This is a genomic window from Duganella guangzhouensis (genome assembly GCF_009674535.1).
GTDB lineage: Bacteria > Pseudomonadota > Gammaproteobacteria > Burkholderiales > Burkholderiaceae_D > Rugamonas > Rugamonas guangzhouensis.
Map to the genome: position 1 here is coordinate 342,189 of NZ_WKJK01000005.1, position 56,768 is coordinate 398,956.

53 protein-coding genes and 2 tRNA genes (2 of these 55 cut by a window edge) are annotated in these 56,768 nt (G+C 62.2%); 37 read left to right on the plus strand and 18 right to left on the minus strand.

Annotated features, from left to right (window positions below; translation table 11 throughout):
- The 4 genes in view from fliH to fliE are tightly spaced (at most 21 nt apart) and all read right to left on the minus strand, a layout consistent with a single transcriptional unit that may run on beyond the window.
- Nucleotides 1–660, minus strand: the 5' portion of a protein-coding gene (gene fliH / locus GJ699_RS12205) for a flagellar assembly protein FliH (protein WP_154376517.1). The gene continues 57 nt to the left of window position 1, outside the view; 660 of the gene's 717 nt are visible here — the first part of the coding sequence; the start codon lies at nucleotides 658–660; the stop codon falls past the left edge of the window.
- Nucleotides 657–1,694, minus strand: coding sequence for a flagellar motor switch protein FliG (locus tag GJ699_RS12210; RefSeq protein WP_154376519.1), 1,038 nt, complete (start codon nucleotides 1,692–1,694; stop codon nucleotides 657–659). The genes fliH and GJ699_RS12210 overlap by 4 nt, the downstream gene beginning before the upstream one ends.
- Complete coding sequence (fliF, locus tag GJ699_RS12215; RefSeq protein ID WP_371867540.1) at nucleotides 1,678–3,453, minus strand: flagellar basal-body MS-ring/collar protein FliF; 1,776 nt, start codon at nucleotides 3,451–3,453, stop codon at nucleotides 1,678–1,680. Before fliF ends, GJ699_RS12210 begins: the two co-directional genes overlap by 17 nt.
- Nucleotides 3,454–3,474: 21 nt before the next feature.
- On the minus strand, nucleotides 3,475–3,825 hold the full coding sequence (gene fliE, locus GJ699_RS12220; protein WP_154376521.1) for a flagellar hook-basal body complex protein FliE: 351 nt from the start codon (nucleotides 3,823–3,825) through the stop codon (nucleotides 3,475–3,477).
- A gap of 629 nt (nucleotides 3,826–4,454) precedes the next feature.
- Here fliE and GJ699_RS12225 point away from each other — a divergent pair.
- The 7 genes from GJ699_RS12225 (at nucleotide 4,455) to GJ699_RS12255 (ending at nucleotide 10,786) form a co-directional block, all read left to right on the plus strand.
- A complete protein-coding gene (locus GJ699_RS12225; RefSeq protein WP_154376523.1) occupies nucleotides 4,455–5,336 on the plus strand; it encodes a FliM/FliN family flagellar motor switch protein in 882 nt (293 codons plus the stop codon).
- A gap of 2 nt (nucleotides 5,337–5,338) precedes the next feature.
- Nucleotides 5,339–5,710 carry a FliM/FliN family flagellar motor switch protein gene (locus GJ699_RS12230; RefSeq protein WP_195763535.1) on the plus strand — a complete coding sequence of 124 codons (372 nt, stop codon included), beginning with the start codon at nucleotides 5,339–5,341 and terminating at the stop codon, nucleotides 5,708–5,710.
- Complete coding sequence (gene fliP / locus GJ699_RS12235) at nucleotides 5,707–6,483, plus strand: flagellar type III secretion system pore protein FliP (RefSeq protein ID WP_154376527.1); 777 nt, start codon at nucleotides 5,707–5,709, stop codon at nucleotides 6,481–6,483. Before GJ699_RS12230 ends, fliP begins: the two co-directional genes overlap by 4 nt.
- A gap of 9 nt (nucleotides 6,484–6,492) precedes the next feature.
- Nucleotides 6,493–6,765, plus strand: a complete 273-nt coding sequence (gene fliQ / locus GJ699_RS12240; RefSeq protein ID WP_154376529.1) for a flagellar biosynthesis protein FliQ — start codon at nucleotides 6,493–6,495, stop codon at nucleotides 6,763–6,765.
- Nucleotides 6,766–6,784: 19 nt separating this feature from the next.
- On the plus strand, nucleotides 6,785–7,567 hold the full coding sequence (locus GJ699_RS12245) for a flagellar biosynthetic protein FliR (RefSeq protein WP_154376531.1): 783 nt from the start codon (nucleotides 6,785–6,787) through the stop codon (nucleotides 7,565–7,567).
- Complete coding sequence (locus GJ699_RS12250; RefSeq protein ID WP_154376533.1) at nucleotides 7,560–8,702, plus strand: EscU/YscU/HrcU family type III secretion system export apparatus switch protein; 1,143 nt, start codon at nucleotides 7,560–7,562, stop codon at nucleotides 8,700–8,702. The genes GJ699_RS12245 and GJ699_RS12250 overlap by 8 nt, the downstream gene beginning before the upstream one ends.
- Before the next feature lie 65 nt (nucleotides 8,703–8,767).
- Nucleotides 8,768–10,786 carry a flagellar biosynthesis protein FlhA gene (locus GJ699_RS12255; protein ID WP_229262084.1) on the plus strand — a complete coding sequence of 673 codons (2,019 nt, stop codon included), beginning with the start codon at nucleotides 8,768–8,770 and terminating at the stop codon, nucleotides 10,784–10,786.
- Nucleotides 10,787–10,899: 113 nt separating this feature from the next.
- Here GJ699_RS12255 and GJ699_RS12260 read toward each other — a convergent pair whose 3' ends face one another.
- The 3 genes from GJ699_RS12260 to GJ699_RS12270 form a co-directional block, all read right to left on the minus strand.
- Nucleotides 10,900–11,814 carry a hypothetical protein gene (locus GJ699_RS12260; RefSeq protein ID WP_229262071.1) on the minus strand — a complete coding sequence of 305 codons (915 nt, stop codon included), beginning with the start codon at nucleotides 11,812–11,814 and terminating at the stop codon, nucleotides 10,900–10,902.
- Nucleotides 11,815–11,976: 162 nt separating this feature from the next.
- Complete coding sequence (locus GJ699_RS12265; RefSeq protein WP_154376539.1) at nucleotides 11,977–12,882, minus strand: flagellin N-terminal helical domain-containing protein; 906 nt, start codon at nucleotides 12,880–12,882, stop codon at nucleotides 11,977–11,979.
- A 247-nt stretch (nucleotides 12,883–13,129) separates the two neighbouring features.
- Nucleotides 13,130–14,806: an electron transfer flavoprotein-ubiquinone oxidoreductase gene (locus GJ699_RS12270; RefSeq protein ID WP_195763529.1), complete on the minus strand. Its 1,677-nt coding sequence runs from the start codon at nucleotides 14,804–14,806 to the stop codon at nucleotides 13,130–13,132.
- A 173-nt stretch (nucleotides 14,807–14,979) separates the two neighbouring features.
- On the opposite strand from GJ699_RS12270, the gene GJ699_RS12275 reads away from it, so the two are divergent.
- Nucleotides 14,980–15,756 (plus strand): SDR family oxidoreductase, encoded by a 777-nt coding sequence (locus tag GJ699_RS12275; RefSeq protein WP_371867541.1) that lies wholly within the window; start codon nucleotides 14,980–14,982, stop codon nucleotides 15,754–15,756.
- Here GJ699_RS12275 and GJ699_RS12280 read toward each other — a convergent pair.
- Nucleotides 15,753–16,313, minus strand: coding sequence for a PAS and helix-turn-helix domain-containing protein (locus GJ699_RS12280; RefSeq protein ID WP_154376541.1), 561 nt, complete (start codon nucleotides 16,311–16,313; stop codon nucleotides 15,753–15,755). The genes GJ699_RS12275 and GJ699_RS12280 overlap by 4 nt on opposite strands.
- A gap of 121 nt (nucleotides 16,314–16,434) precedes the next feature.
- Here GJ699_RS12280 and GJ699_RS12285 point away from each other — a divergent pair, with 121 nt between their 5' ends.
- The 3 genes from GJ699_RS12285 to GJ699_RS12295 all read left to right on the plus strand — a co-directional run bounded on the left by GJ699_RS12285 (nucleotide 16,435) and on the right by GJ699_RS12295 (nucleotide 20,294).
- Nucleotides 16,435–17,136 carry a CoA transferase subunit A gene (locus GJ699_RS12285; protein WP_154376543.1) on the plus strand — a complete coding sequence of 234 codons (702 nt, stop codon included), beginning with the start codon at nucleotides 16,435–16,437 and terminating at the stop codon, nucleotides 17,134–17,136.
- A gap of 17 nt (nucleotides 17,137–17,153) precedes the next feature.
- Nucleotides 17,154–17,804: a CoA transferase subunit B gene (locus tag GJ699_RS12290; protein ID WP_154376545.1), complete on the plus strand. Its 651-nt coding sequence runs from the start codon at nucleotides 17,154–17,156 to the stop codon at nucleotides 17,802–17,804.
- A 117-nt stretch (nucleotides 17,805–17,921) separates the two neighbouring features.
- A complete protein-coding gene (locus GJ699_RS12295; protein ID WP_154376547.1) occupies nucleotides 17,922–20,294 on the plus strand; it encodes a DUF3857 domain-containing transglutaminase family protein in 2,373 nt (790 codons plus the stop codon).
- Here GJ699_RS12295 and GJ699_RS12300 read toward each other — a convergent pair.
- The 4 genes from GJ699_RS12300 to GJ699_RS12315 all read right to left on the minus strand — a co-directional run bounded on the left by GJ699_RS12300 (nucleotide 20,287) and on the right by GJ699_RS12315 (nucleotide 24,279).
- Nucleotides 20,287–21,321 carry an HAF repeat-containing protein gene (locus GJ699_RS12300; protein ID WP_154376549.1) on the minus strand — a complete coding sequence of 345 codons (1,035 nt, stop codon included), beginning with the start codon at nucleotides 21,319–21,321 and terminating at the stop codon, nucleotides 20,287–20,289. The two genes, GJ699_RS12295 and GJ699_RS12300, sit on opposite strands and share 8 nt — an antisense overlap.
- Before the next feature lie 106 nt (nucleotides 21,322–21,427).
- Nucleotides 21,428–21,943, minus strand: coding sequence for a PEPxxWA-CTERM sorting domain-containing protein (locus GJ699_RS12305; RefSeq protein WP_154376551.1), 516 nt, complete (start codon nucleotides 21,941–21,943; stop codon nucleotides 21,428–21,430).
- Nucleotides 21,944–22,064: 121 nt separating this feature from the next.
- Nucleotides 22,065–23,366 carry a dicarboxylate/amino acid:cation symporter gene (locus tag GJ699_RS12310; protein WP_371867542.1) on the minus strand — a complete coding sequence of 434 codons (1,302 nt, stop codon included), beginning with the start codon at nucleotides 23,364–23,366 and terminating at the stop codon, nucleotides 22,065–22,067.
- 118 nt (nucleotides 23,367–23,484) lie between these two features.
- Nucleotides 23,485–24,279 (minus strand): 3-hydroxybutyrate dehydrogenase, encoded by a 795-nt coding sequence (locus GJ699_RS12315; RefSeq protein ID WP_154376553.1) that lies wholly within the window; start codon nucleotides 24,277–24,279, stop codon nucleotides 23,485–23,487.
- 121 nt (nucleotides 24,280–24,400) lie between these two features.
- Between GJ699_RS12315 and GJ699_RS12320 the strand changes: the two genes are divergently transcribed.
- From GJ699_RS12320 to GJ699_RS12330, 3 genes are read left to right on the plus strand one after another with little or no spacing between them, the layout of a single operon-like run.
- Complete coding sequence (locus GJ699_RS12320) at nucleotides 24,401–25,279, plus strand: alpha/beta fold hydrolase (protein ID WP_154376555.1); 879 nt, start codon at nucleotides 24,401–24,403, stop codon at nucleotides 25,277–25,279.
- Nucleotides 25,280–25,285: 6 nt separating this feature from the next.
- Entirely contained in the window at nucleotides 25,286–25,636 is a 351-nt protein-coding gene (locus GJ699_RS12325) for a RidA family protein (RefSeq protein WP_154376557.1), read from the plus strand.
- Between the two features lie 7 nt (nucleotides 25,637–25,643).
- Entirely contained in the window at nucleotides 25,644–27,893 is a 2,250-nt protein-coding gene (locus GJ699_RS12330) for a RelA/SpoT family protein (protein WP_154376559.1), read from the plus strand.
- Here the strand turns inward: GJ699_RS12330 and GJ699_RS12335 are convergent.
- Nucleotides 27,890–28,480 carry a glutathione binding-like protein gene (locus GJ699_RS12335; RefSeq protein WP_154376561.1) on the minus strand — a complete coding sequence of 197 codons (591 nt, stop codon included), beginning with the start codon at nucleotides 28,478–28,480 and terminating at the stop codon, nucleotides 27,890–27,892. The two genes, GJ699_RS12330 and GJ699_RS12335, sit on opposite strands and share 4 nt — an antisense overlap.
- A 93-nt stretch (nucleotides 28,481–28,573) precedes the next feature.
- Between GJ699_RS12335 and GJ699_RS12340 the strand changes: the two genes are divergently transcribed.
- Nucleotides 28,574–29,437, plus strand: coding sequence for a LysR family transcriptional regulator (locus GJ699_RS12340; protein WP_154376563.1), 864 nt, complete (start codon nucleotides 28,574–28,576; stop codon nucleotides 29,435–29,437).
- On the opposite strand, the gene GJ699_RS12345 is transcribed toward GJ699_RS12340, so the two are convergent.
- The 4 genes from GJ699_RS12345 to GJ699_RS12360 are packed head-to-tail and all read right to left on the minus strand — an operon-like array spanning nucleotide 29,432 to nucleotide 33,090.
- Nucleotides 29,432–30,076 carry a CatA-like O-acetyltransferase gene (locus GJ699_RS12345; protein ID WP_154376565.1) on the minus strand — a complete coding sequence of 215 codons (645 nt, stop codon included), beginning with the start codon at nucleotides 30,074–30,076 and terminating at the stop codon, nucleotides 29,432–29,434. The two genes, GJ699_RS12340 and GJ699_RS12345, sit on opposite strands and share 6 nt — an antisense overlap.
- A gap of 41 nt (nucleotides 30,077–30,117) precedes the next feature.
- Nucleotides 30,118–31,116, minus strand: coding sequence for a hypothetical protein (locus GJ699_RS12350; protein ID WP_154376567.1), 999 nt, complete (start codon nucleotides 31,114–31,116; stop codon nucleotides 30,118–30,120).
- Nucleotides 31,109–32,158 carry a serine hydrolase domain-containing protein gene (locus GJ699_RS12355; protein ID WP_154376570.1) on the minus strand — a complete coding sequence of 350 codons (1,050 nt, stop codon included), beginning with the start codon at nucleotides 32,156–32,158 and terminating at the stop codon, nucleotides 31,109–31,111. Before GJ699_RS12355 ends, GJ699_RS12350 begins: the two co-directional genes overlap by 8 nt.
- Complete coding sequence (locus tag GJ699_RS12360) at nucleotides 32,155–33,090, minus strand: cation diffusion facilitator family transporter (RefSeq protein ID WP_154376572.1); 936 nt, start codon at nucleotides 33,088–33,090, stop codon at nucleotides 32,155–32,157. Before GJ699_RS12360 ends, GJ699_RS12355 begins: the two co-directional genes overlap by 4 nt.
- Nucleotides 33,091–33,233: 143 nt before the next feature.
- Here GJ699_RS12360 and GJ699_RS12365 point away from each other — a divergent pair.
- The 13 genes from GJ699_RS12365 (at nucleotide 33,234) to GJ699_RS12425 (ending at nucleotide 44,685) form a co-directional block, all read left to right on the plus strand.
- Nucleotides 33,234–33,310, plus strand: a tRNA-Val gene (locus tag GJ699_RS12365).
- A 39-nt stretch (nucleotides 33,311–33,349) separates the two neighbouring features.
- Nucleotides 33,350–33,426 (plus strand) — tRNA-Val (locus GJ699_RS12370).
- A gap of 182 nt (nucleotides 33,427–33,608) precedes the next feature.
- A complete protein-coding gene (thrS, locus tag GJ699_RS12375) occupies nucleotides 33,609–35,516 on the plus strand; it encodes a threonine--tRNA ligase (RefSeq protein ID WP_154376573.1) in 1,908 nt (635 codons plus the stop codon).
- Between the two features lie 20 nt (nucleotides 35,517–35,536).
- Nucleotides 35,537–36,079 (plus strand): translation initiation factor IF-3, encoded by a 543-nt coding sequence (gene infC, locus GJ699_RS12380; protein WP_371867548.1) that lies wholly within the window; start codon nucleotides 35,537–35,539, stop codon nucleotides 36,077–36,079.
- Between the two features lie 127 nt (nucleotides 36,080–36,206).
- On the plus strand, nucleotides 36,207–36,998 hold the full coding sequence (locus tag GJ699_RS12385; RefSeq protein ID WP_229262072.1) for a substrate-binding periplasmic protein: 792 nt from the start codon (nucleotides 36,207–36,209) through the stop codon (nucleotides 36,996–36,998).
- Nucleotides 36,999–37,175: 177 nt separating this feature from the next.
- On the plus strand, nucleotides 37,176–37,373 hold the full coding sequence (gene rpmI / locus GJ699_RS12390; RefSeq protein ID WP_056156036.1) for a 50S ribosomal protein L35: 198 nt from the start codon (nucleotides 37,176–37,178) through the stop codon (nucleotides 37,371–37,373).
- A gap of 25 nt (nucleotides 37,374–37,398) precedes the next feature.
- On the plus strand, nucleotides 37,399–37,758 hold the full coding sequence (gene rplT / locus GJ699_RS12395) for a 50S ribosomal protein L20 (protein ID WP_154376577.1): 360 nt from the start codon (nucleotides 37,399–37,401) through the stop codon (nucleotides 37,756–37,758).
- Between the two features lie 79 nt (nucleotides 37,759–37,837).
- A complete protein-coding gene (gene pheS, locus GJ699_RS12400; protein WP_154376579.1) occupies nucleotides 37,838–38,857 on the plus strand; it encodes a phenylalanine--tRNA ligase subunit alpha in 1,020 nt (339 codons plus the stop codon).
- Between the two features lie 33 nt (nucleotides 38,858–38,890).
- Nucleotides 38,891–41,317, plus strand: a complete 2,427-nt coding sequence (gene pheT, locus GJ699_RS12405; RefSeq protein WP_154376581.1) for a phenylalanine--tRNA ligase subunit beta — start codon at nucleotides 38,891–38,893, stop codon at nucleotides 41,315–41,317.
- A 143-nt stretch (nucleotides 41,318–41,460) separates the two neighbouring features.
- Complete coding sequence (locus GJ699_RS12410; RefSeq protein ID WP_154376583.1) at nucleotides 41,461–41,811, plus strand: integration host factor subunit alpha; 351 nt, start codon at nucleotides 41,461–41,463, stop codon at nucleotides 41,809–41,811.
- Between the two features lie 14 nt (nucleotides 41,812–41,825).
- Complete coding sequence (locus GJ699_RS12415; protein WP_371867543.1) at nucleotides 41,826–42,242, plus strand: MerR family transcriptional regulator; 417 nt, start codon at nucleotides 41,826–41,828, stop codon at nucleotides 42,240–42,242.
- Between the two features lie 136 nt (nucleotides 42,243–42,378).
- Nucleotides 42,379–43,011, plus strand: coding sequence for a response regulator (locus tag GJ699_RS12420; protein ID WP_154376585.1), 633 nt, complete (start codon nucleotides 42,379–42,381; stop codon nucleotides 43,009–43,011).
- A gap of 111 nt (nucleotides 43,012–43,122) precedes the next feature.
- Entirely contained in the window at nucleotides 43,123–44,685 is a 1,563-nt protein-coding gene (locus GJ699_RS12425) for a CHASE3 domain-containing protein (protein WP_154376587.1), read from the plus strand.
- On the opposite strand, the gene GJ699_RS12430 is transcribed toward GJ699_RS12425, so the two are convergent.
- On the minus strand, nucleotides 44,582–45,385 hold the full coding sequence (locus GJ699_RS12430; protein ID WP_154376589.1) for a Crp/Fnr family transcriptional regulator: 804 nt from the start codon (nucleotides 45,383–45,385) through the stop codon (nucleotides 44,582–44,584). The two genes, GJ699_RS12425 and GJ699_RS12430, sit on opposite strands and share 104 nt — an antisense overlap.
- 193 nt (nucleotides 45,386–45,578) lie before the next feature.
- Between GJ699_RS12430 and GJ699_RS12435 the strand changes: the two genes are divergently transcribed.
- The 9 genes from GJ699_RS12435 to GJ699_RS12475 all read left to right on the plus strand — a co-directional run.
- Nucleotides 45,579–46,247, plus strand: coding sequence for a response regulator transcription factor (locus tag GJ699_RS12435; protein WP_154376693.1), 669 nt, complete (start codon nucleotides 45,579–45,581; stop codon nucleotides 46,245–46,247).
- Entirely contained in the window at nucleotides 46,244–47,299 is a 1,056-nt protein-coding gene (locus GJ699_RS12440; protein ID WP_371867544.1) for a sensor histidine kinase, read from the plus strand. The genes GJ699_RS12435 and GJ699_RS12440 overlap by 4 nt, the downstream gene beginning before the upstream one ends.
- A 111-nt stretch (nucleotides 47,300–47,410) precedes the next feature.
- On the plus strand, nucleotides 47,411–47,842 hold the full coding sequence (locus tag GJ699_RS12445; protein ID WP_154376591.1) for a type IV pilin protein: 432 nt from the start codon (nucleotides 47,411–47,413) through the stop codon (nucleotides 47,840–47,842).
- On the plus strand, nucleotides 47,830–48,456 hold the full coding sequence (locus tag GJ699_RS12450; RefSeq protein ID WP_154376593.1) for a pilus assembly FimT family protein: 627 nt from the start codon (nucleotides 47,830–47,832) through the stop codon (nucleotides 48,454–48,456). The genes GJ699_RS12445 and GJ699_RS12450 overlap by 13 nt, the downstream gene beginning before the upstream one ends.
- Before the next feature lie 5 nt (nucleotides 48,457–48,461).
- A complete protein-coding gene (locus GJ699_RS12455; protein WP_229262073.1) occupies nucleotides 48,462–48,881 on the plus strand; it encodes a type IV pilus modification PilV family protein in 420 nt (139 codons plus the stop codon).
- Between the two features lies 1 nt (nucleotide 48,882).
- On the plus strand, nucleotides 48,883–50,097 hold the full coding sequence (locus tag GJ699_RS12460) for a PilW family protein (protein WP_154376597.1): 1,215 nt from the start codon (nucleotides 48,883–48,885) through the stop codon (nucleotides 50,095–50,097).
- A gap of 9 nt (nucleotides 50,098–50,106) precedes the next feature.
- Complete coding sequence (locus tag GJ699_RS12465; RefSeq protein ID WP_154376599.1) at nucleotides 50,107–50,691, plus strand: pilus assembly PilX family protein; 585 nt, start codon at nucleotides 50,107–50,109, stop codon at nucleotides 50,689–50,691.
- A 20-nt stretch (nucleotides 50,692–50,711) separates the two neighbouring features.
- Nucleotides 50,712–55,283 (plus strand): pilus assembly protein, encoded by a 4,572-nt coding sequence (locus GJ699_RS12470; RefSeq protein WP_154376601.1) that lies wholly within the window; start codon nucleotides 50,712–50,714, stop codon nucleotides 55,281–55,283.
- A 67-nt stretch (nucleotides 55,284–55,350) separates the two neighbouring features.
- Nucleotides 55,351–56,768, plus strand: partial view of a peptide chain release factor 3 gene (locus tag GJ699_RS12475; protein WP_154376603.1) — the 5' portion only. The gene runs 259 nt beyond the window's last position; only the first 1,418 of its 1,677 coding nucleotides appear in the window; the start codon lies at nucleotides 55,351–55,353; its stop codon lies off the right edge, out of view.

Consider the following 56,768-nt stretch of genomic DNA (forward strand, 5'->3'; position numbering starts at 1 on the left):
CTGTTCCATGACCGCCGCAAGACGTTGATGGCAACCGGCGTCGACCTCGTTGTCGCCGGCCTTGATGCGGCACTCGCCGGCGTCGAGGCGGGCGTCCGGGATCAGGTTCCAGCGCTTGGAACGTTTCGGGTCCAGTTCGGCGATGCGTTTCAGCTCTTCCGGGTTCAGGTAGACGTCGATTTCATCGCGGGTCGGCGGCATCGAGGCCAGGGTTTCTTCGACCAGCGCCATCAGCTGCACCGGTTGCAGCGCCAGTTCGGCGCGGATCACCTGACGCGCCACCTTGGCCACCAGATCCACCACTTCCTTGCGCTGCGCGGCGCGATAATCGGAGCGCAGTTTTTTCAAGCTTTTCAGCATGGCGTCGACCGGGCGCGCCATCTGATCGTAGGCCACCAGGGTTTCGTGGCGGCCTTCCTCGCGGCCTTGCTCCTGGCCGGACACGCGGCCGGATTCAAAACCATCTTCCTGGCCGCGCGCCAGACCGATTTCGTAACCGTCGCGCTGCCCCTGTTCAAAGCCCTCGGACACCGAGGCGGCCCACTGCGCGCCGCCATCGCCGCCATGGCCGTGACCATGGCCGTGCGCCGCCGCGGCGGCGGCGCGCTGGGTGGTGAACTGCGCCAGTGGCGGGAAGCGGTAGGGACGGAATTGCTTCATTCAATCACCTGTTCGGCAAACAGCTGGATCTCGACTTCGCCGGCATCGGCCAGCGCCTTGACGGTAGCCATGATTTCCTGCCGCGTCTGTTCGATCCGTGACATAGGCACCGGACCGGCGCGCCGCATCATGTCCTCGAAGGCCTGGGCCTGGCGTTTCGGCATGGTTTTCAGCACCGCATCGCGCACCGCGATGTCGGCGCCCTTGAGCGCGATCGCCCATTGTTCCAGCGGCACGTCTTCCAGGATGCGGGTGATCGCCTGTTCGGTCTGGTTGCCGAGGATGAAGAAGTCGTACATCGACAACTCGATCTTGGACACCACTTCCGGATCGTGGGCGCGCAGCAGCTCCACCATCTGGGCGCGGTTGCTCGGCAGCCGGTTCAGAATTTCGGCGGTCTGGCGGATGCCCTCGACGCTGGTGCCCTGCGAATCGAAGGAGCTCAGGCAGCGATCCACCAGCTCGTCCAGTTCCTGCAGCAGGTCGGCGTCGACTTCCTCCATCCGCGCCAGGTTCAGCAGCACCAGGTCGCGCGTGTCCTGCGGCAGGCCGTCGACGATCTGGCCGGCCAGCGCGGCCGGCAGGAAGGCCACGAACACCGCCTGCATCTGCACGTGTTCGTTGGAGATGTATTCGGCCAGCCATTTCGGCGAAGCCCACTGCAAACGCGCCATTTTCGGCCGCAGCTCGTCGCCGTAGATGTTGTTCAGCACGGTGTTGGCGAGATCGCCGCCCAGCGCCAGGTCCAGCGAGCGCTTCAGGTAGCTGCGCGACGCGCCATGCACGCCCGACTGTTCGCGGTAATCGTCAAAGAACTTTTGCATCGCGTGCTTGACCGATTCCACCTTGATGCCGCTCATGCGCGACATCACTTGCGTCACCTCCAGCAACTCCTCGCGCGACAGGCAGCGCAACACCGCCGCCGCCGGCTCTTCGCCTATGCTCAGCAGCACGATGGCAGCCTGTTCCACTGGGGTCAGCTTGGTTGGCGTGCTGTACTCGCCATCATCATCCATGTTATTGAGTTCGGCCATTTTTCTGCATCCATTGTTTGACGACTTCGGCTACGCGTTCCGGTTCTTTCGCGGCCAGCACTTTCAGGTGGTCGACCATGACATCGACTGCCGAACCCGGTGGCGGCAGATCGTAGTTTTCCAGCAGCGGCACCACCGGCATGCCAGGCTGGGCGGCAGTACCGCCCAGCGCCGGGGCGGCGCCCGCCGTGCCGGCCGCGCCACCTTCCAGCGTGGCCTGGTCTTTGGCGGCGGCTTCCTTGGCTTCCTTGGCGGCGGCCACGGCGGCTTGTTCGGCGGCGCGGCGCTCGCTGGCGATGCGTTGAGCTTCCTTCGGATCCGGCGTCAGGCGCACCGTGATCAGGCGCAGCAGCGGACGCGCGATCAGCAGATAGCCGAGCAGGGCGCCCAGCGCGTAGCCGGCGTATTTGGTGATGTCGACGATGTTGTCGCGCTCTTCCCACCACTGCACCGGCGCGACTTTGGGCGGGAAGTTCATGGCCGATACCACCAGCTGGTCGCCGCGCTCGGCGTTGATGCCGAGGCCGTTGCGCAGGATTTTGTCGATGTTGGCGATGTCGGCGGCGCTCCAGCCGGTTTTCGGGGTGGGCGCGGCGGCTTGCGCCAGCACCACCGCCACGCTCAGTTTCTCCAGGCTGCCGCGGCTGCGCTTGGTCTGGATGATGCTGCGATCGTAGGCGTACTGGCGGGTGGTGGCGTTCTTGCGCGCGGAGCCATCCGGCTGGGCCGCGTTGGGGTCGGCGGCGCCGCCGGCGGTTTGCTGGGTGGCGGCGGCCGGATTGGCGTTGGCGGCCGGCGGCCGGTTCGACAGCGAACCCGGGATGCCCATCGCGGTGCGGTTGCGGTCCTGCTCTTCGCGCATGGCTTCGCTGGTGACTTTCGGATCGGCGCCGTATTTCTCGACGGTTTCCTCGACCCGGTCGTTGTTGACGGCGGCCGCCACCGACATGCGGAAGTTGTCGTCGCCGATCACTGGACCGAGCAGGCCCTTGATGTTGGTCTTGACCTCGTCCTGGTAGTGGCGCGCGGCGTCGTTGCCGCTGGTGCCGGCGTCAAAGCCGTCGGCCAGGTCGATGTGGGCCGACAGCAGGTTGCCGGCCTGGTCGACCAGGCTGACCCGTTGCGGCGCCAGGCTGGCGACGCTGCCCGACACCATGTTGACGATGGCGGCGATGGCTTCCGGCTGCAGCGTGGCGCCCGGTTTCAGCTGCACCACCACCGAGGCCGACGATTTATCGCCGTCCGACGACACGAACGAGGTCGACTTGGCGATCGACAGGTGCACGCGCGCGTGCGAGATCGCATCCAGCGTCATGATCGATTGCGCCAGCTCGCCTTCCAGGCCGCGGCGGAAGCGCACGTCCTGCACGAATTGCGACACGCCCAGCGGGTCGTTCTTGTCCATCAGCTCCAGTCCGGCCGGCAGCTGCGCGGTCACGCCCTTGGCGGCCAGCAGCATGCGCACCTTGCCCAGCATCGAATCGGGCACCAGCACCTGGCCGCTTTCAGGATGAATGCGGTAGGGGATGTGGTCGCCGTCCAGCACCGTCATCATGTCGGGCGCTGAGACCCGTTCACGGGCGCCAAACACCGGCTTGTAGCTGGCCTGGTTGTTCCACATGTACATCAGCACCAGCGCGGTCAGGCCGATGGCCAGCATCATCAGGGGATACAGCGATTTCAACAGGGCGGGAGGCAGCGATTGCGCAGCCGGATTCGCTCGCCAGCGTTCGAAGGCGGACTTGAGGGTGTTAATCACGTTGATTGCTTTCGCGGAGGCTTACAGCGGTAATTTGATCAGTTCGTCGAGGCCGCCCATCACCTTGTTGCGCACTTGCATCAACATCGAGAAGGACAGGCTGGCATCCTGGCTGGACAGCATGGCGCCGACCAGGTCGTCGCTCTTGCCCGAGTCGACATCGGCCATCAGCTGGCCGGCGTTGGCATCCTGGGTGTTGACCTTGTCGATGGCGCTCTGCATCGACTGGGCGAAGGAGAAGGCAGGCTGGGCATCCTGCGCGCCGTACTGGCTGGCGGCAGCGATGGTGGTGCTGCTGTTGGACAGGTTTTGCGCCGCGTTGGTCAGCGACGCCAGGTCGGCCTGTATCAGGCTGGAGAATCCGTTACTCATCTTGCTACCCCCCGTTTTGCAACGTTTTTTTACCGCGTTTTACCGCGTTTAAATCCAGATGACTACCATAGCGAGATTGCCGGAAAGCAGCAAGCCCATGTGACAGATATTGTGCTGCCCTATACCAAACCTGCTACACATCCGTTGTGCATGTCACAGTCTTGTAAAAAAGATAGTGTAGTCCTGTCAGACTAAGTCGGACGTATTAACGAGCAATCGCTCGGCGCAACGGTTTTATGGCCTGGATAGTCACCATGCCGCTTCACTGGTCGTGCGGCCCGGCAGCGCAACACGCGAAACAATTGATTTGAGGAAAATCTCGTTACAAATCATTCACTAAGCGCGGCTTGTTGCAGGGCAGCGTAAAGCTGACAAGGCGAATGAAGCTTACTGGCTAGCAACATTCTTGTAAAGCGTTATTTGCCTCTAGATAATTTTCCGGCGCAAATATTGTTGGTTAGCAATAATGTGAATTTTCAGGTATGCTGCTACCGAGATCGTCCTACTTTACGTTACGATTAGTTAGCGCATTCGTCCGCGCGCCAAAAAAATGCGCTGGGAGCAACCAGTTTTTAGCTGGATAGTGCGATGATGGTGAAGTGGGCAAGAATTACCGACATGGCCAATACATGACAACGACAAAACCGACGCAACATCAAGTGCTGGATCCCTGCCTGCTGGGCCGTCCAGTGCATTTGCTGCATATTTTTGCGGCCCAGTTGCGCGACGATCTGACGCAATCGATGCGGCTGAACATGAACCGCCGCTACTGGGGCGGCTTCCAGGTGCAGGACGTGACGTTCAGCCGGCTGGACGGCAACGACATCCGCAGCCGCTGGCTGAGCTTTGCGGCGCCGGCCGGCCAGATCGCTTTTTCACTGGAACGCAAGGTGCTGCTGAGCGTGCTCAACTACCGCTACGGCAGCGGCGCCAAGACCGACAGCAGCGCCACCATCGACGAGAACGCGGTGCGCGTGACCGCCACCGAGGAGCGGCTCGCTGTGGTGCTGGGGCAACAGTTGGCCGGCGTGCTGGCCGGCCGCATCGAACTCAACCTGCCAGCTTCCGACAAGCCGGCGCCGGCCGAAGGCGAGGCCGACGCCGCCGACAATGAATTCAAACCGGCCCCCGGCCAACATCCGCCCAAGGGCACCTGGGTGGTCACCGTGACGCTGGCCGACATGGCCGGCGTGGTGGGCGGCCAGTTCTGGTTTGCGCTCGACAAGCATTTGATGACCAGCGTGCTGCGCGGCCTGCTGCGCGACCGCGACAATGGCAAGAAGGCCAAGACCGCGGCGCCGCTGGCGCAGCGGCTGCAGGTCGGCCTGATCGGCCGCCTGGCCAGCAAGGAAGTGTCGCTGGGCGCGCTGTATGATTTGCAGGTTGGCGATGTGATCCCGATCAGCCTGTCCAGAGCGGACGTCCTGCTCGAAGATTCCCGCCTGTTTACGGCCGCGGTCACCGAGCACAAAGGCAAACTCTGTTTAACCTCTTTTGAAGATGCAGAATAATGATGAACATGAACGTAGCCAACCCTAGCGACGCCCTGCTGGAAGATCTGTCGGAAGAGATGATCATCGACCAGACCGGCACCGAGCTGACCGACCTGCCGGCCGCGCCGCCGCGGCGCGATCTGCCGGCCATGATGCGCAAGATCCCGGTCACGCTGACGCTGGAAGTGGGCTCGGCCCGCATCTCGCTGGAAGAGCTGATGAACATCGGCCCCGACAGCGTGGTCGAGCTGGATGTGCTGGCCGGCGAGCCGCTGGTCATCAAGGTGAACGGCACCGCCATCGGCCGCGCCGAAGTGGTGGTGGCGGGCGAAAACTACGGCCTCAAAGTGATCGATCTGGATGGCCTGAATCTGGACATGATGACTCCATGATCCGGAGTCTGACTACGCGGTGGCGCCAACGCCTGCGGGCGATCGCGCCGGCCGCTGCGGTATTGCTGGGCCTGGCCTGCCTGCCGGGCATGGCCCATGCGGTCGACCTGCTGGCCAATGTGGTGCCGGGCGCGAAGACCGAATTGACGGTCAAGATGCAAATCCTGATCATCATGACCTTGCTGGGCTTGCTCCCGGTGATGGTGATGATGATGACCAGCTTCACCCGCTTCGTGATCGTGCTGTCGCTGCTGCGGCAGGCGCTGGGTTTGCAGCAGGGCTTGCCGAACCGGGTCATCACCGGGGTGGCGCTGATCCTGACGCTGCTGGTGATGCGGCCGATCGGCGACCAGATCTGGAGCGAAGCCTTCGTGCCGTACGACCAGGATAAAATCGGCCTGGAAACCGCGCTGCAGATCGCCGAGAAACCGGTGTCGCGCTTCATGCTGGCGCAGACCAGCAAGGCGGCGCTGCAGCAGATCGCCCACCTGGCCGGCGAGGACAAGATCACCGAGCCGGCGCAGCACGCCTTCACCGTCAAGCTGGCGGCGTTCGTGCTGTCCGAGCTGAAGACCGCGTTCCAGATCGGCTGCATGCTGTTCATTCCCTTCCTGGTGATTGACCTGGTGGTGTCGTCGGTGCTGATGGCGATGGGCATGATGATGCTGTCGCCGCTGGTGATTTCGCTGCCGTTCAAGCTGCTGCTGTTCGTGCTGGTGGATGGCTGGACCCTGACCGTCAACACGCTCGTCACGAGCATACAGGCATACTGAGAGGCGCCCATGCTGACTCCCGACATCGCGGTCGATCTGGTGGTCGAGTCGCTGCACATCGTGATGCTGATGGTGGTGGTGCTGGTGGTGCCGGGCCTGATCACCGGCCTGCTGGTGGCGCTGTTCCAGGCCGCCACCCAGATCAATGAACAAACGCTGAGCTTCCTGCCCAGGCTGCTGGTGACGCTGCTGGCGGTGATCCTGGCCGGACGCTGGATGGCGACCTATCTGATGGACTTCTGCGTGTCCATCTTCACCCGCGCCGCCACCCTGGTCGGCTAGCTCGCGCCGCACGCCACCCATGGAAGCCGTCTTCGCCCAGTTGCTGCCGATGCTGACCGCCCTGTGGTGGCCGTTCTGCCGCATCCTGGCGATGTTCATTGGCGCCCCGGTGCTGGGCGAGGCGGTGACGCCGGTGACGGCGCGCATCCTGATCGCGCTGGTGCTGGCCATCATCATGATGCCGCTGACCGGCGGGGTGGCGCCGATCAATCCGTTTTCACTGCACGGCGTGGTGGCGTCGATCGAGCAGGGCCTGATCGGCTTCGTGCTGGGGCTGGCGTTCCACTTCGCGATGTCGGTGATTGGCGTGCTGGGCTTTGTGGTGTCGTCGCAGATGGGCTTGTCGATGGCGGTGATGAATGACCCGATGAACGGTCAATCGTCGGACGTCACCTCGGCGCTGCTGTCGACGCTGTCGATCATCATCTTCTTCTCGATCGACGGCCACCTGGTGATCGCCAACGTGATCGGCCAGAGCTTCAAGGCATGGCCGCTGGGTTCCGGCTTCGGCCCGATGCTGCTGGAGGCGGTGGCCTACAACGTGGCCTGGATTTTCTCGGCGGCGATGCTGCTGGCGATCCCGGTGGTGTTTTCCACCATGGTGGTGCAGATCGGTTTCGGTTTCCTCAACCGGGTGGCGCCCAGCCTGAATCTGTTCGCGCTGGGCTTTTCGATGATTACCATCTTCGGCCTGCTGATGCTGGTCCAGGTGGTGCGGTTCATTCCCGAACACTATGTGCGCATGACCAACATGGTGCTGGAGCTGATCCGTCAGCAGATGCAGGTGGCGCTCCATGGCTGACGACAGCACTGGCGATAAAACCGAGAAGGCGTCACAGCAGAAGCTGAAGAAATCGCGCCAGGAAGGGCAGGTGGTGCGCTCGCGCGACCTGTCGACCGCGATCGGCATCCTGGTCAGCCTGAAACTGTTTGTCTACCTGCTGCCGAACTATCTGGTGCAGTTCAACGAAATCTTCCATCAGAGCTTTGCGCCGCTGGATAGCGAGGGCGCGATCGACAACGCCATGTCGATCGTGTTCAGCAGCTCGATGTGGTTGCTGATCCAGATGTTGCTGCCGCTGTTCGTGGTGCCGCTGTTTATCATTCTGGGCGCGATGGTGCCGGGCGGCTGGGTGGTGTCGATGAAGCACTGGGAGCCCAAGCTCAACCGCATGAGCCCGGCGGCCAATATCGGCCGCCTGTTCAGCGGCAAGCACGCGTTCGAGATGCTGATCTCGATCGGCAAGGCCAGCGTGCTGATCGCGGTGCTGATACATGTCGCTCGCTCGACCGTGCCGGCCTACACCCAGTTGCAGCTGCTGCCGATGGGGCAGGCCATGATGATCGGCTCGAATCTGATGCTGGACGGCCTGATGGCGATGGTGGCGGTGTTCGTCATCTTCGCGCTGATCGACGTGCCGGCGCAGGCCTGGTTCTTCGCCAAGAACCAGCGCATGTCGAAGCAGGACCTGAAGGAAGAACACAAGTCGACCGAGGGCCGGCCCGAAGTCAAAAGCCGCATCCGACAGCTGCAGCGGGCGATGGCGCGGCGCAGCGCGCGCAAGAGCGTGCCCAGCGCCGACGTGGTGATCGTCAACCCGGAGCACTACGCGGTGGCGCTGAAGTACGACCTCAAAAAGGCCGAGGCGCCGTATGTGATCGCCAAGGGCGTCGACGAGATGGCGCTGTACATCAAGCAGCTGGCGGCCGAATTCAAGATTGAAGTGATGGAGCTGCCGCCGCTGGCGCGCGCCATCTACAACACCAGCCAGGTCAACCAGCAGATCCCGGTGCAGTTGTACCAGGCGGTGTCGCAGGTGCTGAACTATGTGCTGCAACTGCAGGCATTCCGTACCGGCCGGCGCAACGCCGAACCGGTGCCACCAAGAGAAAGTGAAATTGTTGTGCCCACATCCATGAGCGAGGTTAAGCAGTGAATTTTTTGAAGACCCTGATTACGGAGGCACGCCGGCACAAGTTTGCCACCCCGGCATTCCTGTTGATGATCCTGGCCATGATCATCCTGCCGCTGCCGCCGATATTGCTGGACGTGATGTTCACGTTCAACATCGTGCTGGCGCTGATTGTGATCCTGGTGTCGGTGTCGGCGCGGCGGCCGCTGGACTTCTCGGTGTTCCCGACCGTGATCCTGGCCACCACCATGCTGCGGCTGACGCTGAACGTGGCGTCGACCCGGGTGGTGCTGCTGCACGGCCACGAGGGCACGGCCGCCGCCGGTCACGTGATCGAAGCCTTCGGTATGGTGGTGATCGGCGGTAACTACGTGGTCGGTATCGTGGTGTTCGTGATCCTGATGATCATCAACTTCATGGTGGTGACCAAGGGTGCGGAACGGATTTCCGAAGTGTCGGCGCGCTTCACACTGGACGCGCTGCCCGGCAAGCAGATGGCGATTGACGCCGACCTCAACGCCGGCCTGATCAACCAGGAAAAAGCCCAGTTGCGCCGGCTGGAAGTGGCGGCCGAGGCCGACTTCTACGGCGCCATGGACGGTGCCTCCAAGTTTGTGCGCGGCGATGCCGTGGCCTCGATCCTGATCCTGATCATCAACATGGTCGGCGGCGTCGCGATTGGCGCGCTGATGCAGGACATGTCGTTTGGCGCCGCCTTCAAACAGTACGCGCTGCTGACCATCGGTGACGGCCTGGTGGCGCAGATCCCGGCGCTGCTGCTGTCGGCCGCCGCCGCGATCCTGGTGACCCGGATCTCCGACTCCGGCGACTTCGAACAGCAGGTTGGCAGCCAGGTCCTGACCTCGCCGCAAGTGATGTTCAGCGCGGCCGGCATGATGCTGATCCTGGCCGTGGTGCCGGGCATGCCATGGCAGATGTTTGTGCCGTTCGCGCTGGTGCTGGCCTATGTCGGCTGGAAGCTGCTGAACCGGGTCAAGGTACCCGAGACCAATAATCTGGACGCCATCGAGGCCGCGCTCAAGGACGATCGCCTGCCCGACCTCGACTGGCACAGCCTGCCGGCGGTGATGCCGCTGCAGGTGGCGGTTGGCTACAAGCTGGTGACGCTGATCGACAAAGCGCATGGCGAACCGCTGACCAAGCGCGTCAAGGGCGTGCGCCAGAGTATTTCCGAAGCCATGGGGCTGCTGCTGCCGCCGATCTCGGTGCGCGACGACCTTGGCCTGAAGCCGACCCAGTACTCGGTGATTTTATCCGGCAGCGTGGTGGCCCAGGCCGAAGTGTTTGCCGACCGCCTGATGGCGATTCCGTCGCCGAACGTATATGGCCAGATCGACGGCATTCCCGGCATCGAACCAGCCTACGGCATGCCGGTGACCTGGGTTGAAACCAGCGAAAAAGCCAACGCGCTGGGGCTGGGCTACCAGGTGGTGGAAGCGCCGAGCGCGATCGCCACCCACTTGTCCAAGCTGATCCGCGAATACCTGCCGGAACTGTTCCGCCACGAAGACGTGCCGGCGCTGATGGAGCGTCTGACGGCGGTGTCGCCCAAGCTGGCCTCGGCGCTGGACAAGGCGCTGACGCATACCCAGATGCTGCGCGTATTCCGCGTGCTGCTGGCCGAGAACGTCTCACTGAAAGATATCGTGCCGATCGCCACCACGCTGGTGGACAGCTCGGAGACCACCAAGGACCCGATCCTGCTGGCGGCCGAAGTGCGCTGCGCGCTGCGGCGCCAGATCGTCACCAGCCTGTTCGGCCAGAAGACCGAGATGCAAGCGTTCAACCTGGGCGGCGACCTCGAAAACATGTTGCTTGGCTCATTGAACCAGGCGCGCCAGAGCGGCAAAGTGGTGCTGGACAACTACCCGATCGACCCGCACCTGCTGGCGCAGCTGCAAGTCAACATGCCGGTGGCGCGCGAGCAGATGAAACAGCAGGCCACGCCGCCGCTGCTGCTGGTGCTGCCGCAGATCCGGCCGCTGCTGGCGCGCTACGCCCGCCTGTTCGCGCCCGGCCTGCACGTACTGTCCTACAACGAAATCCCCGAAAACCGCGAAGTCAGCATCATCGGCACCGTCGGCTAAAGCCCACTTCGTGTCCACTTCGGGGTCAGTTCTCAAAATCGGACATTGGGTCGTGCACGACCCAATGTCCGATTTTGAGAACTGACCCCGAAGTTAGGACATGAGGTTGCTGGTTAAGCGCTTTGTGAGAATAGGTCGTCGGCGATGACGGGCTGCGATAGCAGCACCGCGACTTCGGCCATGGCTTTGAAGAGCGCCTGGGTCAGGGCGGCGGTGTGCAGGCGGGTGGGGTGGGCGTGTTCGCCGCCAGAGGCCGGCAGTTCGCGCCGCAGCCGGCAGCGCAGGATGGTCAGGCCGGCGCGGCTGACCACCGCCGCTACTTGCGGCAGGATGTCGCGCATGTGCTGCATGGAGGCGGTCTGGGCCGCGCCCACTTCCATCACCACGCCGTTGCCGCTGGCCGGCTCCATCTGGATCACCACCCGGCCGACGCCGGGCAGCATCAGTTCCAGCCGCAACGCGACGCGACTGCGTTTGCGGCGGTTGCGGTCGTATTCTTCATCGTCCTTGACCACGACTTTCAGCACCAGCCGCTCGGCGCCCCAGGCGTAGACGGCAAAGCGCCACGGTTCCATTTCGGTCACCAGCGGCGCGCCGGGCCGGCCTTCGCGGCCGCCGGGCGTCGGATCGGCCATGAACAGGCTGGCCGGCAGGTGCTGGCCGCTGGCCTGTTCCAGCCAGGCGGCGCGCTGTTCGCCGTAGGTGCGCACCATGACTTGCCACGAGGCCGCCATGGCCGAGACGTCCGGCGGTTGCCACACCATCTGGCGCGACAGGAAAACTTGATTGGGCCGCATCGCGGCGGCATCGGCGTCGACAATTTCGGCCAGGGCGGCGGCCAGCGCTTCGGCGCCGCCGGGCGGCAGGCCATGCGCGTCGGGACCGTCGGCCAGGCCACCGATCGAGTTGGGACCGGCGGTGCCGGCCGGGCCGCTGGGGCCGCCGGGAGCGATCGGGCCGAGCGGGAAATCGATATCGAGCGGGCCTTCGCTGCCGGGTACGCGCGTGACCTGGCCTGCCTGGGGCAATGGCCGGTCTGGTACCCCAAGGGGGCGCATGGCAGGTCCGATACGATCTACAGCCATCAGGCTCGCTTTCTCACGTTACGGGTATAAAAAAAGCCAACCGAAATGCTCCGGTTGGCCCTTTGACTAATCCGGATATGTTGACATATCCGGATATTACTACGATTACTGCAGCAGGGACATAACCAGCGACGAGGTGCTGTTCGATTGCTTCAGCATCGCGGTGCCAGCTTGCAGCAGCATCTGAGCCGAGGTCATGTTCGACGATTCGGTCGCGAAGTCGGTGTCCATGATACGGCCGGTTGCAGCTTCGGTGTTGGTCGACACGTTCGACAGATTGTTGTACACGTGGTCCAGACGGTTGGCGGCGGCACCCAGCGACGAACGCACCGAACCGACGTAGTCGATCGCGTTAGCGATGGTGTCGATGGTGGTGTTGGCAGCGGTCTGGCCGGCGGTGTTGGTGGCGCCGGTGGCGGTACCGTCGGTGCCGTCCGAAATTTCAGCGCCAACGGCCGAGCCGCCAGCGGCGTAACGCGCGGTCACGGTGCCCAGCTGGGTGGTCAGCGTGGTCATCGCGGTCGACAGGTCGATCGACATGGTTTCGGTGCTGGTGGCGCCGATCTGGAACTGCATGGCGCTGCCGATGGTGCCGCCGTCCAGCAGCTTGGAGCCGCCGAAGGTGGTGTTTTTCATGACGTTGTTCAGCTCGCTACCCAGCGCGTCGTATTCCGACTGCAGAGCGGCCTGGTCTTTTGCGGTCGACGAGGCGTCAGCTGCCTGGGTGGCCAGATCTTTCATGCGGGTCAGCATGGTGGTCACTTCGTCAAACGCGCCTTCGGCGGTTTGCAGCATCGAAATCGAGTTCTGGGTGTTGCGCATGGCCATGGCCATACCGCTGGTTTGTGCTTTCAGACGGGTTGCAATTTGCAGACCAGCAGCGTCGTCCATTGCCGAGTTGACGCGGTAGCCGGTGCTCAGACGGGTCTGCGAGGTCGACAGGTTCGATTGGGTTTTGGAGATCGAGTTCTGTGCGGACAGGGCAGCAGAATTAGTGTGAAGGCTCAGCATGAAATAACTCCTGGTAGGTGGATTCAGTTCGGAGCAAGGTACTCTTTGTGCTCTCCCAAGTACAAGACGACCGTATCTGGAGGGACATTAAATGCTTCGTGGAAATTTCTTCAAAAAAATTTGTAACCGGCCCGAAATACTGCTGCGTACTCCTGTTTCCACCCGCCGATTATCTGCTGATTGCGCGCCTGGATCAAATGAAAACAGCGCGGCTGGCGGGCCGCGCTGTTTTCAAAGTGTTGCTTTTTTACATATTCGGATAGTTCGGTCCGCCACCACCTTCCGGCGTGATCCAGACGATGTTCTGGGTCGGGTCCTTGATATCGCAGGTTTTGCAGTGCACGCAGTTCTGGGCGTTGATCTGCAGGCGGTCGGTGTTGTCGTCATTTTTGACGAATTCATACACCCCGGCCGGGCAGTAACGCGCTTCCGGACCGGCGTACTGGGCCAGGTTGACGTCGACCGGCACGCTTGGGTTCTTCAGCGTCAGGTGGATCGGCTGGTCTTCGGCGTGGTTGGTATTCGAAATGAATACCGACGACAGGCGGTCGAAGGTCAGCTTGCCATCCGGTTTAGGGTAGACGATGGGCTGGAACTGCGCGGCCGGTTTCAGGCACTCGTGGTCGGCGTGCGAGTGACGCAGCGTCCATGGTGCCTTGCCACGGAACACGATCTGGTCGATGCCGGCCATCAGCGAACCCAGGTACAGACCCTTGTTCAGCCATGGCTTGACGTTGCGCGCCACGTGCAGTTCCTCGTGCAGCCAGGATTGCTCAAACGCGACCGGGTAGGCGGCCAGCTCGTCGCTCTGGCGGCCGGCGCCCAGCGCCTCGAATACCGATGCGGCGGCCAGCATGCCGGATTTGATCGCGGCGTGCGAACCCTTGATGCGGCTCATGTTGAGGAAACCGGCGTCGCAGCCGATCAGCGCGCCGCCCGGGAACACCAGTTTCGGCAGCGATTGCAGGCCGCCGGCGGTGATCGCGCGGGCGCCGTACGAGATGCGTTTGCCGCCTTCGAGGAAGGGGCGGATTTCCGGGTGGGTCTTGTAGCGCTGGAATTCCTCGTATGGCGACAGATACGGGTTTTCGTAATTCAGACCGACCACGTAGCCCACCACCACCTGGTTGTTTTCCAGGTGATACAGGAACGAGCCGCCATAGGTCTTGCTGTCCAGCGGCCAGCCGGTGGTGTGGATCACCAGGCCAGGCTGGTGTTTGGCCGGATCGATTTCCCACAGCTCTTTAATGCCGATGCCGTAGGATTGCGGATCTTTGCCCTTGTTCAGGTCGTACTTGGCGATCAGCTGCTTGCCCAGGTGGCCGCGCGCGCCTTCGGCGAACAGCGTGTATTTGCCGTGCAGCTCCATGCCGAGCTGGAATTCCGGGCCGGCTTCGCCATCGCGCTTGACGCCCATATTGCCGGTGGCGATGCCCTTGACCGAGCCATCCTCGTTGTACAGCACCTCTGCGGCGGCGAAGCCAGGGAAGATTTCCACCCCCAGCGCTTCGGCCTGCTGGCCCAGCCAGCGCACCACGTTGCCCAGCGAAATCACATAGTTGCCGTGGTTTTCAAAGCACTTCGGCAGTAACGCGTTGGGGGTCTTAAAGGAACCGGTTTCGGTGAGGAACAGCACGCGGTCTTCGGTGACGGCGGTGTTCAGCGGCGCGCCTTTTTCCTTCCAGTCCGGGATCAGTTCGGTCAGCGCCTTCGGGTCCATCACGGCGCCGGACAGGGTGTGGGCGCCCAGTTCGCCGCCTTTTTCCAGCACGACGACCGACACTTCCTGGCCTTTTTCAGCGGCCAGCTGTTTGATCTTGATCGCTGCCGACAAGCCTGCTGGGCCGCCGCCGACGATCACGACGTCATACTCCATCGCATCGCGTGGGCCATACTGTTCTACGAGATTTTGAGGCTGTGTCATGGTCTGTTGTTATAGTGTTTGTGGTGAATGAGAAAATTTTAGCACGAACGTGCTTCTTTTTTGTTTGGATTGCTGCCATTTTCCGCGACATTATTAGACACCGCAATCTAATCCTGGGGATTTATGTAATGATGACGGCTAGAGGTCGTGATCACCAACACTAGGAGCAATACGTGGGCATAGAAGTCAACTTTGAGGGAAAAATTGCGCTGATCACCGGCGCCTCCAGCGGTCTGGGAGCCCGGTTTGCCAAAGTGCTGGCCCAGGCGGGCGCCCAGGTGGTGCTGGCCTCGCGCCGCACCGAGCGGCTGAAGGAATTGCGTGCCGAGATCGAGGCCGACGGCGGCGCCGCCCATGTGGTCAGCCTGGACGTGACCGAGTACGCCAGCATCAAGTCGGCCATCGCGCACGCCGAGACCGAGGCCGGGCCGATCGATATCCTGGTCAATAACTCGGGCGTGTCCACCACCCAGCGGCTGGCGGACGTGACGCCGGAAGACTATAACTTCGTCATGGACACCAATCTGCGCGGCGCTTTTTTCGTGGCGCAGGAAACCGCCAAGCGCATGATCGCGCGCGCCAAGGGCGATCCGAGCAAGAAACACCGTATCATCAACATCGCCTCGGTGGCCGGACTGCGGGTGATGCCGCAGATCGGCGTGTATTGCATGAGCAAGGCCGGGGTGGTGCAGATGACCAAGGCGATGGCGGTGGAGTGGGGCAAGTACGGCATCAATACCAATGCGATTTGCCCCGGCTATATTTCGACCGAGATCAATGAGGATTACTTTGCCAGCGAGCAGGGCCAGAAGCTGATCGAGATGTTGCCGCGCAAGCGTCCCGGCAAGCCGGAGGATCTGGATGGCCTGTTGTTGCTGCTGGCCGGCGAGGACTCCAACTTCATCAACGGCGCCATCATCAGCGCCGACGATGGCATGACGGCGACCTAAAGCTGCACGCCCACCAGCTTGTGGACCAGCTCGGACGAAGTCGAGGCCGAGAACTTGCGCATCAGCCTGGCGCGGTGCATTTCCACCGTGCGCGGGCTGAGGTCGACCTGGCGCGCGATGGTCTTGCTGGTCTTGCCTTCGACCAGCAGGGCGGCGATTTCGCGCTCGCGCGGCGTCAGTTCGGCGGTGACCGGGCGTTTTTCGCTGACATCCTCGAAGGTCCAGATACCCGGACCCAGCGGCTCGCCCGGCAGCATGGCGTGGCCGGTGACGTGGCACCAGAACAGCTCGCCGTCGGCGCGGCGCATGATGCGTTCGTCCGAATAGCGGCCCTTGGCGTTCATGATGGGGATGATACGGTCGCCGGTGCGCAGGAACTCGTCCATGGTTGGATACAGCGCCAGGAACGACAGCCCGTCCAGCTGGGCGCGGGTGTAGCCGAACATGCCGGCCAGCGCCTCGTTGCAGGTCTGGATGGTGCGGTTTTCCGAAATGCACATGCCGACTGGCGCATGCAGGAAAATCGACTCGTAATCAATAATGGTCTGTGCACGCATTGGAGCAGGTATTTCTACGGTATTGAACTTTCGATGTGCGTATTCTATGCTGGATCGCCGCGTCGCTAACGAACACACAACGTTGACGACGCATTATGCAACACAATCATAAGGGACATCCATGAACAAACTCTATCCGGACGCCGCCGCCGCCCTGGCCGGCGTGGTACAGAACGGGCAAACCATCGCGGTCGGCGGCTTCGGCCTGTGCGGCATCCCGGAGGCGCTGATCGGCGCGCTGCGCGATTCCGGCGTCACCGGCCTGACCGCCATTTCCAACAATGCCGGCGTCGATGGTTTCGGCCTCGGCCAGCTGCTGGAAACCCGCCAGATCAAAAAAATGATCGCGTCTTACGTCGGTGAAAACAAGGAATTCGCGCGCCAATACCTGGCCGGCGAGCTGGAACTGGAGTTCACGCCGCAGGGCACGCTGGCCGAGAAATTGCGCGCCGGCGGCGCCGGCATCCCGGCCTTCTTCACCAAAACTGGCGTCGGCACCATCGTTGCCGATGGCAAGGAAATCCGCGAGTTTGACGGCGAACAATACGTGATGGAGCGCAGCCTGGTGGCCGACGTGGCGCTGGTCAAAGCCTGGAAGGCCGACAAGGCCGGCAATCTGGTGTTCCGCAAGACCGCGCGCAACTTCAACCCGAACGCCGCCATGGCCGGCAAGATCTGCATCGTCGAAGTCGAACAACTGGTCGAGACCGGCGAGATCGATCCGGATCAGGTGCACCTGCCGAGCATCTTTGTCCATCGCATCGTGGTCAACGCCACGCCGGAAAAACGCATCGAGCAGCGCACCATCCGCGCCGCCAATTAAGAATATCGGAGATTACTATGGCTTGGACTCGTGATGAAATGGCCGCGCGCGCGGCAAAAGAACTGCAGGACGGTTACTACGTGAACCTGGGCATCGGCCTGCCTACGCTGGTGGCCAACTACGTGCCGTCCGGCATAGAAGTGTTTCTGCAATCGGAAAATGGCCTGCTCGGCATCGGCCCGTTCCCGACCGAGGAGGACATTGACGCCGACCTGATCAACGCCGGCAAGCAGACCGTGACGGCGCTGCCGGGCGCCGCCTACTTCAGCTCGGCCGACTCGTTCGGCATGATCCGTGGCGGCAAGATCAATCTGGCGATCCTGGGCGCGATGCAGGTGTCGGAACAGGGTGATCTGGCCAACTGGATGATCCCGGGCAAAATGGTCAAGGGCATGGGCGGCGCCATGGATCTGGTAGCCGGCGTCAAGAAAGTGGTGGTGCTGATGGAACATGTGGCCACCGCCAAGGATGGCTCGACCTCGCACAAGTTGCTGCCGAAATGCGATCTGCCGCTGACCGGCGTCGGCGTGGTGGACCTGGTCATCACCGACCTGGGCGTGCTGGCGGTGACTGAAAGTGGCCTCAAGGTGACCGAACTGGCGCCAGGCGTCAGCAAGGACCAGATCCAGGCCGCCACCGGCGTCAAGCTGGATTTCTCGGCGCTGTAAGCACCGTTACACCAGTTGAACGGCACGCTGCGGCGTGCCGTTTTCGCTTGCTCGTCGGAAATTTAGCGCCTACACTGTTGAGATATTTGCTACTGAATTTCTCAACGGATTTTGCTCATGCGCGTCGTATTTGCCGTACTTGCCTGGATGTTGTTGTGTGGAGCCGCCCAAGCCGAGGCGTACAAGACCGGCGCGCCGCCAGCCTGGGTGTTGCCGCTGGCGGTGGAGGCGGAGCCGGGTGGCAAGCCGCCGGCCGCGCGTGGCGGCGTCGCTTTCCTGTTGCGCGACATGCAGAGCCGGGTCGATCAGCGCGGCAAAATCACGTACTTTCACACCGCCAGCAAGGCGCTGGATGGCGGCGGCGTCGAGAAGGCGGCCAATCTCAGCATCAATTTCGATCCCTCGTACCAGACGCTGACACTGCACGCGATTAACGTCATCCGCGACGGCAAGGTGATTCCCAAGCTGGCCGGCGCGCGGGTGCAGGTGCTGCAGCGCGAGACCGAACTCGATTATCTGATCTACGACGGCAGCAAGACCGCCAGCGTGTTGCTGGACGATGTGCGCATCGGTGACATCGTCGAATACGCGTTCAGCCTGGATGGCGTCAATCCTGTATTCCAAGGCAAGGTATCGAACCGCGCCGAGATGGGCTGGTCGGTGCCGGTGGCGCGCTCTTTCGTGCGGCTGCTGATGCCGTCCAACCGGCCGGTGCGCATCGCCAGCCAGAACAGCAAGCTGGCGCCGGTGTTGAGCGAGGCCGACGGCTATCGCGACTACCGTTGGGACCAGCGCGACGTTGCGGCAATCCGTGTCGATAATGGCGCGCCGGAGTGGTACAACCCCTACGCGGCGGTGCAATGGACCGAGTATCAGGACTGGGCGGCGGTGGTGCAATGGGCGCTGCCGCTGTACCAGACCCCGCGTGAAGTCGGCCCGGCGCTGCGCGAGGAAATCGCCCGCATCGGCCGCAACTACACCGAGCCGGAGGCGCGCGCGGCGGCGGTGTTGCGCGCGGTGCAGCGCGATATCCGCTATCTGGGCATCGAGGTTGGCGCCGGTTCGCACGCGCCGACCGCGCCGGACAAGGTCTACCAGCGCCGCTTTGGCGACTGCAAGGACAAGACGCTGCTGACCATCACCATGCTGCGCGCGCTGGGCATCGACGCGGTGCCGGCGCTGGTCAACACCGAGATGACGCGCGACATCGCCAACTGGGCGCCGACGCCGCTGGCCTTCAATCACGTGCTGGTGCGCGCCAACGTGCATGGCGCCGTCTACTGGCTGGACCCGACCCGCAGCGAGCAGCAGGGCGAGCTGGGGTATCTGTACCAGCCCGACTATGGTTATGCGCTGGTGTTGGAAAAGGGCAGCAATGCGCTCAGCCTGATGGGGCCGCAGTTTGGCGGCGTCAAGCGCATCAAGGCGGTGTTCGATTCCAGCGATGGTGTCGAGCAGCCGGTCAACTACACCGTCAGCACCACCGTGCTGAGCCAGCGCGCCGACACGCTGCGCACCCAGTTGCGCCACAATCGCAGCGAGCTGGAAACCCAGTACCAGAATTTTTACGCGCGCAGTTACGACAGCCTGCGCAGCAACGGCGCCATGGATGTGCAGGACGACGAGGCGCACAACGAGCTGACCACGGTCGAGCATTACAACATCCCCGGTTTCTGGTCGCGCAACGACAAGCGCAAGCGCAGCGAGGCGTCGGTGGAGGCGTCGGAAATCGATCATCCGCTGAAGGCGCCGGACGCGGTCAGCCGCAACGCGCCGCTGCGGCTGGACTATCCCTATGAAGTTATCGAAGACACCGAGGTGCGATTGCCGGAACGCTGGAATCTGAAGACCAGCGTCACCGAAGTGCGCGATCCGGCGTTCGAGTTTTCGTACAAGGTCAGCAAGGGCAACGATGGCCGCAGCTTGCAGATCACCGCGCGCTACAAGGCGCTGCGCGACCACGTGGCGCCGGAAGACATGGCCAATTACGCCGCCCATTTGAAACAGGCGCGTGACGCGGTGGGCTACCAGCTGTATAGCCAGTGGGATGCCGCCGGCGCCGCTGCCGAGGAGCCCGCCAGCAAGCGTGGCGCCGGTTACTTCGTGCTGGGTATGTTGGTCTTGCTGCCAGCCTGGATCTGGCTGGGCGTGCGCATGCAGCGCGCGGCGCCGGCCCACGCCGAAGTGAACCGTCGCTTGTTGCTGGTGGTGGTCATGGTCAGCGGCTTGCTGGCGATATGCCTGCTGTTGCCGGTTCGGCCGTCCAAGGTGCTGCCGTCGGCGCTGGTGCTGCTGGCCATCATGACCGGCTACCTGCTGCGTACCGTGCCGCAGGTGCCGTCCACCCACATCGCTTATCCGTGGGCGTTGCGCATCTACCGCGCCCGTAACCACACCACGCCGTTGGTGGCGCGCGCGTTGTTGCGCAAGGCGTTGCCGCTGATCGGCTGGTTCGCGATCGGCAGCGCGCTGGCCAGCCTGCTCAGTTGATCGCGGTTGGCAGGCTGATGCCGCGGTAGCGGCGGCGGTACCACACCACGCCGCAACTGGTCACCAGCACCAGCGCGATCGCGGTCAGCAGATCCTGTCCGCCATGGGTGACCGCCGCCGGGTGGCTGGAGATCATAGTCGAGGCGGTGAATTTCTTGCCGCTGTAGCGCGCGCCGATCACCCATTCCTGATTGTTGATGGCGTTGACCAGGTACAGGCCGTGGCCGCCGGGGTGGATGGTCATCTTGCCGTCGCGGTAGACGAAGGAGCGGCGTTCGTCGCCGATGCGGATGCTGCCGACCACATGGCCGGCGTCGTTGACGGCGGTGGCGAAGCTGTCGCCGTAGCCGATCAGCGCGCCGAGGTCGGTCATGCGGCCATCCTGCCAGACGAAGGCGTGCCAGCGCCGGCCCACGGTTTCCGAAGCGCCGACCACCACGTCGCGATCGTTGATGGCGGTGGCGCTGCTGATGCGGCCGCCCAAGGTGCCCAGATCCCGCATGGTGCCGTCGCGGTACAGAAAGGCGTGCCGGTAGCCATTGTCGAGCGCGGCGGTGCCGACGATGGCGCCGTGGTTGTTGACGCCGGCCGCGTAACTGATCTTGCCGCCCAGCGTGCCGAGGTCGACCGGCGCATGCTCGCCGTCGCTGCTGAAGGCGCGGTAATAGCCGTCGCTGGTGTCGGCAAAGCCGACCAACTGGCCTTTGTCATTGAGGGCGGCGCCGTAGCTGCTGTTGCCGCCCAGCGTGCCGATGTCTTGCATGCCGCCGCCGTGGCGGACCACGAAGGCGCGCCAATAGCCATCGGCGTTTTGCGCGGTGCCGATGACATCGCCGCCGGTATTGATGGCGGCGGTATAGCTATCGCTGCCGCCCAGCGTGCCCAGTTCGATCGGGCGGCGGTCGTACAGGATGGCGCGCTGGTGGCCATCCTCGTCGGCGATGATGCCGGCCAGTTGGCCGCGCGCATTGAGATCAACGGCGATGCTGGCTTCGGTGCCGCGTGCGCCCAGTGTCATTTCCGGCATGATGTCTCCTGGTGGTGTGATGCGGGGACAACTGCAAACCTCGTGCCACGCGCTTGCCGGGGCAAGCGGATGCGTCAGTGTACGAAAATGAACGCTCGGCTGTCCACTATCGGACAATCGGCGTGGCGCGCCGGCGGCGACGGGCGACCGCGCCCACCAAGGCCAGACCGCCCAGCATCATCGCGGCAGTGGCCGGTTCCGGTACCGCCGTCACGTGCCAGCGCGCGGCGGAATAGTCGCCGTCGCCTTCACTGGTGTTGACGCCGGGGGTGCGGTAGCCGACGGAGTCGGTGCTGCCACCATTCAGTGGGGCGATGTACAGTAGCTCAGTGGTTCCGAGCAGAAGAAAATTGGTGGCCGTGCCATCAAACGAGACTACCGGATCGTAACCGACTACGGGAAAGATCAGCATGCTGCCGTTCCCGGCAAAAGCCGAGCCGTCGATGAAGACCGAAAAGTCGCTCAAACCGCTAATCAGATTGTCGTGGGCGGTTCCGTCGAAATCACCAGTGATCTTGGTGCCGCTGGCCATGGTGTAGGAGAATTCGTAGTGCGTAGCCTGGGCGGCGGCGCTGGCGGCCAGCAGGGCGGCGCAGGCGAGGGTGCGGAGTAACTTGTTCATATGATCATTCCATTAAGAAAATGGCATTGTCACATTGATTGTCAAATTTGTATGTAGCATCTTTAGACTACAAAAAAGCCCCGGGCATCGCTGCGCGGGGCTGGTGTGGGGCAATCGAGGCTTAGTGGCCGGCGACTGGCTCCATCAGTTCAGGCTCCTTGATGGTCGAACCTGGATTGGCCAGTTCGGCCTTCATGATATCCATGTCCAGTTCTTTCTCCCATTTGGACACCACCATCGCCGCCACGCCGTTGCCGACGAAGTTGGTCAGCGCGCGGCATTCGGACATGAAGCGGTCGATGCCCAGGATCAGCGCCATGCCGGCCACCGGAATATCCGGCACCACGTGCAGGGTCGCCGCCAGCGTGATGAAGCCGGCGCCGGTGATGCCCGATGCGCCTTTCGAGGTCAGCATCGCCACGCCCAGGATGGTCAGTTCCTGCATCAGCGTCAGGTCGGTGTTGGTGGCTTGCGCCACGAACAGCGCGGCCATGGTCATGTAGATGTTGGTACCGTCCAGGTTGAACGAGTAGCCGGTTGGCACCACCAGGCCCACCACCGATTTCGGGCAGCCCAGGCGTTCCAGTTTGTTCATCAGCGAAGGCAGCGCCGATTCCGACGAGCTGGTGCCCAGCACGATCAGCAGTTCTTCCTTGATGTACAGGATGAAGCGGCCGATCGAGAAACCGGTCAGGCGCGCCACCGTGCCCAGTACCACCACCACGAAGATGGCGCAGGTGGCGTAGAAGCAGCCCATCAGGGTAGCCAGCGGCAGCAGCGATTTGATGCCGTATTTGCCGATGGTGAAGGCCATGGCGCCAAACGCGCCGATCGGAGCGACTTTCATCACGATGTTCACGACGCCGAAGATGGCGTGCGAGGCGTCGTCAATCAGTTTGACCAGCGGCTTGCCGCGCTCGCCCAGCAGCGAAATCGAGAAACCGAACAGGATGGCGATCAGCAGCACTTGCAGAATATCGCCCTTGGCAAACGCATCCACCACGGTGTTGGGGATGATGTTCAGCAGGAAGTCGGTGGTGGTCAGCGGGTGCGCCTTGGTGGTGTACTGCTCGATCGACTTGGCGTCCAGCGTAGCGGCGGTGGCGTTGAAGCCGGCGCCCGGTTTGACGATGTTAGCGACGAACAGGCCGATCACCAGCGCGAAGGTGGAAATCACTTCGAAGTACAGCAGCGCCTTGCCGCCGACGCGACCGATTTTTTTCACGTCCTGCATGCCGGCGATGCCGGACACCACGGTGCAGAAGATCACCGGCGCGATGATCATTTTAATCAGCTTGATGAAGCCGTCGCCCAGCGGTTTCATGGCGACGCCGTTATCCGGGAAGAACGCGCCCAGCAGAATACCGCAGGCGATGGCGAACAGCACCTGAACGTACAGAACTTTATAGAATGGTTTTTTCACGGGGTCTCCTCGTGTATATCGTGTGAGGAGTGCATCATCGCTCAGTCGGGCAGATATCACTATTGTGGAAAGCCGCAAATCACGGCCCGTGATATCTGCCTTTGGTAAGGGATAGTACTTACTGGGCTACCCAGCCGCCGTCCATATTCCAGGCGACTCCGCGGACTTGCTTGGCGGCGTCCGAACACAGGAACACGGCCAGCGCGCCCAGTTCTTCCGGCGTGACGAACTCGCCGGACGGTTGTTTGTCGGCCAGCAGCGCCTTCTTGGCCTGCTCATTGGGGATGCCTTCCTTGGCGGCGCGGTCATCCACCTGCTTCTGCACCAGCGGGGTCAGCACGAAGCCTGGGCAGATGGCGTTGACGGTGACGCCGGTGGTGGCGGTCTCCAGCGCATTGGCCTTGGTCAGCCCCAGTAGGCCGTGCTTGGCGGCCACATAGGCCGACTTGCCGGCCGAGGCCACCAGCCCGTGGGTCGAGGCCAGGTTGATGATACGGCCCCAATTCTGCTCGCGCATGCGCGGCAGCACCAGTCGCGACGTATGGAAAGCCGAGGTCAGGTTGATGGCAATGATGGCGTCCCATTTCTCGACCGGGAAATGCTCGACATTGGCCACGTACTGAATGCCGGCGTTATTCACCAGCACATCGACACCGCCGAACCTGTCGCCGGCGAACTGGATCATGGCTTCGATCTGGTCCGGCTTGGTCATGTCGGCGTTGTGATAGGCGACCTGCACGCCGAACTCCTGGCCCAGCTCGGCCTGCAGCTGTTCGATCTCCTTGGCGTCGCCAAAGCCGTTCAGCACCACGTTGGCGCCTTCGGCCGCCAGCGCGCGGGCGATGCCCAGTCCGATGCCGGAAGTCGATCCGGTGACCAACGCGGTTTTACCGCTCAAAGTCTTGTTTGCCATACTGTCCTCTTGCAGGGTTGGTGATTGAGAGTGCGCTGCGCTACACTTCGGTAGGATTTTGTCACAACGCGGTAAAATGCTGTCTCAACATCATTACACAAAAAATCATTGAGGAAGCCGCATGCTCCAAGCAAAAATAAAGTCTGTTCAATGCATTTCATTGGCCGGCCTGCATCGCATGTCCTACAAAGAATGGGGAGATGAGAGCAACCCGAACGTACTGGTCTGCGTGCATGGCGTGACCCGCGTCGGCGACGACTTCGACCACATGGCGCGCGCGCTGGCCGACGACTACCGTGTGATCTGCCCCGACATCGTGGGCCGCGGCCGCTCCGGCTGGCTCAAGAACCCGCAGCTGTACCGCATTCCGCAGTATGTCAGCGACATCGTCACGCTGCTGGCACGCGTGCTGCCGGACGATGAAAATCAGCAGGTTGACTGGTTCGGCACCTCGATGGGTGGCCTGATCGGCATGGGCCTGGCCTCGCTGCCGGACAACCCGATCCGCAAGCTGGTGCTGAACGATATCGGTCCGGTGCTGGCGCCGATGGCGATGCAACGCATCGGCGACTACATCGGCCAAGACTTGCGATTTGAAAGTTTCGAGGCCGGCGCGCGTTTCATCCGCGACGTTTCGACTTCCTTTGGCGAGCACACCGAAGCCGAGTGGCACAAACTGGCCAGCGATGTGTTGCGCCAGGATAAGGACGGCAAGTGGGTACGCCACTACGATATGGGGCTGGCTCTGCCGTTCCGCTCGGCAACGCCGGAATCGGCCGAGGCCGACCAGGCCATGCTGTGGGCGGCCTATGACGCCATCCGCTGCCCGACCTTGCTGGTGCGCGGCGCCGACTCGGACCTGTTGTCGCCGGAGACGGCCTACGAGATGACGCAGCGCGGCCCCAAGGCGGCGCTGGTGGAAATTCCGCACGTCGGCCACGCGCCGACCTTTATTCATGACGATCAGATTGCGATAGCAAAGAAATTCTTGTTGGGTTAATTAAGTATGGAAATCAAACGACTGTACGTGGGCAAGCGCCTGTCCGAAGTGGCGATCCACAATCACACCGTCTACCTGGCCGGCCAGATCGCCGAGCAGACCGACGCCGACATTCAGGGCCAGACCCGTGAGGTGCTGGGCCACATCGACCGCCTGCTGGCCGAATCCGGCAGCGACAAGACCTGCATCCTCAACTGTCAGATCTACATCAAGGACATGGCCGACTTTCCGGGCATGAACGAGGAGTGGGACGCGTGGGTGCCGCAAGGCCACACGCCGCCGCGCGCCACCGTCGAAGCCCGTTTGGCCGATCCGAAAGTGCTGGTCGAAATCGTCATCATCGCCGCGCAGCGCTAGGAGTCGTATGGTTTCCACCACCGCGCTTAACAGCGCAACGTCGGAACAACTGGTGATCGGGCTGTCGCCGGACGACAGCGCGCGCATGCTGGCGGCGCTGGACTTCGCCGGCAGCGCCTACGCCGACAAAACCTGTGTCAGCGGCCAGGTCGCGCTGGAGTTCGCGGTCGGCGTGGCCGGCACGCTGGCCTCGCTTAACACCGACGTCGAAACCCGCATCGCCGGCCTGATGTTCGAACTGACCTTGCTCGACACCGAGCAGGCGCCGGTGATCGAACCGCGTTTCGGCCAGGGCGTCAACGACCTGGTGGCCGGCGTGCGCCAGCTGATTCGCCTGCGCGAACTGACCCAGGCGCAGAACGCGCCGGCCGCCGGGCGCGGCCGCAATGCCGCGCAACTGGCGGTGGCCCAGGTCGAAACGCTGCGCAAGATGCTGCTGGCCATGGCCTCCGACATGCGGGTGGTGCTGGTGCGGCTGGCGTCGTGCGTGACCACGCTGCGCTACTTTGCCGACATCAAACTGTTCAATGAGATGACCCAGGCCTACGGCCGCGACACGCTGGACCTGTACGCGCCGCTGGCCAACCGGCTCGGGATCTGGCAGCTGAAGTGGGAGCTGGAAGACCTGTCGTTCCGTTTCATCGAGCCGGAAACCTACAAGCGCATCGCCAAGATGCTGGAAGAAAAGCGCTTGATGCGCGAAGGCTTCGTCACCAGCGCGATCGCGCGGCTGCAGTCGGAAATGGCGGCCGCCGGCATTCAGGCCGAAGTGTTCGGCCGACCCAAGCACATCTACTCGATCTGGAGCAAGATGAAGGGCAAGGAGCTGGACTTCACCGACCTGTACGACGTGCGCGCCTTCCGCGTTATCGTGGCGGATGTGAAAACCTGCTACACCGTGCTGGGCGTGGTGCACAACATCTGGACCCCGATTCCAAAAGAATTCGACGACTACATCTCGCGTCCCAAACCGAACGGCTACCAGTCGCTGCACACGGTGGTGACGGCGGAGGACGGCCGGCCGCTGGAAGTGCAGATCCGTACCCAAGAGATGCACAGCTTTGCCGAGTACGGCGTGGCCGCGCACTGGCGCTACAAGGAAACCGGCGGCTCCACCTTCACCGCCCAGCAGTACGATGAAAAAATCGCCTGGCTACGTCAGCTGCTGGCGTGGAAAACCGACGTCGCCGATGCGGTGGTCGGGCAGGAAGAGCAGCAGCGCGAATGGGTCGAGAAACTGAAGGCCGCCGCGCTGGACGACCGCATCTTCGTGCTGACGCCGCAGGCGCGCGTGATTGAACTGCCGGTCGGCGCCACACCGGTGGACTTCGCCTATCACCTGCACAGCGACGTCGGCCACCGCTGCCGTGGCGCGCGCGTCGATGGCGTGATGGTGCCGCTGAACACGCCGCTGAAAAATGGTCAGACCTGCGAAATCATCACCGCCAAGGGCGCGCCCGGCACCGCCGGTCCATCGCGCGACTGGCTTGGCGATGAATACACGGTGGCGACCCGCACCCGTTCCAAGATCCGCGCCTGGTTCCACGCCATCGACATGCAGGAAACGCTGTCGCACGGCCGCGCGGTGGTCGAGAAAACCCTGCAGCGCGAGGGCAAGACCGCCGTCAACCTGGAAGCGCTGGCCAACAAGCTGGGCTTCGCCAAGGTCGACGATTTGTTCCTGTCGGTCGGCAAGGATGAATTCAGCCTGCGCGCGATTGAAAACGCGCTGCACGACAGCGGCGAACCAGCCGAACCGGCGGACGAAGTCTTCCTCGGCAAGAGCCGGGCGTCCAGCGTGGAGCAGGGCGCCAAGTCGGGTGTGCTGGTGGTCGGCACCGATGGTTTGATGACGCAGTTGGCCAAGTGCTGCAAGCCGGCACCGCCGGATGGCATCGTCGGCTTCGTCACGCGCGGCAAGGGTGTCTCGATCCACCGTGCCACGTGCAAGAACTTTGCCGAAATGCGCGCCAAGGCGCCGGAGCGGGTGATTGTCACCGAGTGGGGCCGCGCCGGCTCGGACACCGTCTACCCGGTCGACATCTTCATTCTGGCCAATGACCGCCAGGGACTGCTGCGCGATATTTCCGAGATTTTCTCGCGCGAGAAAATCAACGTTATCGGCGTCAACACGCAATCGGCCAAAGGCTTTGCGCGCATGACCTTCACCGCCGAAATCGGCGCCACGGCCCAGCTGCACAAAGCCCTGTTAGCCATCTCGGAAGTAGGCGGCGTGCAGGAAGCCCGCCGCGCTTAAACGTGCGCTTGCATCGCCGCCTGCACCGACGGGCGGGCGGCGATGCGTTTCTCCCAGGCCGCCACTGCCGGCCACTGCGCCAGATCGATGGCGAAGAATGCAAACCATCCCACCACCGTGTACAGGTAGGCGTCCGCCACCGTGAATTGTGCGCCCATCAGGTATGCGTGCTTGCCGAGCGCGGCCTCCAGCGTCGCCATGCGGCGTTGCAGGCGTTGCTGGAAATAGGTCGGCGGCAGCTCCTTGTTGAATAACGGCGCCATGCCGGCGTGGATCTCGCTGGTGATGAAGTTCAGCATTTCCTGCAGGCGCACGCGCGACCAACTGGCCGGCGCTGGCGCCAGGCCGGCCTCCGGCTTCAGGTCGGCCAGATATTGCAGGATGGCCGGGCCTTCGGTCAGTACTTCGCCGTTGTTCAGTTCGAGCGCGGCGACGTAGCCTTTGGGGTTGATGTCACGGAAGTCGCGGTCGTCGGCGGTGCGCTTGGTTTGGTTGTCAACCTTGATCAGTTGGTGGGGCAGGCCGAGTTCCTTCAAAACGATCAGCGGCGACAGTGAACAGGTGTGCGGGGCGTAATACAGCTTCATTGCAAACTCCAGATGGTGAGGAACGCTTACTGTATGAGCTGGGCTGACACGCTGTAAAATTAATGCTTCAAAAATTAGCTATCAGTTTTTCTAATGATGAATCTGACCCATTGGCGTCTGCTGCTCGCGGTGGCGGAGGCGCGCAATATTTCGCGGGCGGCCGCGCAAGTCGGCATTTCGCAATCCGGCGCCAGTCAGGCGATCGCGCAGCTGGAGGCGGCGCTTGGCAGTCAACTGTTCGTGCGTGAGCGGCGCGATGTCAGCGTCACCGCGTTTGGCGAGCAGGTGATGACGCATGCGCGCGCGATGCTGGCGCAGTTCGATGGCATCCGTGCACTGGCCGACGGCGCGCGGGGCTTGGCGACGGGACGCATCCGGCTGGCGTCTTTTCCTTCGGTGCTGGGGGCCATGTTGCCGGACATGCTGCGCGCGTTTCGGCGGCGATACCCGGGCATCGACGTGGTGGCGCTGGAAGGCACCGATGTCGAGGTCGAAGAATGGCTGGCGGCTGGAACGGTGGAACTGGGCGTGGTGCTCAATCCCGCGCCGGAGCGGCAGGCTGTGCTGCTAGGGCGCGATGCCTGGATGGCGGTGCTGCCGGGCGCGCATCCGCTGGGGCGGCGTTCCAGCGAGCAGGGCGTGGCATTGAGCGAGCTGGCCGATGAGCCGTTTGTGCTGGCCACTGGCGGCTGTCACGTGCATGCGCAAAGTCTGGCCACTCAGGCGGGGCTGATGCTGTCGGATATCCGGGTGACGGTGCGGGATCTGGCCAGCGCGGCGGTGCTGGTGCGCGAGGGGCTGGGCGTGTCGGTGATCCCGGAGTCGGCGCTGCCGGAAGACCGGCGAGGTTTGCGGGTGATGCAATTGCAGCCGCCGGCGTATCGGGAATTCGGCCTGGTATGTTCGGAAGCTGGCCGCGCGTCGGCGGCCGTGCAGGCGTTGCTGCGGGAGTTATGAGGCCATGGTTTGCGCGATGCGCTGCGCGATGGCCTGCGCCAGCAAGTGGATGTGGTAGCCATCGACGAAGCCATGGTGGGCTTGGACTGACATGGTCATGCTCAGCTTGTCGTCCGCGCGCGGATCGCTGAAGCGGCCCCAGGCCAGCGATGGGATATCGTAATCCTTGTGCGCATAAATCGGATGCTCGATCGAGGTCAGCTTCAGCCATGGCATGCAGGTGATGTGGATGTTGCGGCGCTTATCGTAGTCGCTCAAGTCTTCCGACCTGTTGATGATCTTGGTGCTGGTTTCCGCCACCTGCTTCGCTGCCACGCTGCGGGCGACAAACGCCTGCAAATCCGGCGTCATCTCAAAGCGCGCAAAATTCAGATTCTGATCCTGGTTGATGACGGTGTACGAGGCCCAGAAGTCCTCGATCTTGATCACCTCGCCCTGGTGGACGCGGTACATGAAGTTATCGATGCCTTCCAGCGCGTGCAGCACGTGATACAGGAAGAAGTGGAACGGCGGCAGTCCGCGCTGTTTGCAGAAAGGCCGGAACTCTGGCACCTCCAGCTCGAAGCTCAGATTGACGAGTGGTTTTTCGAACGACGCAAAAGCCTCGTACCGATCGCGACGTTTTTCAAAATTTTGCATGGACTTGGGGATGTACTTAAAAGCGCCGTTATTATAGCCGCCTAGCGGATGGCGGCGATGCAGGCGCGCTGTTCCGGCGTTGCACGCTCGCTCAACGCTGTCAACTTCGCGCCCGGCGGTGCTGGCGTTTTTGGCACACGGCGTGGTTTTGCATAGGGAACGAAATCACCCTCGTATGTTCGCTCGCTGGGCAGTTTGCAGACAAGATCGAGCGCGCGCACTGTGTCGCCCGCAGCCAGTGCCTCGCGCAACATGCCCATGCCGTGACACGCCTTGCCAGCTGCTGTGCGTAAGTTGACGACCATGGAGCTGGTTGTCTGCAAGGTGTCTTCGACTTCAAGAAAGCCCACGCGTCCGCGAATTCGCATCGTGCTCGGGGCTGCGCAGTCCACCTGGACCAGGTCGCGTTCGTCGCCGTAGGCGGTGCTGCCGTATGCCGGCACGGCGCAGACGAGCGGCGAGAACCGTCGCGGGCTGTAGGCTCCTTTTGTGCTCATCTCGGAAGCATAAATGACCGCCTCGCGATATGGTTGTAGAGCTGCGGGTAATTGGTAACGGAAGTCTTGCGCGATGACGGGTTGATTGCTGAAGCAGCTCCCACGCCCATCGCCCATCGTTAAAAGACGGCGTTGCGGCGGGCCTTCCAATGCAATTCCATAGCTCAGCGCTCCAATGGCGGTGCGGTCAATCACGAAATCGATGGCGCTGGGGTATATCCAGTATTTTGTGTCGCCGGTGTATCGGAGCATGTAATGCGCGCCCGGCCTGAAGCCGTTTTTGGGCTCAATGCGGATCAGATCTGTGCCGTCCAAAGGTGTTATTTGGACGTCAAGCGGGAGGTTGTTGGACGTGAGGATAAAATCGCTCTCGCGTACTTCCAGAAGGCCGCGCGGCGCCAGTAGGAGGGCGCCGCGAGCGTTGGCAGGCAGGCGCTTGAGACTGGCATGGACGAAGCCGGCCGGTTCCATTGGCGGGCAAGAGCAGGCGGTGCTGGCCCTTGCGAGCAGTAGCGCCGCGGTGGCGACGATGGCCTTAAGCATGGGGTAATTGGGTGCCAAGCAGGCTGTAGGCGAACTCGTCCAGCGTCTTTTGCGACAGGTCGCTGTTGTTGAGGATGATGACGGTTTGTTCGCCGTCGAGGCGATGGCCCAGCACGGAGCGGTAGCCGGCGGTGCGGCCGGTTTCCCATGCGTAGCGATGCGGCTGGCCGTCGAGGTTGAGCGTTTTGACGCGGCCGCCCAGCGTGTAGTCTTCGCTGGGCACTTCGATGTGGAGCATGGCCGCGCGTGAGCTGGCGCTGATGAAGTCCTGGTTGAAAATCGCGTAGGCGGCGCGCAGCAGGTCGTCGGCGTTGCTGTAATAGCCACCGGAAGCCACCATGTAAGGCTGGAACGGACTGACTTTGCGTGCCGGCGGCTTGAGCGTGGCGTAGGCGATGGCGGCACCAGTCGGATCGGCGCTGGTGGCGTTCAAGCGCAGCGGGTCCAGCGTGATGTCACGCATCGCTTGCTGGTAGGGCTGGCCGGTCACGGCTTCAATGATGCCGATGACGATGTACCAGTTGGTCGGCACATAATCAAAACGGCTGCCGGGCGTAAAGGTCAAGTCGCCCATGGCGTAGCGCTCGATCGCTTGCCGTGTGCTCAGCGCTTGCGTGATGATGCCGGGATCGGCCTTCGCGGCGGGCGCAAACTGGTTAGGGATGCCACTGGTGTTGGACAGCAGATGCCGCAAGCTGACCTTGTCGGCGCCATTGCCGCGATACCATGGCAGCCAGCGGCCGAGCGGGCTGTCCAGGTCGAGTTTGCTGGCTTCGATCAGGCGCAGCACGGTGGTCGAGGTCAGCCACTTGGAGATGGAGGCGACGCCAAAGCGGGTATCGGTGCGCAGTGCGGTGCCGGCTTCGATATCGGCCATGCCATATGCTTGCGCATACACTGGCTGTCCACGCCGCGCCAGCATCACCACACCTTGGAACGGTTGCGCCGCCGCAAACGCGTCCGCCACCGGATTGTTGGCCCATGCGCTGGTGCCGAGCAATGCAGCGGCGCTGCCGCCAAGGAAGTGACGTCGCGTGGTCATATGGCTCCTTGTGGTGCGACTTCGGCTTGCAATGTGATGTGGTCGATGCCGTGCTTTTCCAGCAGCATGGCTTTGATGGCGTGCAGGATCTCGGGCCAGCGCTCCAGTTCGGTGATTTCGACGTGGCCGATCAGCGCCGGCTCGCCGGGCGCCATGTCCCACACGTGCAAATCGTGCACCGAGCAGACGCCGTCGATTTGGCCCAGATCTTCGCCCACCTTGAGGTAGTCGATCTGCTGCGGCACGCCGCCCATCAGGAAGTGGTAGGACTCGTACAGCACGCCGAGGGTGGATTTCAGGATCAGCAGCGCCACGAACAGCGACAGCAGCGGGTCGATCCGCACCCAGCCGGTGTAATAGATGACGGCGCCCGCCACCAGCGCCGCCACCGAGCCGAGCAAATCCCCCAGCACGTTGACCAGCGCGGCGCGGGTATTCATATTGCTGTCGCCGCGCGACAGCATCCACGCCAGCACAAGGTTGATGACCAGGCCGATCCCGGCCACGATGAAGACGGTGCCGCCTTGCACCGCTTCCGGCTGACGGAAGCGGCTGATCGCTTCATAGGCGATCCACGCCACCAGGAACAGCAGCACCAGGCTGTTCACAAACGCCGCCAGCGCCTCGGCGCGGCCAAAGCCGAACGAGTGATGGCGCGACGGCGGCCGTTTGGCGATCAGCTGCGCCAGCAAGGCCAGGCCCAGCGCGGCGGCGTCGGTGACCATGTGGCCGGCGTCTGAAATCAGCGCCAGCGAATTGGACATGAAGCCAGTCACCACCTCCACCACGGCAAACCCCAGTGTCAGCACCAGCGACCAGGCCAGTACCGATTGGCTGCGCTGCACCGTGTAGTGCGCGTAACGGGCATCGCCGTCGCGGTGTTCATGCAGGTGGGCGGAAGGCGAGGGCGGAAGCGAGGTTTCTGCTTGCATAGAGGCGGCTGTGGGTGTCGGCAATGGCTTTAGTGTAATGCAAGCCGGAAACGCGTGCTGCTGCGCTTCATAGGGAGAAATTGAAATGTTTCCTATGATGACCCTTGTTTTTCTTCGGATCGCTCTCTATAATGCTGGTCTTCGGGCGGTTAGTTCAGCTGGTTAGAATACTTGGTCGACATCCAAGGGGTCGGGGATTCGAATTCCTCACCGCCCACCAGAATTCGCAGTAAAGCGGTACAATTTAAAGCAGTGCAACGGGCGGTTAGTTCAGCTGGTTAGAATACTTGGTCGACATCCAAGGGGTCGGGGATTCGAATTCCTCACCGCCCACCAGAACATAGTAAGAGCGAGAAAGGCAATCACGGTTATGACACCGCGAACTACTACCAAGCTTTGGGAGTGACGCTAGTCAACGGGATTCTTTTGCTTGAAAAAAGAGAAAACGCGGCTAGCCCGCGTTTTTTTTCGTCCGCATTTTTTAAACACCGGCCCGCGCGCCGACATTGGAGATCACAATGATTTCAGTTCGCCTTCCTGATGGTTCCGCCCGTGAATTCGACGGTCCAGTCACCGTTGCTCAAGTGGCGTCCAGCATCGCTACCAGCCTCGGCAAGGCCGCGCTGGCTGGCAAGGTCGACGGTAAAGTCGTCGATACCTCCTACCTGATCGACAAGAATGTCGATCTGGCCATCGTGACCGATAAAGATCCGGAAGGTCTGGACGTGATTCGTCACTCGACCGCCCACTTGCTGGCCTACGCCGTCAAAGAGCTGTTCCCGGATGCGCAAGTGACCATCGGCCCGGTCATCGAAAACGGCTTCTACTACGACTTCTCGTACAAGCGTCCGTTCACGCCTGACGATCTGGTGGCGATTGAAAAGAAAATGGCCGAGCTGGCCAAGAAGGATGAGCAAGTCACCCGCAAGGTATTGCCGCGTGACGAGGCCGTCGCCTACTTCAAATCGATCGGCGAAGCCTATAAGGCCGAAATCATCGAATCGATTCCTGCTGACCAGGATGTGTCGCTGTACAGCGAAGGCAACTTCACCGACCTGTGCCGTGGCCCGCACGTGCCGTCGACCGGCAAGCTGAAAGTATTCAAGCTGATGAAGCTGGCCGGCGCCTACTGGCGCGGCGATAGCAAGAATGAAATGCTGCAGCGTGTCTACGGCACCGCGTGGGCCAAAAAAGAAGACCAGGAACAGTACCTGTTCCAACTGGAAGAGGCGGAAAAGCGCGACCACCGCAAGCTGGGCAAGCAACTCGACTTCTTCCACTTCCAGGATGAGGCGCCGGGCCTGGTGTTTTGGCATCCGAAAGGCTGGACCATCTGGCAGCAGGTGGAGCAGTACATGCGCAACAAGTACCAGGTCAATGGCTATCAGGAAGTGAAGGCGCCGCAGATTCTGGACGCCAGCCTGTGGGGCAAAACCGGTCACTGGGATAACTACCGCGAAAACATGTTCGTCACCGAGTCGGAAAACCGCTCGTATGCGCTGAAGCCAATGAACTGCCCGGGTCACGTGCAGATCTTCAACAGCAATATGCGTTCCTACCGCGACCTGCCGCTGCGCTACGGCGAGTTTGGTCAATGCCACCGTAACGAGCCGTCGGGCGCGCTGCACGGCATCATGCGCGTGCGCGGCTTCACCCAGGATGACGGTCACATCTTCTGTACCCACGAGCAGATTCAGCCGGAGGTGGTGGCTTTCCACACGCAAGCGATGGAAGTGTATGCGGACTTCCACTTCCACAATATCGAAGTCAAGCTGGCGCTGCGTCCGGATAACCGCATTGGCTCCGACGCCATCTGGGATGAGGCCGAGGAAGCGCTGCGCGCCGGCCTGCGCGCCTGCGGCGTGACCTGGACCGAGCTGCCGGGCGAGGGCGCGTTCTATGGTCCGAAGATCGAGTACCACCTGAAGGATTCGCTGGGCCGCCCATGGCAGGTCGGCACCATGCAGGTCGACTTCTTCATGCCGGAGCGTCTGGGTGCCGAGTATGTGGCGGCCGACAACACCCGCCAGGTGCCGGTGATGTTGCACCGTGCGATCGTCGGTTCGATGGAACGCTTCATCGGCATTCTGATCGAAAACTATGCGGGCGCGCTGCCGGCATGGCTGGCGCCGGTGCAGGTGTCGGTGCTGAACATCTCGGATGCGCAGGCTGAATATGTGCAACAAGTGGCTGAAAAGCTGCGCCGTAGCGGCTTCCGCGTGCAGACCGATTTGCGCAACGAGAAAATAAACTATAAAATACGCGAACATTCCGTCCAAAAACTGCCGTACATCCTCGTGGTGGGCGACAAAGAACGGGATGCCAACACCGTCGCCGTGCGGGCACGGGGCAATGTCGATTTGGGCGTCATGTCCGTCGATGCCCTGATAGAGCGACTTCAGCAAGACGTCGCCACCAAAGCCTAACAGCACTGGCATTTCATTAGATTTTAAAAGGAATCACCATAGCTACTGACAAGTCGTCGCATCGCATCAATGGCGAAATCACTGCCCCTGAAATGCGTTTAAGTGGGGTCGATAACGAGCCGCTCGGTATCGTGAGTTTGGCCGAAGCCTTCCGCCTGGCGGAAGCGGCGGACGTCGACCTGGTCGAGATCGCGCCTAACGCGACCCCGCCGGTCTGCCGTCTGATGGACTACGGCAAATTCAAGTATTCGGAGCAGAAAAAGGCTCACGAAGCGAAATTGAAGCAGAAAGTCATCTCCGTGAAGGAAGTCAAATTCCGTCCGGGCACCGATGATGGCGACTACAATATCAAGCTGCGTAACCTGATCAAATTCCTGGAAGAGGGTGATAAAACCAAAATCACCCTGCGCTTCCGTGGTCGCGAGATGGCGCACCAGGATATTGGCTTCCGTATGCTGGAACGTCTGAAGGCCGACCTGGAGCCGCATGGCCAGGTCGAGCAATTCCCGAAAATGGAAGGCCGTCAGATGATCATGGTGCTGGCACCGAAGAAGAAGAAGTAAGTCCCCCGAAGGCGGATCATCATCAGGTGGTCCGCCTTTTCTGTTTCTCAGCAACAAATCCTTTCCCCCTGCTGTAAGTTTTGAGCGCATAATCAAAGCGTCGTGGTCTAAGCCATGGGGAGGGCGCTTGAATTTGTCTGGGCTGCTGTTGCGGATGGCGTTAAGCGCCGGTCTGCTATTTGGTCAGTCCGCGCTTGCGGCAGATGCGCCCGCGCTGCGCTTTGCCACCGAGGAGTGGCCGCCGTTTTTCAGCCACACGCTGCCCGATAACGGCCTGACCGGCGCCTTGCTGGATTCGGTGCTGGAGCGCATGGGTTACAGCGTGCAGATCCAATATTATCCCTGGAAGCGGGCCATGAAAGTCGGCCTGGAAGATCCGCGTTATGCCGGCGCGGTGGCCATGTTCCGCACGCCCGAACGCGAAAAACTCTGCTATTTTTCCGACCCTGTCGGCAGCCGGCAAACCGTGCTGGCGTTTTTAAGCGACAAGCCGGTCAGCGCTGCGGCACTGAAGGATTTGCGCGGCATGCGGCTGGGCGTGGTTGACGGCTATTCTTACGGCGCGCAGTTTGATGAGCTGGTGCGCTCCGGCGTGCTGACGGTGGAGAATGCCGCGAATGACGAGATGAATCTGCGCAAGCTGTTGCATTCCCGCTTTCAAGCGATCGTGATTGAAAGGCGGGTGCTGGGCTACTTGCTGGCCAGCACGCGCTTCCAGCCGGGCGATCACGAGCGGATTGTGGTGACCGATCAGCTGTTCATTGAGCGCAGCGTGCATGTTTGTTTCCAGCGCACCGAGCAGGGCTTGCATTTGCAGCAAGCTTTCCATGCCGCCCAGCGCGGCCTCGACCTGGCCAAAGTGGAGCGCGAATACTGGCGCCGGCTAGGTGTCGGCATGCTGGCCGTGGCGCGTCCATAGGCTGATTTCGCGTCAGCGGTGCTTTTTTTCTTTTTTTGATCTATAATGCTCGGCTGTAGTAAATGTAGTGGACTCGCATCCGCTGCACAAACAAGTGAGAGCAGGCATCTAAGAGCGACGTAGTGTTGCCACCTGTAATCCTGTTTAATAGGAGCTGTCCGAGAGGGCAGAATATCTATGCCAAAAATGAAAACCAAGAGCTCGGCGAAAAAACGTTTTCGCGTGCGTCCAGGTGGTACCGTTAAATCGGGTATGGCTTTCAAACGCCACATCCTGACCAAGAAGACGACGAAGAACAAACGTCAACTGCGCGGCACCCGTAACATCGATGCGACCGACGTCCAGCGCGTCTACGCAATGATGCCATCCGCTTAATCTCACACTCATTTAAGGAGCTAATATGCCTCGAGTAAAACGTGGGGTTACTGCGCGTGCCCGTCATAAAAAAGTACTGAATCTTGCCAAAGGCTACCGCGGTCGTCGTAGCAAGGTATACCGTATTGCCAAGCAAGCAGTTATGCGCGCTGGCCAGTACGCATACCGTGACCGTCGTAACAAGAAGCGCGTCTTCCGCCGCCTGTGGATCGCTCGTATTAACGCCGCTTCGCGTGAGCATGGCGTTACCTACAGCGTCTTCATGAACGGCCTGAAGAAAGCTGCAATCGAACTGGACCGTAAGGTTCTGGCCGATATGGCAGTGATGGACAAGCCAGCCTTCGCTGCGATTGTTAACATCGTTAAAGCTAAAATCGCTGCTTAATTAAGCGCTGATTTACGCAAGAGAACGGGGCAAGGGTCATACCTGTGCCCCGTTTTTGATTCAAGGATAAGAAAAACGCATGGACTCCCTGGAACAACTCGTCGCCTCAGCAGTGCAGGATTTCGACGCGGCCAAAGATGACGCCGCCGCACTGGAAAATGCCAAAGCCAAATATCTGGGCAAGACCGGCCAGATTACCGAATTGATGAAGGGCCTGGGCAAGCTCGATCCTGACGCCAAAAAGGCGCAGGGCGCGCTGATCAACGCCGCCAAGCAGCAGATCGAAGCCGCGCTGACCGCGCGCCGTGACGCGCTGGCCGAAGCCCAGTTGCAAGCCCGTTTGAACGCAGAAGCGATCGACGTGACGCTGCCAGGCCGCGGTCGCGCCGGCGGCGGTCTGCACCCGGTGATGCGTACCTGGGAACGTGTGGAAGAGATCTTCCGCTCCATCGGTTTCGACGTGGCCGACGGCCCGGAAATCGAAACCGACTGGACCAACTTTACCGCGCTGAACAGCCCGGAAAACCATCCTGCGCGTTCGATGCAGGATACCTTCTATATCGAAGGCAACGACAGCCAGGGCAAGCCGCTGCTGCTGCGTACCCACACCTCGCCGATGCAGGTGCGTTATGCGCGCAGCCACACGCCGCCGATCAAGGTGATCGCGCCCGGCCGCACCTACCGCGTCGACAGCGACGCCACCCACTCGCCGATGTTCCACCAGGTTGAGGGGCTGTGGATTGCCGAGAACATCAGCTTTGCCGACCTGAAGGGCGTGTACCTGAACTTCGTCAAAGCCTTCTTTGAGACCGACGACCTGCAAGTGCGCTTCCGTCCGTCGTACTTCCCGTTCACCGAACCGTCGGCCGAGATCGACATCGCGTTCGGCAGCGGTCCGCTCAAGGGCCGCTGGCTGGAAGTGTCCGGCTCGGGCCAGGTGCATCCTAACGTGGTGCGCAACTTCGGCCTGGATCCGGAAAAATACATCGGTTTCGCGTTCGGCTCTGGCCTGGAGCGCCTGACCATGCTGCGCTACGGGATTAACGATCTGCGCCTGTTCTACGAAGGCGACCTGCGTTTCCTGAAGCAGTTCAACTAATTCGGTCCCGATTAAAAGAAAGCTCGAACGAATATGCAATTCTCCGAAAACTGGCTCCGTACCATGGTCGATCCGAAGATGACTTCGGATGAACTGGCGCATCTGTTGACGATGTCCGGCCTGGAAGTGGAAGAAGTGGAACCTGTCGCGCCGCCGTTCTCGAACGTGGTGGTGGGCCATGTGCGCGAAATGATGAAACACCCGAACGCCGATCGCCTGAACGTCTGCCAGGTTGACGTCGGCACCGGCACTTTGCTGAACATCGTCTGCGGCGCGCCCAACGTGCGCCCGGGCCTGAAAGTGGTGTGCGCCATGGCCGGCGCGGTACTGCCGCCGGGCGCCGATGGCAAGCCGTTTGAAATCAAGGTAGGCCAGCTGCGCGGCGTCGAGTCGCAAGGCATGCTGTGCTCGGCCAAGGAACTGAAATTGTCGGAAGAGGGCAGCGGCCTGTTGGAACTGCCGGACGACGCGCCGATCGGCAAGAACTTCCGCGACTACTACGCGCTGAACGACCTCAAGTTCACCATCAAGCTGACCCCGAACAAGGCGGACTGCCTGTCGGTGCTGGGCGTGGCGCGTGAAGTGTCGGCCCTGACCGGCGTGGCGCTGACCGTGCCGGCCTTCCGCCCGGTCGCCGTCAACCTGGACGAGAAACTGCCGGTGAAAATCTCGGCGCCGGACCTGTGCGGCCGCTTCTCGGGCCGTGTGATCCGTGGCCTGAACGCCAAAGCCGCCACCCCGGACTGGATGAAGCAGCGCCTGGAGCGCAGCGGCCAGCGCTCGGTGTCGGCGCTGGTGGACATCTCCAACTACGTGATGCTGGAGCTGGGCCGTCCTACCCACGTGTTCGATCTGGACAAGATCCACGGTGGCCTGGACGTGCGCTGGGGCCGCAAGGGCGAAGCGCTGAAGCTGCTGAACGGTAACACCGTGGCGGTGGACGAGTGGGTTGGCGTGATCGCCGACGAGCAGGAAATCGAATCGTTGGCCGGCATCATGGGTGGCGACGCCACCGCCGTCTCGCTGGAAACCCAGAACATTTATCTGGAAGCCGCATTCTGGTGGCCAAACGCCATCCAGGGCCGCGCCCGCAAGTACAACTTCTCGACCGACGCGGCACACCGCTTCGAGCGCGGCGTGGACTACAACAACACCGTCGAGCACATCGAGCGCATCAGCTCGCTGCTGATCGAAATCTGCGGCACGGCCACCACGCAAGTGGGCCCGGTCGACGACCAGATCGTCAACGTGCCGCAGCGTCAGACAGTGCGGATGCGCACCGCGCGCGCCCAGCAAGTGATTGGCGTGCCGCTGGACGACCAGGTGATTGCCGACATCTTCACCCGCCTGGCGCTGCCGTTCACGCTCGACAACGGCGTGTTCGCGGTGACCTCGCCATCGTACCGCTTCGACATCGAAATCGAGGAAGACCTGATCGAGGAAGTGGCGCGCGTCTACGGCTTCGAAAACATCCCGACCGTGGCGCCGGTGGCTGCCAACACCATGATCATCGCGCCGGAAGACACCCGCTCGCTGTTCGCGGTGCGTCACCAGCTGGCCGACCTGGGTTACCAGGAAGTGGTCAACATGAGCTTTGTGGAAGCGGCCTGGGAGCAGGACTTCGCCGGCAATGACAGCCCGATCAAGCTGCAGAACCCGATCGCCAGCCAGCTGAGCGTGATGCGTTCGAATCTGGTCGGCAGCCTGGTGGCCAACGTCCGCTACAACCTGAACCGCAAAACCAATCGCGTGCGCGCGTTTGAAATTGGCGCCACCTACCACCGCGACAGCAGCGTGGCCGACGGTCCGCTGACCGTGGCCGGCTATCACCAGCCGAAGCGCGTGGCCGGCATCGCCTACGGCAGCGTGGCGGATGAGCAATGGGGCCAGGATACCCGCAACGTCGACTTCTTCGACGCCAAGGCCGACCTGGAGCATCTGTTCGCGCCGCTGCAACTGCGTTTCGTTAAAGCCGAGCACCCGGCGCTGCACCCAGGCCGCTCGGCCAATGTGCTGCTGGACGGCAAGGTGATCGGCTTCATCGGCGAGCTGCACCCGCGCTGGTTGCAGAAATACGAGCTGCCAAACGCGCCGGTGGTGTTCGAGGTGGATGCGCTTGCCTTGCAGCAACGACCTGTGCCAAAGTATGATGAGATTTCGAAGTTCCCGGGCGCCACCCGCGACCTCGCCGTCGTCGTCAAGCAGGGCGTGCCGGCGCAGGACTTGTTGGATGCATTTAATGCTGCTGTGCAAGCAATTCCGCAAGGCAAGATTGTCCAAGCCATTGTTTTGTTTGATGAATATCGTGGCAAAGGTTTGGAGGCAGATGAAAAATCGCTTGCTTTCCGCTTTAGCTTGCAAGATACTCAAAACACGCTGCAAGACGATGTGGTGGAGGCCGTGATGGCCGCCGCCGGCGAGGCAGCCAAGCAAACACACGGTGCGCGTCTGCGTGCATAAAGCGTTGGTATTTTGACCAATCGGGAGTCCGGCTTGCGCCGGACTTGTTCATTTTTGATATAAGGCAGGGCTGGAAAATTAATAACAACGACGTTGATTCCGCCGTACTCCAATCCGCATTGGCTGCCGATTTGCACCGGGCGATGCAGGTTGCCAAAGTGCGCCAGGATGCGGAAAAAGATTTGCCCACGCTGACCAAGGCGGAGCTGGCCGAACTGTTGTTCGAGCAGGTTGGTCTGAACAAGCGCGAGGCCAAGGACATGGTCGAGACCTTCTTTGACGAGATTCGCAATGCGCTGGAGCGCGGCGAAGCGGTCAAGCTGTCCGGTTTCGGCAACTTCCAGCTGCGCGACAAGCCGCAGCGGCCGGGCCGCAACCCCAAGACCGGCGAGGAAATCCCCATCACGGCGCGCCGCGTCGTGACCTTCCACGCCAGCCAAAAACTCAAGGGCATGGTGGAAGAGAGCAGCCCATCGATGGCGCGCGCCGCCTGAACGGGAGTTGAGCTGTGAACGATCGTCTCGCCAAGTCCGAACTGGTCGTCCTGCCGCCGATACCGGCTAAGCGCTATTTCACGATCGGTGAAGTCAGCGAGCTGTGCGGCGTGAAGCCGCACGTGCTGCGTTACTGGGAGCAGGAATTCACTCAGCTCAAGCCGGTCAAGCGCCGCGGCAACCGCCGTTATTATCAGCACCACGAAGTGCTGCTGATACGCCGCATCCGCGAGCTGTTGTATGAACAGGGTTTCACCATCAGCGGCGCGCGCAATAAACTCGACAGCCGTGCATACGATAGCGCCGCCACGGAGTATGATGGTGGATCGGCTGTCAACGGGGCGGAACCGTCGGCCGTTGTTCCACCGCTGGACCGCGACATGGTGCGCAGCGAGCTGCTGGCCATCCTGGATCTGCTGAAACAGGATTAAGGCCCCGCACACTGCTGGCGCAAAGCGCGGCTGGCGATTTGATTGCTGCTATACTTTCAACATTAATCGATTATCAGCGACGCTGATGCACGGTGGCGGATAGCCCGACTTCGAGCGGGCACGACGAGAGGAAACAATGATACGCGTTGCCATTTGTGACGACCATCAAATTGTAAGAGCAGGCTTTAAACAGATTTTTTCATCGTCGGATGATTTCGACGTGGTGGCGGAAGCCGGTACCGGGCGCGAAGCGCTGGACATCGCCCGCCGTGAAATTTGCGATGTGCTATTGCTCGATATCGCCATGCCGGACCAAAGCGGTATCGATACCTTGCGCACCATCCGCCAGGGCCAGCCGGACTTGCCGGTGCTGATCCTGTCCGGTTACCCGGCGCAGCAATATGCGCTCAATCTGTTCAAGATGGGCGCCAACGGCTATCTGAACAAGGAGTGCGAGGCGGACGAGCTGATCACCGCCGTGCGCACCGTGTTCCAGGGCCGTCGCTACGTCAGCTCGCAGGTGGGTGAATTGCTGGCGCAAAGCTTTGACCGCGACCCCAACACCGCGCCGCACACCGAGTTGTCGGACCGCGAGTTCCAGGTGTTTCTGCGCCTGGCGCGTGGCGCCACCGTGTCGGACATCGGTGTCGCGCTGTCGCTCAGCATCAAGACGGTCTCCACCTACCGCACCCGCATCATGGAAAAAATGGGCATGCAGTCCAATTCGGATCTGACCTATTACGCCATGAAAAACAATCTTTTAGATTAGAAACCATCGCGCACTGTTGCGGTGCGCGCTAACGCGTCTATTTTCCTTCCAGTCTATAATTGGGTAGTCTGGGCCATTACGTCGCCCGGCAACCATCAGTGAAGGAAACGGATGTATTTCACCGTCGAAACAGCGCCGCATCACCGCTTGCCGCTGTACAAGACCGTCTTGTGCGTGACTTGCGCGCTGCTGCTGATCGTCAACGGTTTCAGTCTGTTCCATAATCTGCAAGCCCTGCGCGGCGCGCAAGTCCTGCTCAGCCAGACCGCGCGCGTGGCCGACCGCCTGCAATATCTGAACGTGCTGGTGCTGGATGCCGAAAGCAGCATGCGCAGCTATTTCCTGTCCGGCCGCGATTCCTATCTGGGGCCCACCCGCACCGCGCTGGCTGAAAGCGAGGCCGAGTTCAAGGAACTGGAAAAGCTGCTGGCCGATAATCCTTCGCAACTGAAAAACCTGAGCCAGCTGCAAACGCTGGTGCGCCGCCGCCTCAGCATCATGAGCCAGGCGCTGGATGTGTATCGTGATGGCGGCCTGGCCGAAATCGTCAACATCGCCAAGCTCAGCGACGACCGCGCCAGCATGGACGAGATCCGTCTGCTGGTGGTCATCATGGAGCAGGAGCAGAACGAAACGCTGAATGCGCGCAGCGCCATGTTCTACCAGGAGTACCAGAAGGCGGTGTGGCTGGGCGTCAGCATCAACGCGGTGGCGATCATCGTGCTGATCATGTTCTACCAACTGGTGGGGCGCAGCTTTGCGCACCGCGCGGCGGTCGAGCACGCGCTGCAAAGCGCCAACGAGAACCTGGAATCGACCGTGCAGCAGCGTACCGAGCAGTTGTCGGTGCTGTCGCGTCACCTGATCAGCATCAGCGAGGAAGAGAAGGTGCGGCTGTCGCGCGAGCTGCATGATGAGCTGGGCGCCAATCTGACCTCGATCAGCATGGACATCGCGGCCGTCACGCAGCAGCTGCGCAAGACCCATCCGGAACTGGCGGATCAGCTCAAGCGCGCCCGCGCGACCTTGGTGGAAACTGTGGAAATGAAGCGCCGCATCGTTGAGAATCTGCGGCCTAGTCTGCTGGATAATCTGGGCCTGTGTGCGGCGATCGAAAGCTATTGCGAAGAATTCAGCCGCCTGTCGACGGTGCGCTGCGATTGCACCGTGGCGGCCGAGATCGAGGCGACCGCGCGCCATTCCGGCGATTTGTCGATCGCCTTGTTCCGCATCGTGCAGGAGTCGCTGACCAATATCCGCAAATACGCCAAGGCCAGCCGCGTGATCGTTACGCTGAACCGCAGCGGCGAGGGACTGATGCTGCGGATTATCGACGATGGCATCGGCATTGCGGCCGACACCATCATCAAGCCGATGTCGCATGGTTTGCTGGGCATGCGCGAGCGCGCCTTGCTGCTGGGCGGCACGCTCAATATTCGGCGCGGCCGCAACGATACCGGCACCTGCATCGAAGTGGCGATCCCGCTGCCCAAACCGAGCGAGCGTAGCGAGGACAGCAAGCCGGTGCCCGTGTTGTCGACCACGCTGCCGTCCGCCATCAGCGACGTCATCAGCAACGCGCTACATCCAGTCGCAGACGATCAAACTCCGTCTTCGCCACCTTATAGCACTCGCCCGCATACGCCTCCAAGCCTGAGCGATCAAGCACAGTGATGTTGCCACGACGGTAGGTGATCAAGCCTTCGTCCTGCAGCTTGCCGGCGGCGGCGGTGATGCTTTCGCGGCGCACGCCCAGCATGATGGAAATCATTTCCTGGGTCACCTTCAGCGCGTTCGATGGCGAGCGGTCCAGGCGGTCCAGCAGCCAGCGGCACAGCTTTTGTTCGATCGAGCTGTGGCGGCCGCCGACGGCGTTCTGCGCCATCTGCGCGAACAGCGCCGTGTTGTAGCGCATCAGCAGTGCCGGCAGCGCGCCGCCCTTGGCAAACGCATCGCGCAGATGCTGGGCCTTCATGCGGTAGCCGTAGCCAGCGGCTTGCACCACCGCGCTGCACATGGCGCGCTCGCCTTCGAACAGCGAGACGCCGACCACGCCTTCATGGCCGACCACGGCGATCTCGGTGGTGGCGCCGTCTTCCATCACATACAGCAGCGACACGATGGCGGTGGTGGGGAAGTGCACATATTCCATCGCGGTGCCGAATTCAAACAGCTCTTTGCCAAACGGCAGTTGCACCAGTTCCAGGTGCTCAAACAGGGATTCCAGTATGTCGCGCGGCAGCGCGCCCAGCAGCTCATTCTGCTGCGCGCCGCTGAAGGTGACCGCAGGCCGGGAGGCAACCTTGATGCCCTTGGCGCCACGCGGCAGAGCGCGGCTGGTGGTTGGGGTTGCGGCGACTTGGGTATTGTTCATGGGGATCCTCACAAGCTAGTTACGTGTTGTTGTAACTTTAAGAGCTTTGTGAAGTGGCGAACATAAGAGCAGGGGACGCGCAAATGTAGTCCTGAGACATGCGCATTTGTAGTCCTTGTCCTACAAGGCCCGCTGTCTTTCTGAGAGAGGCAGCGGCATAATGGCACACATTCAGATGATGTGGCGCACGATTATGCACGTACTGGTGGTGGAAGATGACGCGGTGCTGGCGGACGGCTTGAGCCGTGCGCTGGGCGGACACGGCATGGCGGTCGAGGTGGTCGGCAACGGCACCCAGGCCGATCAGCTGCTGCAGCGCGATGGCGCGGCCGAGGTGGTGGTGCTGGATATCGGCCTGCCCGGCCTGGACGGCTTTGAGGTGGTGCGGCGGCTGCGCGCGCGTGGCAGCACGGTGCCGGTGTTGCTGCTGACGGCGCGCGACGCCGTCGAAGACCGCGTGCGCGGGCTGGAGCAGGGCGCTGACGATTATCTGGTCAAGCCGTTTGCCACCGCCGAGCTGGTAGCGCGGGTGAAGGCGCTGGCGCGCCGCAATACGCCCCGGCCGGCGGCGCTGTCGCTGGGCCAGTTGTCGCTGGACGTCGACGCCAAACGCGCGCGCGTCGGCGACAAGCTGGTCGAACTGTCGGTGCGCGAATGGGCGGTGCTGGAATACCTGTTGCAGCATGCGGCGCGGGTGGTGTCCAAGCAGCAGATCATCGACGCCATTTTGCCGTGGGGCGATGACATCACGCCCAACGCGGTGGAAGTCTATATCTCGCGCCTGCGGTTGAAGATCGCCGATGCCGGCGTCAGCATTCGCACCATCCGCGGCTTTGGCTATGTGCTGGAGGCGGCCTCGTGAGCAGCATCCGGCTGCGCCTGCTGAAATGGCTGATCCCGCCTATCCTGCTGATGAACATCGGCGCCGGCGCGCTGACCTACATGCTGGCGTGGCCGCCGAGCGCGCCCGCCATCAGCGCTGCCCAGGCCGAAGCGCGCCACAAGCGCGAGCAGGTGCGCGAAGCCGTGCTGCGCATCCTGGTGCTGCTGGAGATTGCCGTGGCGCTGGGTTGCGTAGGATTGATCTGGTTCTCCGTCAGCAATGGCCTCAGCCCGCTGAACCGCTTGCGCGCCGATCTCAATGCCCGCGACGGCGACGACCTGGCGCCGATCGCCGGCGCCGACGTGCCGTATGAACTGGAACCGGTGGTGTCCGCCTTCAACGGCCTGCTGGCCAAGGTGGGCGAGGGCGCGCAGGCGCGCCAGGACTTCCTGGCCAACGTCGCGCACCAGTTGCGCACGCCACTGGCCGGCCTCAAGACCCAGCTGGAATGGTTGGGCGCGCGCCATCAGGCCGAGCCGGAAAGCGCGCAATCGCTGAAGCTGATGCTGTCCGCCACCGAGCGCATGATACGGCAGACCAACCAGCTGCTGGCGCTGGCCCGCGCCGAGCCGCAGCACTTTGAAAAAGCCCGGCTGGAGCCATTGGCGCTGGACGCGCTGGTGGCCGAGGCGGTGCAAGCCTTCGTCGATCAGGCCACGCTGAAAGCGATCGATATCGGCTTCGACCTGCAGCCAGTCACCATCCAGGGCGACCGCTTCCTGCTGCGCGACCTGATCGACAACCTGATCGACAACGCCATCCGCTACACGCCGGCGCAGGGCACGGTGACGGTCAGTTGCCGCGCCGATGGCGAGGCCGGCCTGCTGACAGTGGAAGACAACGGCCCCGGCATTCCGCCGGCGCGCCGCGAGCAAGTGTTCAACCGCTACGTGCGGCTGGATGACAAGACCCACGGCACAGGACTCGGTCTGGCGATCGTGCGCGACATCGCCGTTGTGCACGGTGCCCGCCTGTCGGTGGGCGAGGGCGCCGATGGCCGTGGCGCCTTGTTTACGGTGCGATTTACGTAAATTTGCGTCAAATTGTGCGCTTGTCAGCAGTTTGTCAGGATTTCCTCAGGGAAATGAAAGCCAGAAGCGTTACACTGCAATCCAGCAAGATTATCTATGGGGAGCAGGCTCATGAAACGCATTCAGCAGGGTTTTACACTGATCGAAGTGATGATCACGGTGGCCATCGTCGGCATCCTGTTGGCGGTGGCGGTGCCGGCTTATAGCGATTACGTGACCCGTGGCCGCCTCAGCGAAGCCTTCACCGCACTCGGCGGGGCGCAGCCGTCAGCCGAGCAGTTCTGGGCTAATGCCGGTAGCCGCAGCTATGTCGGGTTCAACAACTCGACCAGTTTCCCGAGCGCTACCGCCAACTTCACCTACGCGCTGAGCAACGCCACCGCGTCGACCTATACCATCACCGCCACCGGCATCGGCAAGATGAACGGCTTCGTCTACACCATCAACGAAAGCGGTGTCCACGCCACCACCGGCAGCCCGACCGGCTGGGGCACCAGCACCAGCTGCTGGGTAGACCATAAAGGTGGAGCATGTTCGAATTAAGAAGGCAGGCCGGCTTCACGCTGCTCGAACTGCTGGTGACCATCACCATCTTCGGCATCATGCTGGCGATCGGCATTCCCAATGCCAGCAACTGGCTGCTGGCCAACCGTGCGCGCGGCGCCAGCGAGTTTTACGCCGAGGGCTTCAACGCGGCGCGGCGCGAGGCGGTGTCGCACAACACCGCCAGCCGCATCGTGCTGTCGGCCAATGCCAATACCGGCCAGATGGACTGGCAGGTCGATATCTGCTACATCAGCACCACCACCCAATGTCTGCCGGATCAGGATGGCTGGTCGACCACCAGCGCCGCCGCCACCAACGATCCGCTCGGCGCCAGCGGTTTCCGCTCCATCTTCCGCTCGGCCGACAGCCTGCCGACCTCGGAAGTACTGGTGCCGAGCACGCTGCCGTCCGGCAGCTCGGCGATCTATTACACCGCGCTGGGCTGGGTCAACACCACCTATGACGAACGGCTGACCCAGCTGCGGCTGGACCCGGCCGCCAAATATGCCGCCGAAGTGCCGGTGGTGGCGCTCAACATCACGTTGGCCGGCCTGGTCGCCAAGTGCAATCCAACGCTGCCCAGCACCGACAACCGAGCCTGCCCACCATGAAACCCATGCTTAACCGTCGCCGCCGCCAGGGCGGTATCGCGCTGCTGGAGGCGATGCTGGCCATCGTCATCCTCGGTATTGGCCTGCTGGGCACGGTCGGCCTGCAGGCGCGCGCCTACTCGGCGCTGTCGGACGCCGGCATGCGCGCCGAGGCTACGCTGGCCGCCGACAAGCTGATCGGTGTGATCAGCACCGACTTGCCTAACATTTTGCTGTATCAACTCGCCTCAAACGGCACGCCCAACGACCAGCTCAAAGCCTGGGTCAAGGAAACCCAGACCAATATTCCCGGCGCGATCCTGACCGTGACGGTGACCGACCAGCAGGCGCAAAACCGCTATCAGGTGGTGATTTTGATACGCTGGCAGCGCAAGGCCAACACCGATATGAACACCCACCGTCTCACTTCCTACATCGCGCGCTGACATGAACACCTTATTCAAGCGCCGCATGGGCGGCTTCTCGCTGGTGGAATTGATGGTCAGTGTGGTGATCGGCCTGCTGGCGCTGCTGTTCGCGACCCGGCTGGTGGTGCGCGGCGAGACCAACAAGGAATCCGCCATCGGCGGCTCCGACTCGATGCAGAACGGCATGCTGGCGATGTTCCAGCTGAGCGGCGACGCCAGCATCGCCGGCTGGGGGCTGAACGACCGCACCGTGGCCGGCTGCGCCACCACCTTCAGCGACCAGCGCGGCTATCAGCTGCTGACCGCCAAGCGCGATGGCGTCAACATCACGCCGCTGGCGGCGGTGGTGATCCAGTCGAATGGCGCCAATCCGGATGTGATCTCGTTCAACAGCGGTAGCTCCAACGCCGGCGTCGGCTCGGTGCTGATGAACGGTGACTATAACGGCGAATCCTACATCGTCGGCGCTGTCGGTTCGCCGTACGGCTACAACAGCGGCGATGTGCTGGTGGTGGCGCCGCAGTCACCGGACCGGCCGTGCACCGTGGTGCAGATGGCGGGCTTCAATCCGGCCAGCATGCATGATGCCGAGATACTGCTGCAATCCGGCAGCGACTACCGCTACAACCCGGCCGCCAGCATGACGCAGGCCTATGCCAAGAGCGTCACCTTCATGTACAACCTGGGCCAGCCAGACCAACTGCATTTCCACACCTGGTCGGTCAGCAACGGCGTGCTGCTGCTGCGCGCCACCGACCTTACCGGAGCGGAACAGGCCGGCGTGTCGGTGGCCGACAACATCGTCTCGATCAAGGCGCAATACGGTTTCGATACGCGCGTGCTGACCGACTACGATCCCAACCCGTCCGGCAACGGCACGTCGCTGGTCGCCACCGCCAACGGCGGCATGCAGCTCGGTGCCTGGAGCGCCAGCATGATCGATGCCGACAGTGACGGCAGCAGTGGCGGCCTGGGCGACTACCAGCGCATCGCCGCCGTGCGGATCGCCGTGGTGGCGCGCAGCAAGACCGTACAAAAGCCGGCGCCCGGCGCCAGCTGCACCGCCACCACCGTGATGCCGACCGTGTTCAGCACCAACGTGCCGTCCGGCGTGACGGCGGTGCCGCAGCAGGTCAACGTGGCCGTCAGCGGTGATACCGTCGACTGGAAGTGCTACACCTACCGGGTGTTCGAGACCATCGTGCCCATTCTTAATTCCCAGTACCGGCCATGAGTAAGCTAAATGAGTAAGCTATCCCACCGCCGCCAGCGCGGCATCGCCTTGCCCATCATGCTGATCATGCTGACAGTGATGATGGTCAGCAGCATTTACCTGCTGCGTTCCAGCACCTCGACCACGCTGACCGCCACCAATCTGGCCTACGACGCCGCCATGACCAAGGCCGCCGACGCTGGCCTGCATGCCGGCTTCACCTATCTGCGCACGGTCAGCAACAATAACGACCTGCTGGTCAACCAGGCGGCCGCCGGCTATGTCGCCACGCTGCCGCAGACCTGGACCGTCGCCAACGCCAATTTCTGGACCGGTTCGATCACGCTGCCGGTCGACAGCGACGGCAACCGCGTCGAATACGTGATCCACCGCATGTGCAACTTCACCGGCGCCTACGACGTTTTGCCCAACAAATGCCAGACCACGGCGCCGCGTCCCGGCACCACCGGTCCGCGCGCGCTGGGCGAAACCCTGAAAGTGGATGCCTCCAATCTGGCCAGCGCGGCGCAGATTCATTACGTGGTAACCGCGCGCGTGTTCGGCCCGCGCGGCGGCAATGTGGTGACGCAGGCCGTCATCATGAAGGGGCCGTGAGGCCAGACAGGAACGACATCATGAAAAAGCTACTTTCCATTCTGGCCCTGCTGGCAATCTTGCAGGCGCACGCCGCCACCACGCAGATCGCCCAGGTGCCGCTGCTGAACATCACCGGCACCGGCACCGTCAAGCCGAATTTGATGCTGCTGTTCGATAACTCCGGCTCGATGGACCAGACTTACACGCCGGACTATGTCAATGACAGCCTGTGCCGCAGCAACGTCTCGCTGGCGGCCGGCGTGATGGCGTGTAACGTCGGCCATCCGCCGTTCATGAGCCCGGACTTCAACAAGCAGTACTACAACCCGGCCATTCACTACCAGGTGCCGATCAAGGCCGACGGCAGCTATTATCCGGAGCAGACCGCCGCCAACACCACCAACTGGACCGTGGTCAGCAACGATGGCTTCGGCGCCCGCCTGGCCGACCTGTACAGCAATACCGGCACCTCCAATATCAATCTGGTGTCCGGCTTTCCGGATTTGAAATGGTGCACCAGTAGCAGCAGTGGAGTGTGCCAGTTCAACAGCGCGACTTACTCGTATCCGGACGCGACCTATAAAACGGCGGTGGCCATCACCACCGCGCCTTACTATTACACCATCGGCGTCGGCCAATACTGCACCGACGACACCATGAAGACCTGCAAGTCCACCACCATCGGCGCATCGGCGCCGACCGGCTATCCGGTGGCGGTCAAGGTGCGCTGGTGCAGCGACAAGCTGCTGACCCAGTGCCAGGGCAAGCGGGTGGGCAGCTACATCTATCCAAGCTATTCGCAGCCGGCCGGCGCGGTGGCCTCGTATGGCACGATTGCGATCGGCGCTTCGGCCGGCGCCAATTCGCTGGCCATTTCCACCATCGTGGTGGCCGAGTCCAGCAGCAACGTCACCATCAGCAACGGCACCATGACGGCCAGCACTGGCACCAACACCGCGCTCAAGCAGCAGACCATGGCCAGCACGGTGGCCGCCAGCATCATCGCCCGCAGCACCACCAACCAGTACTACGCCTGCGTCAAGACGCCGACCGGCCAGAGCACGGTGCCGGCCTGCAGCGTGTTCGGCATTACGCTGACGGCGGAGAACGTGGTGGCGGTGGTGCCGGTCACCTGTACCGGCACCAAGAGCCTGACCAACTGCAATATCGTCACCGACAGCTCGCGTTCGGGCTGGGGTTTTACCGTGACCACCACCCAGTCGCGCATCGCGCCGGCTTATGTGACCTTCAGCGGCACCACGTCGAGCTCGACCTCGGCCACGATGGGCGCCAGCAAGTACAACTCCACCAATCTGTTCAGCAGCAACCTGTCGCTGGGTAAAAGCCAGAGCGCGACGGCGGTGGCCACCACGTTTAGCAACCAGATCGGCACCAGCGGCACCTACAAGGCCTATCTGGGCACCAATACCACGTGCGGCATCACCGGCCTGACCGCCGCCAGCGTGTGCGTGGTCGACAGTGGCGCGCTGACCAATACCGGCGCGCTGACCATCGGCACCATCAGCAACGCCGGCTCGCTGACCTACACCACCACCGCCGCCGTGATGGACTCGATCCCGATCACCACCGCCGCCATCGCGGCCGGCTCGGCCGCGCCGAATCCGTTCGTGCGGGTGAATATCGTCAGCGGCCAGACCTATACCAAAGGCACCGACCGCACCGATTGCGCCGGCACCACCTGCACCTATGCCGAAGAGATGACCAACTTCGCCAACTGGTACGTCTACTACAAGAGCCGGCTGCAAATGATGAAGACTTCGGTCGGCATCGCGTTCTCGCCGCTGACCGCGAACTACAAAGTTGGTTACGTCAAACTGTCCAACGCCGGCGCCAGCAGCCCGATGGACCTGAAACCAGCTGATTTCACCGGTAGCGCGCGCACCAGCTGGTACAGCACGTTGTACGCCACCACCACCTCCGGTTCGACCCCGATCCGCACCGCGATGGACAACGTCGGCCGCATGTTTGCCAACCTGTCGCCATACAACTATGCCGCCGGCCAGGAAGTGGTGCAGTACCCGTGCCAGCCCAACTTCATGATCCTGACCACCGACGGTTACTGGAACGGCAGCAGCACCTCCAACGTGGTCAACAATGACAACGTCGAAAACGCGGCCCGCTTCTGTACCTATGCTTCCGGCTGCGTCGACACCCGCTCGCAGAGCCAGCCATCGATTTCGGACGTGGCGCTGCACTGGTATAACGGCGGTTCCAGCACCACCACCATATCGCTGCGGCCAACGCTGGAGCCGGATATGACCAAGCCCGGCTCAGTGCCGGCCGCCAGCGGCGAAAACACCCACCTGCACATGAATACCTACACGCTGGGGCTGGGCGTGGACGGGGTGATGACCTATGAAGCCAATTACGATACCGCGCCCAAGTCGGGCGGCGACTTCTACAATCTGATTACCCAGGCCACCACCGGCTGCTCGTGGAACGGCGGCGGCGCCTATGTGTGGCCGGACCCGGACGTGACCAACACCGCCAGCACGGTGCAGGAACGGGTGGACGATCTGTGGCACGCCGCCATCAACGGCCACGGCAAATATTTCAGCGCACAGAACCCGAAAGAGGTGGTGAACGGCCTCAGCGAAGCGCTGTCGAATATGCAGGTGCGCACCGGCTCGGCGGCTGCGGCGGCGACCTCGACGCCGAACATCACGCTGACCGACAACGACATCTTCTCGGCCACCTTTACCACCGTACGCTGGTACGGCGAGCTGACCGACCGCAAGATCGACACCACCACCGGTGACGTCATCAACACGGCGCTGTGGAGCACCAGCACCACGGTCGGCAAGAAAGCCGGCTCCAGCACCGTCACCGACCAGCGCAAGATCCTGATGATGAAGCCGGACCAGTTGCCGAACAGCGATCCGATCAACTTCCTGTACGACGCCATGGATACCACGGCGCAGAACTGGTTCAAGAACAAGTGCAGCGTACTGTCGCAATGCACGCTGCTGTCGGCCGCCGACAAGGTCACCGTCAACACCGGCGCCAACATGGTGAACTGGCTGCGCGGCAACCAGACCTATGCCGACGACAACCTGTTCCGCGCCTTCACCACCACCACCGACAGTTCCGGCAACGTGGTGCCGATTGTGGTGGGGGACATCGCCTCGTCCAAGCCGGCCTATGTGCGCGAGCCGCGCAACAGCTACCCGGACACCGACTACGCCACCTTCAAGGCCACGTACGCCACCCGTTCCGGCACCGTCTACGTGGCGGCCAATGACGGCATGCTGCACGCCTTCAACGTTGCCGACGGCACCGAGCGTTGGGCGTATGTGCCGCGCATCGTCATGAGCAAGCTGCCGGCGCTGGCCAGCACCACTTACGGCACCAACCACATCTTCACCGCCGATGGTTCGCCGGAAACCGCCGACGTCAAGTTGAGCAGCGGCTGGCGCACCGTGCTGGTGGGCGGCCTCAACGCCGGCGGCCGCGGCTATTACGCGCTGGACGTGACCGATCCGGCCGCGCCCAAAATCCTGTGGGAGATCTGCGCCGACGCCACCGTCTGCACCCAGCACAACGAGCCCAACATGGGGCTCAGCTTCGGCAATCCGCAGTTCGGCAAATGGCAGGGCAAGTGGGTGGTGTTCCTGACCTCGGGCTATAACAACGTGTCGGGTACCGACGGTGTGGCGGCCGGTACCGGTGTCGGCACGCTGTACGTGGTCGAGGTGGCGACCGGCAATGTGCTGGCGCGCGTCACCACTGCCGGCGACACCACCACGCCATCCGGCCTGGCCAAGATTACCGCCATCAGCGACGATCCGCTGACCGACCCGACCGTGACCTATATCTACGGCGGCGACAACCAGGGTCAGATGTGGCGCTTCGACCTGACCAGCAGCAGCGGCAGTATCACCTCCTTGCTGATGGCCAACGCCGGCAGCACCAAGCCGATCACCACCCGGCCGGACGTGACCAATTGCGGCGTGACCGTGACCAGCACCGATAGCTCGACCGGCCTCACGACCACCTCGGTCAAGGCGCAGCGGGTGGTGTTGTTTGGCACCGGCCGGCTGCTGGACGTGCCGGACACCACCAACACCGACGTGCAGAGCCTGTATGCCATCAAGGACAGTGGCACTGCGGTTGGCACCGTCCCGAACTCGACGTTGGTGCAGCAGGTGCTGAGCGTGCAGGGGTCGTCCAGCAACACTGTGACCTATGCCGTGACCAGCAACAACGTCGACCTGACGCAGAAAAACGGCTGGTACTTCAACTGGAACCTGAACGCTGGGGAGCGCATGAACCTGGATCCGCAGATTGTCAGCGGCGTGGTCAACGTGGTCACCAATATTCCGAGCTCGTCGTCGGCCTGCTCGGTGGGCGGCACCAGTAATCTGTATCAGGTGGACGTGTGTACCGGGCAGGGCGTCAATGGCGACCCGGCTGGCACCACGCTGTCCAGCACCTCGGCGGCGGTCGGCTTCATCATCGTAAGGCTGCCGAGCGGCCAGCTGAAGCTGATTACCACCTTTGCCGACGGTACCAATACCACCAGCAAAACCAAGGAACTCGACACGGCCGAGGCACACCGGGTCGGTTGGCGTCGAATCAAAGGGCAATAAAGGCGACGGGGCGGCTAACTGCCGGTATAATCGAGGGTTTTGCAGAACCGCCTCAGATCGCTCACACATGGTCAACGATAACGAAAACGTAACTCCCGACAGTAACGACGCCAACCTGGACGACAGCACGTCGGTCGGCAGCAATAAAACGCCGGCGCTGATCGAGCGCGAAGTGCAGCGTCGCCGCACCTTCGGCATCATCTCCCACCCGGATGCGGGTAAAACCACGCTGACCGAAAAGCTGCTGCTGTTCTCGGGCGCGATCCAGATGGCGGGCACCGTGAAGGCCCGTAAATCGGGCCGTCACGCCACCTCCGACTGGATGGAGATTGAGAAGCAGCGCGGCATCTCGGTGGCCTCGTCGGTGATGCAGTTCGAATTCCGCGACCACGTGGTCAACCTGCTGGACACCCCGGGCCACCAGGACTTTTCCGAAGACACTTACCGCGTGCTGACCGCCGTCGACTCGGCGCTGATGGTGATTGACGCCGCCAAGGGCGTGGAAGCGCAGACCATCAAACTGCTGGACGTGTGCCGCATGCGGAATACGCCGATCGTCACCTTCATGAACAAAATGGACCGCGAAACCCGCGATCCGCTGGAACTGCTGGACGAGCTGGAATCGGTGCTGAAAATCCAATGCGCGCCGGTGACCTGGCCGATCGGCATGGGCAAGAACTTCCGCGGCGTGTACCACCTGTTGAACGACACCATCATGCTGTTCAAGGCTGGTGAAGAGAAGGCTGACGGCGCGTTCGAACTGATCGAAGGCATCGACAATCCACGCCTGCAGGAAATGTTCCCGCTGGAGATGGATCAGTTGCGGATGGAAGTGGAGCTGGTCAACGGCGCCTCCAACCCGTTCGACCTGGAGCAATTCCTGGCCGGCGTGCAAACCCCGGTCTTCTTCGGCTCCGCCATCAACAACTTCGGCGTGCGCGAGATTCTGTCGGCGTTGGTCGACTGGGCGCCGGCGCCGCGCGAGCGCGACGCCACCGTGCGCGCGGTCGATCCGAAAGAACTGCCATTCTCCGGCTTCGTGTTCAAAATCCAGGCCAATATGGACCCGGCGCACCGTGACCGCATCGCCTTCCTGCGCGTTTGCTCGGGCAAATTCGAGCGTGGCATGAAAGTGAAGCACCTGCGTCTGGGGCGCGAAATCAAAGTGTCGTCGGTCGTGACCTTCATGGCCTCGACCCGCGAACAGGTGGAAGAAGCGTACGCCGGCGACATTATCGGCCTGCCGAACCACGGCAACATGCAGATTGGTGACTCCTTCTCCGAGGGCGAAATGCTGACTTTCACCGGCATCCCATTCTTCGCGCCGGACTTCTTCCGCCAGGTACGCATCCGTAACCCGCTGAAAATCAAGCAGCTGCACAAAGGTCTGCAGCAGCTGGGCGAAGAGGGCGCGGTGCAGGTCTTTAAACCGGTACAAGGCGGCGAACTGGTCTTGGGCGCGGTCGGCGTGCTGCAGTTTGAAGT

Bases quoted from the DNA above. Each gene is read 5' to 3' on its own strand.
- GJ699_RS12210 (WP_154376519.1), bottom strand. From the start codon at position 1,694: ATGGCCGAACTCAATAACATGGATGATGATGGCGAGTACAGCACGCCA.
- fliE (WP_154376521.1), bottom strand. From the start codon at position 3,825: ATGAGTAACGGATTCTCCAGCCTGATACAGGCCGACCTGGCGTCGCTG.
- GJ699_RS12225 (WP_154376523.1), top strand. From the start codon at position 4,455: ATGACAACGACAAAACCGACGCAACATCAAGTGCTGGATCCCTGCCTG.
- GJ699_RS12230 (WP_195763535.1), top strand. From the start codon at position 5,339: ATGAACATGAACGTAGCCAACCCTAGCGACGCCCTGCTGGAAGATCTG.
- fliP (WP_154376527.1), top strand. From the start codon at position 5,707: ATGATCCGGAGTCTGACTACGCGGTGGCGCCAACGCCTGCGGGCGATC.
- fliQ (WP_154376529.1), top strand. From the start codon at position 6,493: ATGCTGACTCCCGACATCGCGGTCGATCTGGTGGTCGAGTCGCTGCAC.
- GJ699_RS12245 (WP_154376531.1), top strand. From the start codon at position 6,785: ATGGAAGCCGTCTTCGCCCAGTTGCTGCCGATGCTGACCGCCCTGTGG.
- GJ699_RS12250 (WP_154376533.1), top strand. From the start codon at position 7,560: ATGGCTGACGACAGCACTGGCGATAAAACCGAGAAGGCGTCACAGCAG.
- GJ699_RS12255 (WP_229262084.1), top strand. From the start codon at position 8,768: ATGATCCTGGCCATGATCATCCTGCCGCTGCCGCCGATATTGCTGGAC.
- GJ699_RS12265 (WP_154376539.1), bottom strand. From the start codon at position 12,882: ATGCTGAGCCTTCACACTAATTCTGCTGCCCTGTCCGCACAGAACTCG.
- GJ699_RS12270 (WP_195763529.1), bottom strand. From the start codon at position 14,806: ATGACACAGCCTCAAAATCTCGTAGAACAGTATGGCCCACGCGATGCG.
- GJ699_RS12280 (WP_154376541.1), bottom strand. From the start codon at position 16,313: ATGCGTGCACAGACCATTATTGATTACGAGTCGATTTTCCTGCATGCG.
- GJ699_RS12285 (WP_154376543.1), top strand. From the start codon at position 16,435: ATGAACAAACTCTATCCGGACGCCGCCGCCGCCCTGGCCGGCGTGGTA.
- GJ699_RS12290 (WP_154376545.1), top strand. From the start codon at position 17,154: ATGGCTTGGACTCGTGATGAAATGGCCGCGCGCGCGGCAAAAGAACTG.
- GJ699_RS12295 (WP_154376547.1), top strand. From the start codon at position 17,922: ATGCGCGTCGTATTTGCCGTACTTGCCTGGATGTTGTTGTGTGGAGCC.
- GJ699_RS12300 (WP_154376549.1), bottom strand. From the start codon at position 21,321: ATGCCGGAAATGACACTGGGCGCACGCGGCACCGAAGCCAGCATCGCC.
- GJ699_RS12305 (WP_154376551.1), bottom strand. From the start codon at position 21,943: ATGAACAAGTTACTCCGCACCCTCGCCTGCGCCGCCCTGCTGGCCGCC.
- GJ699_RS12315 (WP_154376553.1), bottom strand. From the start codon at position 24,279: ATGGCAAACAAGACTTTGAGCGGTAAAACCGCGTTGGTCACCGGATCG.
- GJ699_RS12320 (WP_154376555.1), top strand. From the start codon at position 24,401: ATGCTCCAAGCAAAAATAAAGTCTGTTCAATGCATTTCATTGGCCGGC.
- GJ699_RS12325 (WP_154376557.1), top strand. From the start codon at position 25,286: ATGGAAATCAAACGACTGTACGTGGGCAAGCGCCTGTCCGAAGTGGCG.
- GJ699_RS12330 (WP_154376559.1), top strand. From the start codon at position 25,644: ATGGTTTCCACCACCGCGCTTAACAGCGCAACGTCGGAACAACTGGTG.
- GJ699_RS12335 (WP_154376561.1), bottom strand. From the start codon at position 28,480: ATGAAGCTGTATTACGCCCCGCACACCTGTTCACTGTCGCCGCTGATC.
- GJ699_RS12340 (WP_154376563.1), top strand. From the start codon at position 28,574: ATGATGAATCTGACCCATTGGCGTCTGCTGCTCGCGGTGGCGGAGGCG.
- GJ699_RS12345 (WP_154376565.1), bottom strand. From the start codon at position 30,076: ATGCAAAATTTTGAAAAACGTCGCGATCGGTACGAGGCTTTTGCGTCG.
- GJ699_RS12350 (WP_154376567.1), bottom strand. From the start codon at position 31,116: ATGCTTAAGGCCATCGTCGCCACCGCGGCGCTACTGCTCGCAAGGGCC.
- GJ699_RS12355 (WP_154376570.1), bottom strand. From the start codon at position 32,158: ATGACCACGCGACGTCACTTCCTTGGCGGCAGCGCCGCTGCATTGCTC.
- GJ699_RS12360 (WP_154376572.1), bottom strand. From the start codon at position 33,090: ATGCAAGCAGAAACCTCGCTTCCGCCCTCGCCTTCCGCCCACCTGCAT.
- thrS (WP_154376573.1), top strand. From the start codon at position 33,609: ATGATTTCAGTTCGCCTTCCTGATGGTTCCGCCCGTGAATTCGACGGT.
- rpmI (WP_056156036.1), top strand. From the start codon at position 37,176: ATGCCAAAAATGAAAACCAAGAGCTCGGCGAAAAAACGTTTTCGCGTG.
- rplT (WP_154376577.1), top strand. From the start codon at position 37,399: ATGCCTCGAGTAAAACGTGGGGTTACTGCGCGTGCCCGTCATAAAAAA.
- pheS (WP_154376579.1), top strand. From the start codon at position 37,838: ATGGACTCCCTGGAACAACTCGTCGCCTCAGCAGTGCAGGATTTCGAC.
- pheT (WP_154376581.1), top strand. From the start codon at position 38,891: ATGCAATTCTCCGAAAACTGGCTCCGTACCATGGTCGATCCGAAGATG.
- GJ699_RS12410 (WP_154376583.1), top strand. From the start codon at position 41,461: ATGCAGGTTGCCAAAGTGCGCCAGGATGCGGAAAAAGATTTGCCCACG.
- GJ699_RS12420 (WP_154376585.1), top strand. From the start codon at position 42,379: ATGATACGCGTTGCCATTTGTGACGACCATCAAATTGTAAGAGCAGGC.
- GJ699_RS12425 (WP_154376587.1), top strand. From the start codon at position 43,123: ATGTATTTCACCGTCGAAACAGCGCCGCATCACCGCTTGCCGCTGTAC.
- GJ699_RS12430 (WP_154376589.1), bottom strand. From the start codon at position 45,385: ATGAACAATACCCAAGTCGCCGCAACCCCAACCACCAGCCGCGCTCTG.
- GJ699_RS12435 (WP_154376693.1), top strand. From the start codon at position 45,579: ATGCACGTACTGGTGGTGGAAGATGACGCGGTGCTGGCGGACGGCTTG.
- GJ699_RS12445 (WP_154376591.1), top strand. From the start codon at position 47,411: ATGAAACGCATTCAGCAGGGTTTTACACTGATCGAAGTGATGATCACG.
- GJ699_RS12450 (WP_154376593.1), top strand. From the start codon at position 47,830: ATGTTCGAATTAAGAAGGCAGGCCGGCTTCACGCTGCTCGAACTGCTG.
- GJ699_RS12455 (WP_229262073.1), top strand. From the start codon at position 48,462: ATGCTTAACCGTCGCCGCCGCCAGGGCGGTATCGCGCTGCTGGAGGCG.
- GJ699_RS12460 (WP_154376597.1), top strand. From the start codon at position 48,883: ATGAACACCTTATTCAAGCGCCGCATGGGCGGCTTCTCGCTGGTGGAA.
- GJ699_RS12465 (WP_154376599.1), top strand. From the start codon at position 50,107: ATGAGTAAGCTATCCCACCGCCGCCAGCGCGGCATCGCCTTGCCCATC.
- GJ699_RS12470 (WP_154376601.1), top strand. From the start codon at position 50,712: ATGAAAAAGCTACTTTCCATTCTGGCCCTGCTGGCAATCTTGCAGGCG.